This window comes from Delftia sp. RIT313, assembly GCF_000632165.1.
GTDB lineage: Bacteria > Pseudomonadota > Gammaproteobacteria > Burkholderiales > Burkholderiaceae_C > Comamonas > Comamonas acidovorans.
Genome location: NZ_JFYT01000101.1, coordinates 1 through 57671, shown reverse-complemented (window position 1 = coordinate 57671; position 57671 = coordinate 1). Strand labels below are relative to the sequence as shown.

General features: G+C 67.7%; 47 protein-coding genes. 29 read left to right on the top strand and 18 right to left on the bottom strand.

Translation table 11 applies throughout. From position 1 onward, the window contains the following. Positions 1–163: 163 nt before the first annotated feature. The gene (locus tag BW39_RS27445) at positions 164–1489 is read right to left on the bottom strand and encodes a nucleotide sugar dehydrogenase (protein WP_043825446.1); all 1326 of its coding nucleotides are present in this window, start codon (positions 1487–1489) and stop codon (positions 164–166) included. A 112-nt stretch (positions 1490–1601) separates the two neighbouring features. Beyond that, positions 1602–2078 (bottom strand): cyclic pyranopterin monophosphate synthase MoaC, encoded by a 477-nt coding sequence (gene moaC, locus BW39_RS27440; protein ID WP_043825356.1) that lies wholly within the window; start codon positions 2076–2078, stop codon positions 1602–1604. Between the two features lie 152 nt (positions 2079–2230). On the opposite strand from moaC, the gene BW39_RS27435 reads away from it, so the two are divergent. Further along, positions 2231–3856: a M48 family metalloprotease gene (locus BW39_RS27435; protein WP_043825355.1), complete on the top strand. Its 1626-nt coding sequence runs from the start codon at positions 2231–2233 to the stop codon at positions 3854–3856. Here BW39_RS27435 and BW39_RS27430 read toward each other — a convergent pair. From BW39_RS27430 to BW39_RS27420, 3 genes are all read right to left on the bottom strand, one after another. Beyond that, positions 3830–4177 (bottom strand): phage holin family protein, encoded by a 348-nt coding sequence (locus BW39_RS27430; RefSeq protein WP_012202791.1) that lies wholly within the window; start codon positions 4175–4177, stop codon positions 3830–3832. The two genes, BW39_RS27435 and BW39_RS27430, sit on opposite strands and share 27 nt — an antisense overlap. A gap of 152 nt (positions 4178–4329) precedes the next feature. Next, complete coding sequence (locus BW39_RS27425; protein WP_013804594.1) at positions 4330–4788, bottom strand: hypothetical protein; 459 nt, start codon at positions 4786–4788, stop codon at positions 4330–4332. A gap of 135 nt (positions 4789–4923) precedes the next feature. Next, positions 4924–5664, bottom strand: coding sequence for a TerC family protein (locus BW39_RS27420; RefSeq protein ID WP_012202789.1), 741 nt, complete (start codon positions 5662–5664; stop codon positions 4924–4926). Positions 5665–6175: 511 nt separating this feature from the next. On the opposite strand from BW39_RS27420, the gene BW39_RS27415 reads away from it, so the two are divergent. The 3 genes from BW39_RS27415 to BW39_RS27405 all read left to right on the top strand — a co-directional run bounded on the left by BW39_RS27415 (position 6176) and on the right by BW39_RS27405 (position 7739). Further along, positions 6176–6607 (top strand): DUF3717 domain-containing protein, encoded by a 432-nt coding sequence (locus BW39_RS27415; RefSeq protein WP_012202788.1) that lies wholly within the window; start codon positions 6176–6178, stop codon positions 6605–6607. 131 nt (positions 6608–6738) lie between these two features. Continuing rightward, entirely contained in the window at positions 6739–6873 is a 135-nt protein-coding gene (locus BW39_RS32185) for a hypothetical protein (protein WP_256974509.1), read from the top strand. A gap of 152 nt (positions 6874–7025) precedes the next feature. Next, entirely contained in the window at positions 7026–7739 is a 714-nt protein-coding gene (locus BW39_RS27405) for a hypothetical protein (protein ID WP_043825353.1), read from the top strand. Positions 7740–7765: 26 nt separating this feature from the next. Here BW39_RS27405 and BW39_RS27400 read toward each other — a convergent pair whose 3' ends face one another. Further along, positions 7766–8326 (bottom strand): YaeQ family protein, encoded by a 561-nt coding sequence (locus BW39_RS27400; RefSeq protein WP_012202786.1) that lies wholly within the window; start codon positions 8324–8326, stop codon positions 7766–7768. 104 nt (positions 8327–8430) lie between these two features. Further along, the gene (gene purB, locus BW39_RS27395) at positions 8431–9810 is read right to left on the bottom strand and encodes an adenylosuccinate lyase (protein WP_034389767.1); all 1380 of its coding nucleotides are present in this window, start codon (positions 9808–9810) and stop codon (positions 8431–8433) included. Between the two features lie 115 nt (positions 9811–9925). Between purB and BW39_RS27390 the strand changes: the two genes are divergently transcribed. After that, positions 9926–10546: a glutathione S-transferase family protein gene (locus BW39_RS27390; protein ID WP_013804599.1), complete on the top strand. Its 621-nt coding sequence runs from the start codon at positions 9926–9928 to the stop codon at positions 10544–10546. A 374-nt stretch (positions 10547–10920) separates the two neighbouring features. Here the strand turns inward: BW39_RS27390 and glnE are convergent, their stop codons facing one another. Then, positions 10921–13665, bottom strand: a complete 2745-nt coding sequence (gene glnE, locus BW39_RS27385; RefSeq protein WP_013804600.1) for a bifunctional [glutamate--ammonia ligase]-adenylyl-L-tyrosine phosphorylase/[glutamate--ammonia-ligase] adenylyltransferase — start codon at positions 13663–13665, stop codon at positions 10921–10923. Positions 13666–13798: 133 nt separating this feature from the next. On the opposite strand from glnE, the gene BW39_RS27380 reads away from it, so the two are divergent. The 4 genes from BW39_RS27380 to BW39_RS27365 are packed head-to-tail and all read left to right on the top strand — an operon-like array spanning position 13799 to position 21498. Further along, entirely contained in the window at positions 13799–17944 is a 4146-nt protein-coding gene (locus tag BW39_RS27380) for a YhdP family protein (RefSeq protein WP_043825351.1), read from the top strand. After that, positions 17941–18756: a carbon-nitrogen hydrolase family protein gene (locus BW39_RS27375; protein ID WP_043825350.1), complete on the top strand. Its 816-nt coding sequence runs from the start codon at positions 17941–17943 to the stop codon at positions 18754–18756. Before BW39_RS27380 ends, BW39_RS27375 begins: the two co-directional genes overlap by 4 nt. 26 nt (positions 18757–18782) lie before the next feature. Further along, positions 18783–20852 carry a two-component system sensor histidine kinase NtrB gene (locus BW39_RS27370; protein ID WP_170962152.1) on the top strand — a complete coding sequence of 690 codons (2070 nt, stop codon included), beginning with the start codon at positions 18783–18785 and terminating at the stop codon, positions 20850–20852. Between the two features lie 16 nt (positions 20853–20868). Further along, positions 20869–21498 (top strand): response regulator transcription factor, encoded by a 630-nt coding sequence (locus BW39_RS27365; RefSeq protein WP_012202778.1) that lies wholly within the window; start codon positions 20869–20871, stop codon positions 21496–21498. 5 nt (positions 21499–21503) lie between these two features. Here BW39_RS27365 and BW39_RS27360 read toward each other — a convergent pair whose 3' ends face one another. The 3 genes from BW39_RS27360 to BW39_RS31790 all read right to left on the bottom strand — a co-directional run bounded on the left by BW39_RS27360 (position 21504) and on the right by BW39_RS31790 (position 23926). Further along, the gene (locus BW39_RS27360) at positions 21504–22778 is read right to left on the bottom strand and encodes an amino acid deaminase (protein WP_043825345.1); all 1275 of its coding nucleotides are present in this window, start codon (positions 22776–22778) and stop codon (positions 21504–21506) included. A 105-nt stretch (positions 22779–22883) separates the two neighbouring features. Next, positions 22884–23609, bottom strand: a complete 726-nt coding sequence (locus tag BW39_RS27355; protein ID WP_034389754.1) for an OmpA family protein — start codon at positions 23607–23609, stop codon at positions 22884–22886. Positions 23610–23755: 146 nt separating this feature from the next. Continuing rightward, entirely contained in the window at positions 23756–23926 is a 171-nt protein-coding gene (locus tag BW39_RS31790) for a hypothetical protein (protein ID WP_016449371.1), read from the bottom strand. Between BW39_RS31790 and mltA the strand changes: the two genes are divergently transcribed. Further along, a complete protein-coding gene (gene mltA, locus BW39_RS27350) occupies positions 23925–25109 on the top strand; it encodes a murein transglycosylase A (protein ID WP_043825342.1) in 1185 nt (394 codons plus the stop codon). The two genes, BW39_RS31790 and mltA, sit on opposite strands and share 2 nt — an antisense overlap. Positions 25110–25319: 210 nt before the next feature. Here the strand turns inward: mltA and BW39_RS27345 are convergent, their stop codons facing one another. Together BW39_RS27345 and BW39_RS27340 are read right to left on the bottom strand one after the other, a co-directional pair. After that, positions 25320–27080: an MFS transporter gene (locus tag BW39_RS27345; protein WP_043796510.1), complete on the bottom strand. Its 1761-nt coding sequence runs from the start codon at positions 27078–27080 to the stop codon at positions 25320–25322. A gap of 161 nt (positions 27081–27241) precedes the next feature. Next, positions 27242–27745, bottom strand: a complete 504-nt coding sequence (locus BW39_RS27340; RefSeq protein ID WP_012202773.1) for an Lrp/AsnC family transcriptional regulator — start codon at positions 27743–27745, stop codon at positions 27242–27244. 188 nt (positions 27746–27933) lie between these two features. On the opposite strand from BW39_RS27340, the gene BW39_RS27335 reads away from it, so the two are divergent. The 5 genes from BW39_RS27335 to BW39_RS27315 all read left to right on the top strand — a co-directional run bounded on the left by BW39_RS27335 (position 27934) and on the right by BW39_RS27315 (position 37593). Then, positions 27934–31515 (top strand): indolepyruvate ferredoxin oxidoreductase family protein, encoded by a 3582-nt coding sequence (locus BW39_RS27335; RefSeq protein ID WP_043825339.1) that lies wholly within the window; start codon positions 27934–27936, stop codon positions 31513–31515. A 331-nt stretch (positions 31516–31846) separates the two neighbouring features. Beyond that, positions 31847–32182: a preprotein translocase subunit YajC gene (gene yajC / locus BW39_RS27330; protein WP_012202771.1), complete on the top strand. Its 336-nt coding sequence runs from the start codon at positions 31847–31849 to the stop codon at positions 32180–32182. 91 nt (positions 32183–32273) lie between these two features. Continuing rightward, complete coding sequence (secD, locus tag BW39_RS27325) at positions 32274–34196, top strand: protein translocase subunit SecD (RefSeq protein ID WP_043825337.1); 1923 nt, start codon at positions 32274–32276, stop codon at positions 34194–34196. A 13-nt stretch (positions 34197–34209) separates the two neighbouring features. Then, on the top strand, positions 34210–35160 hold the full coding sequence (gene secF / locus BW39_RS27320) for a protein translocase subunit SecF (RefSeq protein ID WP_012202769.1): 951 nt from the start codon (positions 34210–34212) through the stop codon (positions 35158–35160). A gap of 39 nt (positions 35161–35199) precedes the next feature. Continuing rightward, complete coding sequence (locus BW39_RS27315) at positions 35200–37593, top strand: DUF1631 family protein (RefSeq protein ID WP_043825336.1); 2394 nt, start codon at positions 35200–35202, stop codon at positions 37591–37593. 144 nt (positions 37594–37737) lie between these two features. On the opposite strand, the gene dprA is transcribed toward BW39_RS27315, so the two are convergent. Together dprA and BW39_RS27305 are read right to left on the bottom strand one after the other, a co-directional pair. Further along, positions 37738–38955 (bottom strand): DNA-processing protein DprA, encoded by a 1218-nt coding sequence (gene dprA / locus BW39_RS27310; protein WP_043825334.1) that lies wholly within the window; start codon positions 38953–38955, stop codon positions 37738–37740. A 25-nt stretch (positions 38956–38980) separates the two neighbouring features. Beyond that, positions 38981–40186: a LysM peptidoglycan-binding domain-containing protein gene (locus tag BW39_RS27305; protein WP_043825332.1), complete on the bottom strand. Its 1206-nt coding sequence runs from the start codon at positions 40184–40186 to the stop codon at positions 38981–38983. Between the two features lie 199 nt (positions 40187–40385). Here BW39_RS27305 and def point away from each other — a divergent pair, with 199 nt between their 5' ends. The 8 genes from def (at position 40386) to BW39_RS27265 (ending at position 46291) form a co-directional block, all read left to right on the top strand. Then, positions 40386–40898, top strand: a complete 513-nt coding sequence (gene def, locus BW39_RS27300; RefSeq protein WP_043825330.1) for a peptide deformylase — start codon at positions 40386–40388, stop codon at positions 40896–40898. Next, a complete protein-coding gene (locus tag BW39_RS27295) occupies positions 40895–41434 on the top strand; it encodes a membrane protein (RefSeq protein WP_043825329.1) in 540 nt (179 codons plus the stop codon). The genes def and BW39_RS27295 overlap by 4 nt, the downstream gene beginning before the upstream one ends. A gap of 35 nt (positions 41435–41469) precedes the next feature. After that, the gene (gene fmt, locus BW39_RS27290) at positions 41470–42453 is read left to right on the top strand and encodes a methionyl-tRNA formyltransferase (RefSeq protein WP_043825327.1); all 984 of its coding nucleotides are present in this window, start codon (positions 41470–41472) and stop codon (positions 42451–42453) included. Beyond that, positions 42450–43313, top strand: coding sequence for an AzlC family ABC transporter permease (locus tag BW39_RS27285; RefSeq protein ID WP_043825325.1), 864 nt, complete (start codon positions 42450–42452; stop codon positions 43311–43313). The genes fmt and BW39_RS27285 overlap by 4 nt, the downstream gene beginning before the upstream one ends. After that, positions 43313–43648 (top strand): AzlD domain-containing protein, encoded by a 336-nt coding sequence (locus tag BW39_RS27280; RefSeq protein WP_012202761.1) that lies wholly within the window; start codon positions 43313–43315, stop codon positions 43646–43648. Before BW39_RS27285 ends, BW39_RS27280 begins: the two co-directional genes overlap by 1 nt. Before the next feature lie 193 nt (positions 43649–43841). Beyond that, positions 43842–45035 (top strand): phosphoglycerate kinase, encoded by a 1194-nt coding sequence (locus BW39_RS27275; RefSeq protein ID WP_043783159.1) that lies wholly within the window; start codon positions 43842–43844, stop codon positions 45033–45035. 120 nt (positions 45036–45155) lie between these two features. Then, positions 45156–45695: a hypothetical protein gene (locus BW39_RS27270; RefSeq protein ID WP_012202759.1), complete on the top strand. Its 540-nt coding sequence runs from the start codon at positions 45156–45158 to the stop codon at positions 45693–45695. Then, complete coding sequence (locus tag BW39_RS27265) at positions 45692–46291, top strand: FlgO family outer membrane protein (protein WP_043825323.1); 600 nt, start codon at positions 45692–45694, stop codon at positions 46289–46291. Before BW39_RS27270 ends, BW39_RS27265 begins: the two co-directional genes overlap by 4 nt. Before the next feature lie 74 nt (positions 46292–46365). Here the strand turns inward: BW39_RS27265 and BW39_RS27260 are convergent, their stop codons facing one another. Continuing rightward, the gene (locus tag BW39_RS27260) at positions 46366–47247 is read right to left on the bottom strand and encodes a DMT family transporter (RefSeq protein WP_043825322.1); all 882 of its coding nucleotides are present in this window, start codon (positions 47245–47247) and stop codon (positions 46366–46368) included. 88 nt (positions 47248–47335) lie between these two features. Between BW39_RS27260 and pyrF the strand changes: the two genes are divergently transcribed. The 4 genes from pyrF (at position 47336) to BW39_RS27240 (ending at position 51356) form a co-directional block, all read left to right on the top strand. Then, positions 47336–48163 carry an orotidine-5'-phosphate decarboxylase gene (pyrF, locus tag BW39_RS27255; RefSeq protein ID WP_012202756.1) on the top strand — a complete coding sequence of 276 codons (828 nt, stop codon included), beginning with the start codon at positions 47336–47338 and terminating at the stop codon, positions 48161–48163. Between the two features lie 20 nt (positions 48164–48183). Continuing rightward, positions 48184–49089, top strand: a complete 906-nt coding sequence (locus BW39_RS27250; RefSeq protein WP_012202755.1) for a LysR family transcriptional regulator — start codon at positions 48184–48186, stop codon at positions 49087–49089. Between the two features lie 155 nt (positions 49090–49244). Next, complete coding sequence (locus tag BW39_RS27245) at positions 49245–50228, top strand: Bug family tripartite tricarboxylate transporter substrate binding protein (protein ID WP_043825320.1); 984 nt, start codon at positions 49245–49247, stop codon at positions 50226–50228. Positions 50229–50378: 150 nt separating this feature from the next. After that, positions 50379–51356: a succinylglutamate desuccinylase/aspartoacylase domain-containing protein gene (locus BW39_RS27240; protein ID WP_043825318.1), complete on the top strand. Its 978-nt coding sequence runs from the start codon at positions 50379–50381 to the stop codon at positions 51354–51356. A 21-nt stretch (positions 51357–51377) separates the two neighbouring features. On the opposite strand, the gene BW39_RS27235 is transcribed toward BW39_RS27240, so the two are convergent. Together BW39_RS27235 and uvrA are read right to left on the bottom strand one after the other, a co-directional pair. Further along, positions 51378–52532 (bottom strand): NAD(P)/FAD-dependent oxidoreductase, encoded by a 1155-nt coding sequence (locus BW39_RS27235; RefSeq protein WP_043825444.1) that lies wholly within the window; start codon positions 52530–52532, stop codon positions 51378–51380. Between the two features lie 8 nt (positions 52533–52540). Then, a complete protein-coding gene (uvrA, locus tag BW39_RS27230) occupies positions 52541–55567 on the bottom strand; it encodes an excinuclease ABC subunit UvrA (protein ID WP_200871553.1) in 3027 nt (1008 codons plus the stop codon). Between the two features lie 350 nt (positions 55568–55917). On the opposite strand from uvrA, the gene BW39_RS27225 reads away from it, so the two are divergent. Continuing rightward, positions 55918–57093, top strand: a complete 1176-nt coding sequence (locus tag BW39_RS27225) for an MFS transporter (protein WP_043825316.1) — start codon at positions 55918–55920, stop codon at positions 57091–57093. A gap of 160 nt (positions 57094–57253) precedes the next feature. After that, positions 57254–57671 (top strand): single-stranded DNA-binding protein (gene ssb, locus BW39_RS27220; RefSeq protein ID WP_043825314.1); only part of this gene is annotated, 418 nt, incomplete at its 3' end.

Sequence of the window (57671 nt, the reverse complement as noted above, 5' to 3'; positions counted from 1 at the left end):
TACATGCCAGGAAAGAATATCCTAATTCCATGTATTCTGGAGAAAACCTGGCAGCTACCAAATGATCAATTACCAAGAGCAATACCGCAACTGCCTTCAATCCTTCAACATCCAAGAGAAATTCAGAGCCAAACTGCGTTTCAGTCATAGGAATTCATCATCCTCACGCCATGACCACGGTCTCCCCCCCTCCTTTCATCCGCCCCCTTGTGTCCACTATCAGCGATGCACTTACAAGCAGCTTTTCATAATCAAACCCGTCATGATCCGTAGCCAGCACCACACAGTCATAACTGGCAACGGCCTCCGATGTCAGCTGTATGGATTTCAGATCGAAGTAATAATCCCGCTTACGCGGAAACACCGGAACATGTGGATCACTGTATTCAACATGCGCCCCTTTGGCCTGCAACAGATCCATGATCTCCACAGCTGGGGATTCCCGTGTGTCATCGATGTTTTTCTTGTAGGCCAGCCCCAGCACCAATATACGACTCCCCTTGATGGCCTTGCCCCGTTCATTAAGTGCATCGGCGACCTTGCCCACCACCCAGTGCGGCATATAGTGGTTGATTTCACCGGCCAGTTCGATGAAGCGCGTATTTACGCCATATTCACGCGCCTTCCATGTCAGGTAGAAGGGATCGATGGGAATGCAGTGGCCGCCGAGGCCGGGGCCGGGTCGATAGGGAACAAAGCCGAAGGGCTTGGTGGCAGCTGCATCAATGACTTCATGGATATTGATGCCCATCTTGTCCGCCACGATCTTCATCTCGTTGACCAGGCCGATGTTGACGCTGCGGTGGATGTTCTCCAGCAGCTTGGTCATTTCAGCCGCCTTGGTGCTGCTCACGGGCACCATGGTCTGGATGGCATGTTGGTACAGCGCCATGCCCAGTTCCAGGCAGCAGGCAGTGCTCCCTCCGATCACCTTGGGGATGTCCTTGGTACCGTAATGTGGGTTGCCAGGATCTTCGCGCTCCGGAGAGAACACCAGAGCGCAATTGGCGCCAGGCTCCAGTCCACGGCTGCGAAGGCGCGGTGCCAGCACTTCGTCTGTCGTGCCGGGCCAGGTTGTGCTCTCCAGGCTCAGCAACTGACCTTCGCGCATGTGAGGCAGTGCCGCTTCCACCGTGTTGATGATGAAGCTCAGATCGGGCTCACGGTGAACGTTCAGGGGCGTGGGCACGCAGATGATCAGGGCATCGATTGCTTCTGTCCGTGCAAAGTCAGTGGTGGCCTCGAATCCCTGTTCAAGCGCACGTCCGATCTGCCGGGGAGTGATTCGCTCTATATAACTGCCGCCTTCGCCAAGCGTACGGACCTTGGCCTCGTCAATATCAAAGCCCACTACCTTGATGCCGACCTCGGCGAAGCGAAGGGCCAGAGGCAAGCCCACATAGCCCAGACCGTAGATACCCACGCGCACGGAGCCATGGGAGATTTTTTCCTTGAGGCGCGTAAGGGCCCCCGGGTTGCCAGCATGCATGGTGTTTCCCTCTGATTTCTTGTCGTTCTCTGTCACGGACATCCCGCGACCTTCCAGCAGTTATTGTGAACCGGCCTTTCTTGCTCTGGTACCGGCAATCGCACGACAGACGCTACTGCGCCACAAAGCTCCCCGTCTTGCCTCCGTGCTTCTCCAGCACCCTGATCCCGCCCATCACCATGCATTTGTCCACCGCCTTGCACATGTCATAGACCGTGAGCAAGGCCACCTGCACGGCTGTGAGCGCCTCCATCTCCACCCCGGTCGGACCAACGGTCTCGACGGTGGCAAGGCAGCGGACGGACGACGTTTCGGGCAACAGTTCGAAATCCACTGCCACCCGCGTCAACGCCAGCGGATGGCACAGCGGAATCAAGTCACTGGTCTTCTTGGCTGCCATGATGCCGGCGATGCGCGCAATGCCCAGTACGTCACCCTTCTTGGCGGTGCCACTCTGGATGATGGCCAGGGTGGCGGGCTGCATGGTGATGCGGCCTTCGGCGACCGCGATGCGGTGGGTTGCCGGCTTGGCGCCGACATCGACCATGTGGGCCTGGCCCTGGGCATCGAAATGGGTGAGGGAAGACATGGAAACTCCTGAAAATGCACGGGCCGGACTACGGCAGTCCTGACATGCTGGTCAGTCCTGCCATGAACGTTTGGCGAACCGAGGCATCATAGTGGGGTGTTTCACCGCCCCGTGCCGATGCACGGGCCCGGCCCCTTGGTTCTTACCTGCCCATGCGCCCATCACGCCTGAAGACACGTATCGCCGTCAGCCTGCAGCTGCTGGCGGCCTCCCTCACCATCGCAACGCATCTTCCCGCACAGGCCCAGTTGCGCCTGCCCACGCTGGGCGATGGCGCCGCCACGACGACCAGTGACGAGCGGCGCCTGGGTGACCGCATCATCCGCTCGCTGTACCGCGATCCGGACTACATCGACGATGCGGTACTGCAGGAATATGTGGAAGGCATCTGGCAGCACTTGGTAGATGCGGCACGCACGCGCGGCGAACTGTCGGACGAATTGGAAGAGCGCTTTGCCTGGGAAATCCTGCTGGGGCGGGACCGATCGGTCAACGCCTTTGCGCTGCCCGGCGGCTATCTGGGGGTGCACCTGGGCCTGATCGGCGTGGTCAGCACGCGCGACGAGTTGGCATCGGTGCTGGCACACGAGTTGAGCCACGTCACGCAGCGCCATATTGCGCGACTCATTGCCCAGCAGGGCAAGCAGACGCCGCTGATGATCGGCTCGATGATTCTGGGCGCCCTGGCCGCCAGCCGCAGCCCCGATGCCGCCATGGCCATGATGATGGGCGGCCAGGCGCTGGCCGTGCAGAACCAGTTGAATTTTTCGCGCGACATGGAGCGCGAGGCCGACCGCATGGGCTACGGGCTGATGGCGCCGGCAGGGTTCGCGCCACAGGGCTTTGTGACCATGTTCGACAAGCTGCAGCAGGCCAACCGCCTGAATGACAACGGCAGCTGGCCCTATCTGCGCAGCCATCCGCTGACCACGGAGCGCATGGCCGACATGCATTCGCGCCTGCCGCGTGGCGTTGCGCCTGCGCCAGCACCATCCCTGGAACACGTGATGATGGCCGCACGGGCCCGCGTGCTGTCGCGCCCCGGCGTGGATGTGCTGCGCCAGTGGGCCGAGCAGCCGCGCTCCACCAGCTTTGGCACCCAGTCCCCAACCCAGCAGGTGGCACAGCTATATGCCGCCACGCTGAGCGCCGTGCAATTGCGCGATTGGGCCGAAGCGCGGGAAATGTCCGGGCGGCTTCAAGTGGCAACCGCCGCAGATGCCGGCGCCCAGCGGCAGGCCAGGCTGCTGCAGGCCGAACTGGAGCTGACGGCCGGCAAGCCCGGCGCCGCGTTGCAGGCGTTGCCACCGCTCTACCTGCCGGCAGCTGCGCCTGCCCAGGCCAATCCCACGGAATCCATCCCCGCCAAGACAACGGAGAGCGGCCCCAGCCTAGCCACCGTCAATGTGGTCGAAAGCCGCGCGGTGCGCCGGCCCGAGCTGCTGATGCGCACCCAGATCCTGCTGCGCGAGCAGGGCGCCGCCAGCATGGCGGGCCCGCTGCAGACCTGGGTGACGGGCCACCCGCGTGATGCCAGCGCCTGGCAGTTGCTGGCCCAGGTGCAGCGCGCCCAGGGCCAGGAGCTGCGCGCGCTGCGCGCCGAGGCCGAGGCCCAGGTCGCGCACTACGACTACGCGGCGGCAGTCGACCGTTTCAAGGCCGCGCAGGACCTGGCCCGCAAGGGCGGGCCCAAGGTGGATTTCATTGAAGCCTCCATCGTGGACACGCGGCTGCGTGCCGTGGAGGAGCTGCTAAGGGAACAGGCGCGCGAGAAGTGATTCGATGGCCAGGCCCAGCAGCGAGTAGATGAGCGCGCCCAGCATGGCCGCCCAGAAGCCCGCGACGTGAAAGCCGCTGAGCAGGCCCGAGGCTGCCCAGAACATCAGTCCGTTGACTACGAAGAGAAACAGCCCGACCGTCACGATGGTCACGGGCAGCGTCAGCACCACGAGGATGGGGCGCAGCACCGCATTGAGCAGGCCGATGACCAGCGCCGCGATCATGGCCGAGCTGAAGCTGTTGACCTGCACGCCACCATAAAGATAGGCCACGACCAGCAGGGCACCGGCGCTGAGCAGCCATTTGATCAGGATTTTCATGCGGGCAGCATAGCAGCAGCCGGCAGATCCAGGTTGAGGCGGCGCACTGGAAACCGTGGACCGGAGAACCCCATGAAAAACGGCATCCCGTTTTTCGGGATGCCGTCCTGAAAGTGATCGCCTGATCAGAGCGGCCAGGCAGACGCCAGCCTTTAGATCATCGCTTCCTCGAACACCAGGCCCATCAGCGCGCCGATGGCCGCCAGCGTTCCCGGAAGATTCCAGCGCCGGCCCAGCGGGGCGGCAGGCGCCACGGCGGGAGCCGTGGCTTCCTGCTTGGGGCGGCGTGCATCGACGATCTGGGCCGTGCCGTGCTCCTGCTGGAGCTGGGCCACCAGTTCGGCCAGCGGGCCCTTGGCCAGCACCGGCGTGATCCTGCCAGCGCTGTCACCGAACACCGGCAGCAATTGGGCGAACAGCTTGTCCGCCCACTTGCCGCGCCAGCTTTCGCGCGCGCTGTGGCTCACCCATTTGCTGACCCGGTGGGTAATGCGCGGTGCGCAGGCCACCAGCAGCCAGTGCGAAGCCTGGGCCTGCGGCGAGGCGGCCAGGGCCTGTACCAGAGGCAGAGCGTAGGAAGCGTCATCCACGTAGACGATGATGGGGTTCAAAGCAAGTCCTTGTCGAACTGGGTTTGCGGGAGTGGGAGAGGCAGGCGGCCGGGGCCGCCCTTGCCATGGATTGTCGCGAATCGGCGCGGGCGGCCCATCGGGCCAACCCGGCGCCCACCTCAACTTTTCAGCGGATCAGGCTCCGTGGGCACCGGCCTTGGGAGCAGGACGGCGCGAAGCGATGTACTTGCCCAGTGCCAGCACCAGCAGGGCTCCGAACACGCTGGCACCGTACTTGAGCATGTCGGTCTGGGGCAGCTTGACCATCCAGTCCCACTTCTCCGTATTGGCGAAGACGGGGTCGGTGACCAGCATGCCGCCGGCAATCCAGCCCAGCAGCATGCCGCCGGCCACGATGATGATGGGGAAGCGCTCCATCAGCTTGATCACGAGCTGCGAGCCCCAGACGATGATGGGGATGGAGATCAACAGGCCCAGCACGACCAGCAGCATCTGGTGCTCGCCCGAGCTCTGGGCAGCGCCGGCGATGGCGATCACGTTGTCCACGCTCATCACCAGGTCGGCAACGATGATGGTCTTGATGGCGGCCAGCAGCTTGTCGCTGCCCTGGATATTGTCGTGGCCGTCTTCATCAGGGGCAATCAGCTTGATGCCGATCCACACCAACAGCAGTGCGCCGACGAACTTCAGGAAGGGCAGCGCCAGCAATGTCATCGCGAAGGCGATCAGGATGACGCGCAGGATGATGGCACCCGCCGTGCCCCAGATGATGCCCTTCTTGCGTTGCTCGGGCGGCAGCTTGCGGCAGGCCAGCGCGATCACGACCGCGTTGTCGCCGCCCAGCAGGATGTCGATGATGATGATTTGGCCCAGGGCCACCCAGAACGGGGCGTGAGTCAGAAAGTCCAAGTCCATAAGGTCCTCGCTGTTGAGTAAGGCCGGCGAGAACTCCTCCCTCCTGGAGAAACACCCACCGGCACAGAAAGACCGATGCAACGCCGCAGCGCCTACCCGGGCAAGGACATGCCTGGCTCAGGGGAGAACACATTGATCGACCGTCATCAGGTCCATCAAAGGTCTTGCTCGGCTGCGGTATGCACCGCAACCCGGAAGGCCGGAAGCTTGCGCTTCGTATTGACGACCATTCCGATGCCGGCACCGTGGCTTTGCAAAAACCACCCCCGCCGGCAGAGAGCTACTCCCCTTCGAACCTGTGGATTGCAACACAAAGCCGCCACGGCACGCAAGTGAAAAAACCCTTCATTTCCACGGGAAGCACAAGTCGCGCATCCCCCAGACCATTTATTCGCCTACCTCAAATGCTTCACTATCCATAGCAACCCTTGAGCCAACGGAGTGTTGCAGCCATGCCCGGCCACGCGCGGGCAGGCGTCTTATCATCGCTGTCCCTTTCCCCTGACCGTCCATGACCGCACTGCACATCACCGACATCGAAGCCGCCATCAACTACTGGCGCGAGCGCCATCCGTCCCCGGACGGCGTGCTGCTGCAGCCCGAAGTACGGGCCCTGGCCGAGGTGTACGCGCTGATGATCTTCTGGCATGAGAGCGAAGTACAGGTTGAGGGCTTTCCCTCGCACGCCATGGCGGCCTGGCTGGCCTGGTACGACACCACGCCCGATACGCCCTGCATCGCCATCTGCTCCACCAGCCAGGGCGACGAAAGATGCAAGGGCTGCGGCCGCAGCTTTGACGAAGTGCAGCTGTGGACCGCGATGGAGCCGGCACAAAAGCGGATGGTCTGGCGCAGGATCACGGCAGAGGGCGACTCCTGGCGTTTCACCCGCTATGCAGAACGTGCGGCCGAGCGCACGGACACATCGCGTGACTCTGGCTGATTGCTGGTTGATTGCCGGCTGATCTGCCGGATACCGCACCGGACCAGTGCGATGTTGCAGACGGCCTAACATCGGCCGCCATGCTGCAGACCGCCGCTTACCGCCACAGCCACCTCTGCCTCCGCCTTTGCTTGCGCCTCACGGCACGTGATGCGGGCGAGACGCGCGTGCCGGCCGGCAAGGCCTGGCCCGCCACGGCCACGCGCCTGCGCGAGCGTGATGCGGCACGGCTGAACATCGGCCCCCGACAGGCCGCACGGTCTTGATGCGCTGCCCTGCGCGGAACCGGGCAGCGTCGCTTCACTGAATCCGCTCTTCTTGCGCCGCCTTCATCCTGAAGCCTGAAGGCGGATGGATTTTCACGCGTCTGCCCGGCCACAAGGCCAGCAGACGGCCAGCCGACGAAGCGAGCCCTGCCGTGACCTGTCTAGCCCTTGCCCCAGCCGGACCCTCTTTTGCCGCCCCCTCTTTTTCCACGCTCTTGCGCCATCTGCGCCATCTGAGCGATACCGTGGCGCATCGCGCCCTGCCCCGCTGCGCGCCACGCCACGTCACCGAGCTGCGCATCGACGTGATGCAGCCGCTGGTGGAGGGCGAGCTCGAAGCCATTCACGAGCGCCTGTACCAGCCCGGCAACAAGCTCCATGGCCTGGAGCGCCGCCCGTTGCACGACCCGCAGTTCCAGCTGCACTGGCGTGAAGCCGACGGCGAATGGTTTGCCTACGTGGAAGACATGGAGCGGCGCTGCCTGGCCGGCTACACGGTGTTCAATCGCCTGGTCGAGGTGGACAAGCGCACCGACCGCCGCGTGCGCTCGCCGCATTCGCGCTTTGCTCCGGACTACCAGCGGCGCGGCATTGCCAGCGCCGTGTATCGCAGCGTGCTGGACAAAGGCACCTGCCTGGTCAGCGGCGCACGCCAGTCGCCGGGCGCCCACGGCCTGTGGAACCATCTGGCGCGAAGCTATGACGGCCAATATGTGGGCATTGCGGACAGCAAGTCGCTCATCCATCTGGGCCGCAACGTGCCGGACGATGTCATGGACCGCCTGTCCACGCGCCGCATGCTGCTGGGCGCGGGCTGGACCGTGGAGTCCTTCTCCCAGGCCGTCCGGATGCAGTTGCCGGGTTGAAACGGGGGACTTGAGCGGGAGCCCGTTTACTTCCAGCGCAGCGGCTCGATGAAGACCGTGCCCAGGTTGCTGCTGAGCGTCAGCGCGCCTTCCTGGATGGTGGCCTGCAGCTGCATGCTGCGCTCGGCCAGCTCCGCCAGGGATTGGGATGTTTCGGAGGGAATGCGCCAGACCTGCAGCTTGTTCAGCCGCGCCAGCTTGCCCTCCAGGCCCTTCCACCAGACCTCGGCCGCATGGTGGAAGGCGTAGAGCACCACCGCATCGGATTTGTTGCAGGCCTTGGCGATGGGCTTTTCCTCGGGCTGGCCGACCTCGATCCACAGGCGCTTGGCGCCCGTGAAGTCGGTCAGCGAGACATCGGGGTCTTCGGGATCGGACAGGCCTGCGCCAAACGCCAGCGTGCCGTCGCCCTTGCACATGTCATTGAGCTGGTGTGCATTGAGGGCCAGGGCCACCAGGCGCACCATCATGCGTTCGTCCGTCTCGCTGGGATGGCGCGCCAGGGTCAGCGCATGGTCGGCGTAGTAGCCGTGGTCGATGTCGGCGATGGACAGGTTCGCCTTGAAGATGGTGGATTTGAGGGCCATGAGACAGAACCTATCAAAAACAAGAGCTGCCGCAGCAAGCCTGTGCTTGCATCGGCAGCCCTGAATGGTTGAAGCGCGCCCTTCATGGCGCGGCAAAGGATGGATTAGACGCGGCGGGCCAGCTCGGCCGCCTTGCCCACATAGGAGGCAGGCGTCATGGCCAGCAGGCGGTCCTTGTCGGCCTGGGGGATTTCCAGGCCGTTGATCAGGCGGTGCAGGTCTTCGGCCTGCACGGTCTTGCCGCGCGTGACTTCCTTGAGCTTTTCGTAGGCGCCCTGCACGCCGTAGCGGCGCATGACGGTCTGGATGGGCTCGGCAAGGACTTCCCAGGCGTGATCCAGGTCTTCCTGCAGGCGCTCTTCGTTGAGTTCGAGCTTGTTCAGGCCCGTCATCAGCGAGCTGTAGGCCAGCGTGGCATAGCCCATGGCCACGCCGATGTTGCGCAGCACGGTGGAGTCGGTCAGGTCGCGCTGCCAGCGCGAGATGGGCAGCTTTTCGGCCAGGTGCTTGAGCAGGGCGTTGGCCAGGCCCAGATTGCCTTCGGCGTTCTCGAAGTCGATGGGGTTGACCTTGTGCGGCATGGTGGACGAGCCGATCTCGCCGGCCTTCAGGCGCTGCTTGAAGTAGCCCAGGGACACATAGCCCCAGACATCGCGCGAGAAGTCGATGAGGATGGTGTTGGCGCGCGCGATGGCGTCGAACAGCTCGGCCATATAGTCATGCGGCTCGATCTGGATCGAGTAGGGCTGGAAGCTCAGGCCCAGGCCCTGGGGCTCGGGCGACTCGATCACCTTCTTGCTGAAGGCTTCCCAGTCGAACTCGGGCCAGGCCGACAGATGGGCGTTGTAATTGCCGACGGCGCCATTCATCTTGGCCAGGAGCTTGACCTCGGCGATGCGGGCAGAGGCCTTTTCCAGGCGCACCAGCACGTTGGCGATTTCCTTGCCCACGGTGGTGGGGCTCGCGGTCTGGCCGTGCGTGCGGCTGAGCATGGGCACGGCCGCGTAGGCGTGGGCCATCTCGCGCAGCTTGGCGGTGATGCCCGTCAAGGCCGGCAGCAGCACGCTGTCACGACCGGCGCGCAGTTGCAGCGCATGGCTGGTGTTGTTGATGTCTTCGCTGGTGCAGGCGAAATGCACGAATTCAGCGGCCTTGAGCAGCTCGGGACGGCCGTCGAACTTGCCCTTGATCCAGTACTCCACGGCCTTGACGTCGTGGTTGGTGGTCTTTTCGATGTCCTTGATGGCCACGGCATCGGCCTCGGAGAAGTTCTTCACCAGATCCTGCAGATAGACGCGGGCGCCTTCGGTCAGGGGCTTGAACTCGGCAAAGCCGGCGTCCGACAGGGCGATGAACCAGGTCACCTCCACCTGCACGCGGCGGTGCATGTATCCCATCTCGCTCATGATCGGGCGCAGAGGAGACAGTTTGGCGGCGTAGCGGCCGTCGAGCGGGGACAGGGCGGAGATGTGCGGCAGATTCATGGGCCGTGATTGTAGGTGCGCGCGGCAAAAACGGGGGCTGTAGGGGGAGATCGCCGGGCAGCGCATAGAATCGGCTGCCCGCCCATGGGCCGCCTCTTCGCCACGGAAAACAGCCATGAAACTGATAGGTTCCTCCACCAGCGCCTACGTACGCAAGGTACGCGTCGTACTGGCCGAGAAAAGGCTCGACTATCAGTTCGTCGAGGAAAACCCCTGGAGCCGCGAGCTGTCGCCGGGCACCGGCAACCCGCTGGGCAAGGTGCCGCGCCTGGTCATGGACGGCAGCGATGCCATGTTCGACTCGCGCGTGATCGTCGAATATCTGGACACACTTTCCCCGGTAGGCAAGCTGATCCCCGGCACAGGCCGCGAGCGTGCCGAGATCAAGACCTGGGAAGCCCTGGCCGATGGCGTGCTGGACGCCGGAGCCCTGGCCCGCCTCGAAGCCACCTGGGATGGCCGCAGCGAGGAGCAGCGTTGCCAGGCCTGGATAGACCGCCAGCTGGCCAAGGTGCGCGCCGCACTGAACGTGATGTCCCAGGGCCTGGGCGACAAGCCCTATTGCTGCGGCATCCACTTCACCCTGGCCGACGTGTGCGTGGGCTGTGCCCTGGGCTGGCTGGACTTTCGCTTTCCCGAACTGGACTGGCGCGCCGACCACCCCAATCTGGCCACCTTGCAGGCCAAGCTGGCGGAACGCGCCAGCTTTGCGGCCACACGCCCGCCCCAGCCCTGAAAACGGGTCACCCCCGCAACGACAACTGCAGCTGCAGCAGCAACAAAAAAGGCCACCCGATGGGTGGCCTTTTTGCTGGCATAAAAAAGTTGCGAAGCATCCCGAAACGAATAAAGAGAGGGAGGGAGGAGAAGCGCTTCGGGCGGAACAGTTCAGGACTGTGGCCCCAGAGGCTTCGCAACGTGAAATTCGGTCTGGATACCCTCTCTCGTCAACCTGTCCAATAGATGAGCTACTTTTGCAGAAGTTCCAGGGGTCGGGGGCGGGAAAAATGTAACATTTTGACGAGGAGCGTCATTCTGCTGTAGGCCGTGTTCGATGGATGCTGACGGGACGGCGTCGGCCAGGGCCGACCACCCTCCCTCCCCGCACCCTCACACCAGAGCGGCCCCCGTGAAAACAGCTTCCCACAGGGCCTTGACCGGCGCGCTGAGCGGTTCGGCCTGGCCGGGCACCAATTGGGCTGTTCGCTCGTCCAGCCGCGCCACGTGCTGCAGGCGGCGCAGTTCACGGTAGGCCCGGGCGGCCTGCTGGCCCACGCCTGCAGGCAGCAGGCCCGCCTCTTCCGCACGCTGCAGCAGCGCGATGTTGCCAAGATTGGCCATCAGCCCCGGATGCAGGGCCGATTGCGAGAGAACCAGGTACTGGACGGCGAACTCCACATCGACCATGCCGCCGGGGCTGTGCTTGACGTCGAAGAGGCCGCCGCGCACCGGATGCGCACTGCGCACGCGTTCGCGCATGGCCACGATCTCGTCGCGCAGGGCCGCGGCGTCGCGCGGTGCGGTGATCACGGCCTCGCGCACGGCGTCGAAGCGGGCTTGCAGATCGTCGCTGCCCAGCACGAAGCGCGCCCGCGTCATGGCCTGGTGCTCCCAGGTCCATGCCGTGTTGCTGCCGCGCTGCTGCTGGTAGTTGGCATAGGAGGCAAAGCTGGTCACCAGCAGGCCGGAGTTGCCGTTGGGGCGCAGCGCGGTGTCGATCTCGAACAGATCGCCCTCGCCCGTCTTGACGGCCAGCCAGTTGATGAGCTTGCGCACAAAGGCGGCATAGATCTCGGAGGCGTGCTCGTCGTCATCATCGAAGACGAAGACGATGTCCAGGTCGCTGCCGTAGCCCAGTTCCTTGCCGCCGAGCTTGCCGTAGCCAATGATGGCGAACTGCGGCGACTCGCGGTGGCGGTTCTTGAGCCGGCTCCAGCACCAGCTGGCCGTCACGCGCAGCACGCAGTCGGCCAGCGCACTGAGGTCGTCCGCCACCTGCTCGACCGTGATGCGGCCCTCGATATCACGCGCCAGCGTGCGAAAGACCTCGGCATGGTGGGCGCGGCGCAGCAGGTTCAGCAGGGTTTCGTCGTCGTCCTCGCCCGTGGTCTGCAGCGCGGCCAGGCGCAGGGCCAGCTCATGCTCGAAATCCATGGGAGAGAAGCGCTCGCCCAGCATGGCGTCGTTGGCCAGCTCGTCGATCACGCCCGGGTGCTGTTGCAGATAGCGCGCGGGCCAGCGCGCCGCGCCCAGCAGGTCCAGCAGCCGCTCGTGCACGGCAGGGCGCTCCAGCAGCAGGGCCAGATAGCTTTCGCGGCGCAGCAGCGGCTCCAGCCAGTTCAGAAAGCGCACTGCGGCGTCTTCGGGCACGCTGCGCTCGGCCACCCATTGCGCCGTGCGCTGCACAAGGCGGAACAGCCGGCTGCGCGCCTCGTCGCGCAGGTTGGCGATGCGGGCGTTGCCGCGCCAGTCGGCCACGTGGGCGGCCAGGGCGGGCGGCAACTGCTCCATGAGTCCATCGATCTCGCGCGGCGTTCCTCCCTGGGCAGGGCTGCGGGCGCCGTTGCAGCGGCCCGCGCTGCATTGCGGCGGAGCCGAGCCGCCGAGCAGGGTGTCGAACTCCTCGGCCACCTTTTCACGGTGGGCGTCGAACTGGTGCAGGAAGGCGCAGGTATCGGCAAAGCCCATGGTGCGCGCAATCCATTCGAGGTCGTCATCGCGCGTGGGCAGCACATGGGTCTGCTGGTCGTCCAGGTACTGGATGCGGTGCTCGACACGGCGCAAAAAGGTATAGGCCGCGCCCAGGGCGTCGGCCACTTCCTGGCTCATGAGGCCGGCGCGCGCCAGGCGCCCCAGCGCCTCCAGCGTGGGGCGGCAGCGCAGCTCGGGGAACTGGCCGCCACGCACCACCTGCAGCAATTGCACGGTGAATTCGATCTCGCGGATACCGCCGCGCGAGAGCTTGACGTCATTGGAGCGGCCGGGATGGCCAGCGCTGCGCCGCGCCGCATGCTCGCGGATCTGGCGGTGCAGCGAACGCAGCGCATCGAAGACCGCGTAATCCAGATAGCGGCGAAAGACGAAGGGCAGGACCACGGCGCGCAGCGCCTGCACCTGCGTGGAGCGCACGCTGTCCATGGGCGCAACCACCCGGCTCTTGAGCCAGGCGAAGCGCTCCCACTCGCGGCCATGGGTCTGCAGATACTCTTCCAGCGAGGCCAGCGAGACAGCCGACGGCCCCGAGTTGCCGTTGGGCCGCAGCGCCAGGTCCACGCGGAACACGAATCCGTGCTCGGTGGTGTCGCCGATCAGGCCATAGATGCCTTTGACAACGCGCGCGAAGTACTCATGGTTGGAGAGAACGCCGCGCCCGTCAGGCAGGCCGGCCGTGTCGCCGTCCTGTTCGTAGACGTAGATCAGGTCGATGTCGCTGGAGACATTGAGCTCGCGCGCGCCCAGCTTGCCCATGCCGATGATCCACAGCTGCACGGGCCGGCCCTCGGGGCCTTGCGGTGCGCCATGGCGCGCATCGAGTTCGGCGCGCACCTGGATGCAGGCGCGCTCCAGCGCCAGCTCGGCCAGCTCGGTCACGGCCCGCGTGACCACGGCCAGCGGCGCCTGCTGCTCGCAGTCGAGCACCATGGTGCGCTCCATGACCAGCTGGCGCAGCACGCGCAGCGCGGCCGACAGGTCCAGCCCGCGCTCCAGCAGCGCCGCCAGGGCCTGCTCCATGGAGGCGCGCTCGGGCGGGCCCGGCGGCAACAGGCTCAACTCGTCGCCATAGCGACGATGCAGCCGTTGGTGGAAACGGGAATAGGCGGCCTGTGCGGGGACATTCAAGGCCGTGTCTGCCATTGCGTGCTCTGAGGATTGCATACGGAACGCGAAAGAAGCGGCCACTCACGCGCAGAGGGATCGCAGCAACCCTTGGTTACCGTCCGGCCCCTGAGGGTGCCGGTCATAATTCCCGTCATAGCTGATGCCGCCGATGATCGAACCGAAACCGCACCCCACACGCCTGACCCGTTGGATGGCCGGCCTTGCGCGGTGGTCACTGGGGCTGGTCCTGGCCTTCTGGCTGGTCCTGGGCTCCGTGTGGGGGGTGCTCCATGGCTGGATTGTGCCGCGAATCGGCGAATGGCGTCCTCAGCTGGAATCCCTGGCCTCACGCACGCTGGGCCTACCCGTGCGCATAGGCAGCATCACGGCCCGCAGCGAGGGACTGGTCCCCCGGTTCGAGCTGGGCGACGTGGTGGTCGAAGACCCAGAACACTCCGCGGACGCCCTGCGCCTGCCCAGCGTGGTGGTAGCCGTTTCGGCCCGCTCGCTGATGCGCCTGGGCGTGGAGCAGATCTATATCGACCGCCCCGAACTCGTGGTCCGCCGCGCGGCCGATGGCCGTGTCTTCGTGGCCGGCATCGAGATCAGCCCTTCATCGGGCGGGGACAATGCCGCCGCCGACTGGCTGTTTTCCCAGACCGAGCTGGCCCTGCGCGGCGGCAGCCTGCTGTGGGTGGACGAGCTGCGCCAGGCACCGCCGCTGGCCTTGCGCGATGTGGATCTGGTGCTGCGCAACAAGGGCTGGAGCCACGGAATCCGCCTGGATGCCACGCCGCCCGAAGGCTGGGGCGAGCGCTTCATGCTCGCCGGTCTGTTCCGCGAGCCGCTGCTGTCCACGCACGAGGGCAACTGGCAGCGCTGGAGCGGACAGGCCCATGCGATGTTCACGCAGATCGACCTGTCCCGGCTCGGGCAGTACATGGACACGTCCGACCTGCGCCTGCAGCAGGGCCGGGGCGCACTGCGCGCCTGGATCGACCTGCGCCAGGGCCAGCCCGTGGGTGCCATGGCCGATGTGGCGGTGAATGCCCTGCAACTGCAGTGGCGCGAGAACCTGGAGCCGCTGCAACTGCAGGCGCTGACGGGCCGGCTGAGCGTGCAGCACCAGGACGGCTGGCGCTTCGCCGCGCAGAACCTGGAGTTCTCCACGGGTGACGGCCTGCACTGGCCTGCCGGCAACCTGCGCGCGCGCTACAACCCTGCGGGCGCCAGCACGCAGGGGGCGCTGGGCGAGCAGGGCGAGTTCCAGGCCGATGGCATTGACCTGGCCATCCTTGCCCAGTTGGGCCAGCGCCTGCCGCTGCCCGAGCAGCTGCAGCGCCATCTGGCCGACATGGCCCCGGCCGGCCAACTGCGCCAGTTCCAGACAAGCTGGCGCGGCCCGCTGCAGGCTGTGCAGCAGTACAAGGCCAGCGGCGAGCTGCAGCAGCTGTCGATCGACGGAGTGGCATCGTCCGAAGGCCCCACGAAGCCGGGCATGCCCGGCATCAAGGGCCTGAACGCGCGCTTCTCGCTGGACCAGGACGGCGGACAGGCGCAGCTGGAGATGGAGGGCACGGGGCAGCAGCCGGCCGCTCTGTCCTTTCCTGGCGTCTTCGAGGAACCCGAGATCCCGCTGCACCGCCTGCAGGCCAGCCTGCGCTGGCAGTTGCGCGGACAGGCCATCAGCGTGCAGGTGCCCAGCCTGCGCTTTGCCAATGACGACACCGAAGGCGAGGCCCGTGCGCAGTGGCACACCGGCGACGGCAGCGACAAGCACCCGCGCTTTCCGGGCGTGCTGGACCTGCAGGGCCAGTTGCGCAACGCAGACGGCACGCGCGTGCACCGCTACCTGCCGCTGGAAATCCCTGCCGATGCGCGCCACTACGTGCGAGAGGCCATCCACGCCGGGCGCGCAAGCACGGTGAACTTCAAGGTGCGCGGCCACCTGGACCACGTGCCGGCCGAAAAGCCCAGCCAGGGCGAGTTCCATATCGCTGCCAAGCTGCATGACGTGCACTATGAATATGTGCCGCCCCATCTGCTCACGCATGGCGAGGCGCCCTGGCCGGCCCTGGTGGATCTGTCGGGCGAGCTGGTCTTTGACCGTTCATCGATGGCCGTGCGCAATGCACGCGGCGAGTTCGCGGGCTACCCGCAGCTGCAGATGCGCGACATCCAGGCCAGCATTCCCAACCTGGGCCACACCGAGGTGGCCGTGACCGCCAAGGGCCAGGGCCCGCTGGCCGACATGCTGGGCGTGGTCAAGACCTCGGCCCTGTCGGCACTGACCGGGCACGTGCTGGACGGCAGCGAGGCCACGGGCGCCGCGCAACTGGCCCTGCAGCTGCAATTGCCCATCGACCATCTGGACCGCAGCAAGGTGTCTGGACAGGTCACGCTGGCGGGCAACTCACTGCAGCTCGATGATCAGACGCCCCATCTGAGCCAGCTGCGCGGGGCCGTCAAGTTCTCAGAAACCGGCTTCTCGCTGGCCGGCCTGCAGGCGCGCGCGCTGGGCGGTGAGCTGCGCGCCGATGGCGGCATGCAGGCGCTGGCGCGCAATGCGCCGGCCACCGAATCGTCCGTCAAAGTGCGCGTGCAGGGCACGGCCACGGCACAGGGGCTGCGCGATGCCAGGGAACTGGGCTGGGTGGCCGACCTGGCCCGCCATGCCGAGGGCCAGTCGCCCTATTCGCTGCTGCTGAAGGTGCGGCGCGGAACACCCGAAATCCAGGTCCAGTCCAGCCTGCAAGGCATGCGCATCAACTTGCCCGCCCCGCTGGGCAAGGCGGCGGAGTCCATCCAGCCATTGAACGTGAGCCACCAGCTCGCACCCGCCAGCTTCACCTCGCCCGATGCCCCGCTGCGCGACCAGATCAGCGTGCAACTGGGCGATACGGGCTCGGTGTTCTATGAGCGCGACATCAGTGGCAAGCACAGCCGTGTGCTGCACGGCAGCATCCTCATCGGCCAGGAAGCGGGCACGGCCTCCACTTCGGGCCAGGGCGTGCAGGCCCACGTGCAGCTGCCGCTCTTCAATCTCGACGACTGGCTGGCACTGGCACCGCAGTCCAGCGGCGCCAAGCCGGAGCCCGCCGATGCCGCGGACCCTGCTCGCGAATACCTCCCCGACCGGCTGACCCTGCGCGTCAAGCAACTGCAGGCCAAGGGGCGGCAGCTGCACGACGTGGTGGCGGGCATCTCGCGCGATGGCGGCTCGTGGCACAGCAACCTCGCCTCCCAGGAGCTTGACGGCTACGTGGGCTTTCGCGAAGGCACGGATGCCCAGCCCGAAGGGCAGCTGGTGGCCCGGCTGTCGCGCCTGACGGTGCCCGAGGCCAAATCCGACCGCGTGGACGCCCTGTTCAGCGAGGGGCCGCGCCAGCTGCCGGCCCTGCAGATCGTGGTGGACGACATGCACCTGTCAGGCCACGCCCTGGGCCGCCTGGAAGTGGAGGCCCGCAACCGCCCCGTTCCCGGCGATGCGGCGGCGCGCGAATGGCAGTTGTCGCGCTTCAACATCGCCACGCCCGAGGCCACGCTGACGGCCAGCGGCCAGTGGCGCCTGCCCCAGGGCCAGTCCGAGCACCCGGGGCGCAGCCAGTTGCAGTTCCAGCTGGACCTGCGCGACGTGGGCAAGCTGCTCACGCGCTTCGATATGCCCGGCGTGGTGGGCAACGGCAAGGGCGTGCTGCAGGGATCGGCGGGCTGGACGGGCTCGCCCATCACGCCCGACTTCCGCAGCCTCTCTGGCTCCATGCACCTGGATGTGCAGACCGGCCAGTTCCTCAAGGCCGAGCCGGGCCTGGCCAAGCTGCTGAGCGTGCTCAGCCTGCAGGCGCTGCCCCGCCGGCTGACCCTGGATTTCCGCGATGTATTCAGCAACGGCTTCGCCTTCGACTTCATGCGCGGCGACGTGCAGATCACCGACGGCGTGGCGCGCACCAACAACATGCAGATGAAGGGCGTCAACGCCGCCGTGCTGATGGAGGGCACGGCCGACCTGGTCCAGGAGACGCAGAATCTGCATGTGGTGGTGGTGCCCGAGATCAATGCCATGACGGCCTCCCTGGTGGCCACGGCCATCAACCCCGTGGTCGGCCTGGGCAGCTTCCTGGCGCAGGTGCTGCTGCGCGGCCCGCTGATCGCGGCGGCCACCAAGGAATTCCGCATCGACGGCAGCTGGGACGAGCCCCAGGTCACGGCCCTGCCGCGGCGCCGGGCCACGACACCCTCCGATCCTGCCGCCAACAGCCCCGCCAGCACGCCCTCCGGCGCCACCGAGCCCGCTTCTTCAGGAGAGAACCCATGAAAATCGCAGCCCTGCAAATGGTGTCGGAACCCGATGTGCGCGCCAACCTCGACCAGGCGCTGGCACTGCTGCGCCAGGCGCGCGACCAGGGGGCCGAACTCGCGGCCCTGCCCGAGTATTTCTGCGCCATGGGCCTGCGCGACACCGACAAGCTGGCCTACCGCGAGAGCTTCGGCGCAGGCCCCATCCAGGACTTCCTGCGCCGCGCCGCGCGCGAGCTGCAGCTGTGGATCGTCGGCGGCACCCTGCCCCTGGTGGCCGATGACGATGCCCATGTGCTCAACAGCTCCCTGGTGTTCTCGCCCCAGGGCGAATGCGTGGCGCGCTACGACAAGATCCACCTGTTCCACTACGACAACGGACGCGAGCGCTACACGGAAGCCGCCGTGGTCCAGGCGGGTCACACGCCCGTGACCTGCGACATCACCTCGCGCGAGGGCGAGACCTGGCGCCTGGGTCTGAGCGTGTGCTACGACCTGCGTTTTCCCGAGCTGTACCGCCGCCTTGCCGAGCAGGGCGCCGACCTGCTGCTGGTGCCCGCCGCCTTCACCCACATCACGGGTCTGGCGCACTGGGAAGTGCTGCTGCGCGCCCGCGCCATTGAAAACCAGGCCTACCTGCTGGCGCCCGCCCAGGGCGGCCACCATGAAAACGGCCGCCGTACCTGGGGCCACAGCCTGCTGGCCGATCCCTGGGGCATGGTGCTAGCGCAGCAGGCCGAGGGTGCCGGCGTGGTGCTGGGCGAGATCACGCGCGAGCGTCTGGCGCATGTGCGCCGCCAGCTGCCGGCCCTGGAGCACCGCGTCCTGTGAATCCAACGCACCCGCCCATGTCGCCGATGTCGCCCATGCCCGAAGGCCGCTGGCCCTGGCGCCGCTGGCGCACGGCCTGGCGCCGCTGGTCGCTGTGGAGCCTGCTGGTCGCCCTGGTCCTGAGCATGCTCGTCACCATGGTCTGGCTGGCCGGGCGCTACGAGGCCTCCCAGGTCCAGGACAAGCTGGAGCGCGACACGGCCAATGCCGTGGCCGACATACGCGCAGCGCTCAACCGCAACCTGCAGGACCTGCAGGCGCTGAACGCGCCCGACAACGAGCCCGCCGAATGGAAGACCCGCGCCGCCGAGCTGCTGCAGGTGCGCCGCGAGCTGATGCGCATCGAGTGGCGCGACGCGGGCCTGCAGATCCGCTCCCATGCCGAGACCCCCTATCGCAACGTGCAGTGGGAAGACCAGCTGCGCACGAACAACACCCACCCCGAGGCCGTGCTGACCTGCACGCACGCGCGCCGCCTCAACGGCCCCGCCTACTCGCCCAGCTACTTCCAGCTGCTGGCCGAGGGCCTGGGCACGGAGATGATGGAGGTCTGCCTGCCGCTGACGCAAAGCGGCCACATCATCGGCTTCGTCATCGGCACCTACAGCCTGCAAAGCCTGCTGATCACCCAGGTCAGCAAGAACCTGCCGCGCACCCAGGAAGTGTCCTTCACCGAGCCCGACGGCACGCGCCTGGCCCTGCTGGGCGCCTCCTGGCGCGGCACGCGCATGTTCACGGCGCAGCAGCTGCTGGACCTGCCCGGCAGCACCCTGGTGCTGCGCATGGACAGCTGGCACCGCGCGCCCAGCGTGTTCCCCAACGTGCTCACGGCCCTGGTGACGCTGATGTCCATCGCCCTGGTCTCCGTGGTCGCCGTGCTGGTGCGCGACAACCGGCGCCGCCTGCGTGCCGAGCGCGACCTGGGCGATGCGCTGGCCTTTCGCAAGGCCATGGAGGACTCGCTGGTCACGGGCCTGCGCGCGCGCGACCTGCAGGGCCGCATCAGCTATGTGAATCCGGCCTTCTGCAACATGGTGGGCTTCACGGCCGAGGAACTGCTGGGCCTGAGCATCGCGCCCTACTGGCCGCCCGAGCGCGCCGAAATCTACGCGCGCCGGCGCGACAACCGCCTGTCCGGCAACGCACCGCCGCCGCGCGAGGGCCACGAAAGCATCTTCATGCGCAAGGACGGCACACGCATTCCGGTGCTGATCTTCGAGGCGCCGTTGATCAACGCCCAGGGCCAGCACACGGGCTGGATGAGCGCCTTCATCGACATCAGCGAGCAAAAGCGCATGGAAGAGATCTCGCGCGCCTCGCAGGAGCGCCTGCAGGCCACGGCACGCCTGGCCACCGTGGGCGAAATGGCGTCGCTGCTCAGCCATGAACTCACCCAGCCGCTGGTGGCCATCTCCAGCTACGCCACGGGATCGCTGAACATGCTGGGCAGCGACGACGGTGCGGCAGGCAGCGCCGGCAACGAAGCCCATCTGCGCCAGCAGTTGCAGGACTTGCGCATGGCCATGGAGCGCATCAGCTTCCAGGCCGACCGTGCAGGCCGCGTGATCAAGAGCGTGCGCGACTTCGTGCGGCGGCGCGACCAGTCACGCGAAGTCATAGGTGCCGCCGAACTCATAGACGCCGTGCTGCCGCTGGTCAGCCTGCAGGCGCGCAACCTGGGCGTGCGCGTGACCACCGATATCGAGCCCGGCCTGTCGCCCGTGCTCTGCGATCCGACCATGATCGAGCAGGTGCTGCTCAACCTGGCGCGCAACGGCATGCAGGCCATGGACTCGCCCGAGACCGTGGACCGCGAACTGCAGTTGCGCGTGCGGCGTGCGGCCGCCAGCACGCGCCGCAGCTGGGTGGAATTCGCCGTCATCGACTGCGGCAGCGGGATCCCCAAGCATGTGGCGGAGCAGTTGTTCACGCCCTTCTTCACCACGCGCAACGAGGGCATGGGCCTGGGCCTGAGCCTGTGCCGCACCGTGGTCGAACAGCATGGCGGCCACCTGCAGCACAGCCCGCACAGCCCGCGCGGAACCGTCTTCGCCTTCACGCTGCCGACCCACAACCCGGCACAGGTGGAACCATAGATGGAACAATAGGCCCATGGAACCTGTACCCGACGCCACCGTCTACATCGTCGATGACGACACCGATGTACGCGAAGCGCTGGCCTGGCTGCTGCGCTCGCGCCGCCTGCTCAGCGAATGCTATGACAGCGCAGAGGCCTTCGACGCCATGCTGCAGTCGCGCCCGCCACCACGCAATCCCTGCTGCCTGCTGCTGGACATGCGCATGGGCGGCATGAGCGGGCTGGCGCTGTTCAACCTCATGCTGGAGCGCAACCAGATCGCGGGCATGCCCGTGATCTTCCTGACCGGCCATGCCGACGTACCCACGGCTGTGGACACGGTCAAGCGCGGCGCCTTCGATTTTTGCGAGAAGCCCTTTTCGGACAACGCGCTCGTGGACCGCATCGAGCAGGCGCTGGAACTGTCAGCCCAGCACCAGGCCGAGACCCGCGCGCGCGAGGCCGTGCGTGCACGCTTCAACGAACTGACGGAGCGCGAGCGCGACGTGATGCGGCTGGTGGTGGAGGGCATTCCCAACAAGCTCATCGCCGACCAGCTGGACATCAGCGTGCGCACCGTCGAAGTCCACCGCGCGCGCGTCTTCGACAAGATGCAGGTCAAGTCGGCCGTGGAACTGGCCAACCTGCTGCGCACGCACGGCTGACGTCTTCAGAAATACGTGGCGATCACATCCACCACGTCGTAGCCATCGTTGACGACGGCCATCTGCCGCCATTTGTCGAAGGTCAGGCAGGGGTGGGAGATATCGAATGCCAGCATGTCGCCGACGCACAGGCCATCGTCCTCGGCCACCTTCAGGAAAGCATGCTGGTCCATCATGGCCGTGACCTCCCAATGGGGCGGTGCGGCCACCGGCGCGGCATCACCGGGGCGGTAGCGCAGCGCGGGCCGGGGCGGCACGGCCTCGAAGGCGGTATCGCGCTTGCCCAGCGCCACGATGGCGCGGCCAGGCTCGGGCAGTGACTGCACATAGGCCCAGACCTGCAGCGCAGGCAGCAGGCTGGCACGCATCTGCTGCGCCACGGGGTTGGTCTGGTCGATGCGCTGCTGCGCTGCCTGGTAGATGCCCGCGTCATGCGTGAGATAGCAGCCGGGGCGCAGCACCAGATCCAGCGCTCCCCCTATATCGGCCGTGCCGAATTCCTGGGCCACCACGTCGTACCAGGCCGAGCCGGCCCCCGTGAGCACGGCCGGGCTGCGCTGCAATCGTCCATCGCTTGCGAGCCGCTCAAGCCAGAGAACGGCGCGCCGCAGCAGGGCGCGGATGGCATCCTCTTCCTTGAGCACGCCCTCGTAGACCTCGATGCCGGCCAGTTGCACGGCCGCGCCAGCCCTTGCCAGCGCGTCCAGCAGCGGCTGCATCTGCGCATCGGAGCGCACACCCGTGCGCCCGCCGGGCGGGCCCAGCTCGATCAGCACCTGCACGGACTGGCCCGCCGCGCCAAAGAAGGCCGCCAGTTGCTCGACCTGCTCGGCGCAGTCCACCAGGCAGAAGAACTCGAAACCGGGATCGGCCAGCAGCTCGGCCACGGCGGCCATATTGCGCCGTCCGATCAGCTGGTTGGCCATGAGCACGCGGCGCACGCCGTGGGCATGGGCCACGCGTGTCTGCTGGGCGGTCGCCAAGGTGATGCCCCAGGCGCCCGCATCGATCTGCTGGCGAAACAGGCGGGGCGCCATGGTCGTCTTGCCGTGGGGCGCGAGCTTGGCGCCGTAGGCGTCCACAAAGCGCTGCATCCAGGCCAGGTTGTGCGCCAGGCGCGACTGCGAGAGCACGGCGGCCGGCAGGCCCAGATCCTCGCGCAGCAGGTTCCAGCCCTGTGCTGCGGCGTCCTGCGGCGCGCAGGGCGCCGGCAGCGCACCCAGGCCCTTGTCGAGCGGGCTGACCACGTCGGCCATGCCTGCTGTGCTTGCTTCACTCATACGACTCCCCATTGATGGATGGGTGCCAGCATAGGGCAAGGCAGGTGGCCGCCCACGCAAAAACGCCCCGCGTTGCGGGGCGTTGCATCCGGGCCAGAGCCGGGATCAGCGGGGCTGCTGGTACTGGGGCTGGTATTGCGGCTGCTGGTACTGCGGCTGCTGTTGATACTGGGGCTGCTGCTGTTGCTGCGGGATCTCGCCCACGAAGATTTCCACGCGGCGGTTCATGGCGCGGCCGCTGGCCGAGTCGTTGGAAGCCACGGGCTGGTGCGAGCCACGGCCTTCGGTGGCGATGCGAGCGCCCGAGACGCCGCGCATGGTCAGGTAGTTGCGCGTGCTGTTGGCGCGGTCCAGCGACAGCGGGTTGTTGATGGCGTCCGAGCCCGTGCTGTCGGTGTGGCCGATGATGCGCACCTCGGCATTGGGGTTGTTGCGCAGGCCTTCTGCGAAGCGGTCCAGGATGGGGGCGAAGTTGCCCTTGATGTCGGAACGGTTGGTGTCGAACGAGATGTCGCTGGGAATGTCGAGCTTGAGCTGGTTGTCGGCCGTCTGGCTCACGTTCACGCCCGTGCCCTGGGTGGCCTGCTCCATCTCGCGCTTTTGCTTTTCCATGTTCTGCGACCAGATGTAGGTGCCCAGTGCACCCACGCCGGCACCGATCACGGCGCCCGTGCCGGCCCTGCCGCCGGTGACCGCGCCCAGCACGGCGCCGGCTGCAGCGCCCACGCCAGCACCCGTGGCCGTGCGGCGCTGGGTGTCGCTCATGTTCGCGCAGCCGGAGATGAACAGTGCGGCAGCCGTTGCGGCGGCCAGAACGATGTGCTTGCGCATGGGAAACTCCTTTTTGAATCTTGGGAACGCACCGTGCGGTAGCGCCAGGGTCCCCATTGTGGAAAGCAGGCTGAGCACAGCCTATCAGTGCGGGCAGGGCATACCCGTAGGACGGCGCCCGCTCCGCGAGGCTGCTTCCGCGTCCGTCACGGGCCGCTGCGATCCTGCCCGGGAGAGGGTTTGTCTGGAGACGGATGCGAATCCCGTGGCGTGTCCACGGGCAACTCGCCCTTGCGGCGCCCGGAGAACATGGTCCACCACACAATAGCGACCAGAATCACCAAGGCCAGCAGTGCTTCGAGCAAAATCAACCCCATGAATTTCCACCTCCTGCGCCATGCCGCGATGGCGCTGATTGTAGGGACGCTGGTCGCCTGCACGACCACCACCAAGCCGGTCTATGACCCTTCGCCCGTGCCCGACCTGCAGCCGGGAGGCCCGGTCACCGTGACACCCAGGCCCCCGCTGGTCACCAGCACCCCCACCAAGAGCCGCTGGATCGCAGCCGACTGGAGCGAATTGCCCGGCCTGCAGGAAGACGCGCTGCACGAAGCCTGGAATGCCTGGCTCAAGAACTGCGAACGGCCCAGCTCGGTCTTCGCGGGCCTGTGCCGGGACGTGCGCCAGCTGAGCATTGCCACGGGCGACGAGCAGCGCGCCTGGCTCATGGCCAATCTGCAGCCCTACCGCATCGAAGCGCTGGGCGGTGGCCCGGACGGCATGCTGACCGCCTACTACGAGCCGCTGTTCGAGGCACGGCGCCTGCCGGGCGACGGCTTCAACGTGCCGCTGTACAAGACGCCGGCCGGCGCCGGCTTCGGCAGCCGCAAGCCCTGGTTCTCGCGCCAGCAGATCGAGACGATGCCCGAGGCCCAGGCGGCCCTGGCAGGCCGCGCCATCGCCTGGCTGCGCGACCCCGTCGATGCGATGGTGCTGCACATCCAGGGCTCGGGGCGCCTGAACATCACCGAGCCCACAGGCGCGCAACGCACGATCCGCGTCGCCTTTGCGGGCACCAATGACCAGCCCTACAAGAGCGTGGGCCGCTGGCTGCTGGACCAGGGACTGGTGCGCGATGCCACCTGGCCGGGCATCAGCGCCTGGGTGGCCGCCAACCCCGGCCGCGTCAATGAAATGCTGTGGAGCAACCCGCGCTATGTCTTCTTCCGCGAGGAGCCGCTGGAAGGCCTGGACCTGCAATTCGGCCCCAAGGGCGCCCAGGGCGTGGCCCTGACCCCGGGCCGCTCCATCGCCGTGGACAAGCAGAGCATTCCCTACGGCACGCCGGTCTGGCTGTCCACATCCGGGCCCACCGTGGCCCTGAACCGCCTGGTCTTTGCCCAGGACACCGGCAGCGCCATCGTCGGCGCCGTGCGTGCCGACTACTTCATGGGCTGGGGCCCCGAAGCCGGCGACCTGGCCGGCCGCATCAAGCAGAACCTGCGCCTGTGGGCCTTCTGGCCGCGCGCCCTGGCGAGCCAGGCACCGCACTTGAGGTGACCCCCTGAGCGGCTACGCCGCTGCCCCCCGCTTTGGGGTGCGCCGGTTTTATCCTTTGCGCCAAGGCTCGCCCCGCATGGCACAAGACCAGCGCAGACACACCTCTATCCACTGTCCCTCGCTCTGGCGCGGCCCAACGCCAGGGGCGCCGAGCAAGAGCAGCCTCGCTGCGAGGGCGCCGTCCCCCTCAGGGGGAAGGCGCGCAGCGCCTCAGGGGGTATCGAAGTACCTCGTGACGCGCGGCGGCTCCTTGCCCTTGTGATAGGCCAGCTTGCGGTCGCGCAGGGCCACGTCGGCGGCGGTGACGCGGTCGAAGCGGCGCAGGTGCTCGGTCCAGGACTCGTCGATGATCTGCTCCACATAGCGCTCGGGATGGCTCATGCTGTGCAGCAGGCTCCAGCCCAGCGCGCCCTGGCGCATGCGGCTGCGGCGGCTTTCCTGCATGAGGGCGCGGAAGGCCTCGGCCTGGGTTGGGTCGATCTGGTACTCGATGGTGACGACCACGCGGCCGGCTTCGGGGATGTTGACCTCGGGGCGCTGGAAGGCCTTGGAGGGACTCAAATCCTCCTCGATCTGGCGGTCGCGCACCAGGCGCTGGACCAGCAGCATGCAGACCACGCCGCTGGCGGCGGCCACCATGAGGCTGCCCCGCACGCCCACCATGCTGGCCACCTGTCCCCAGAGCGCGGCGCCTGTCGCCGTACCGCCCATGATGGACATCTGGTAGATGGACATGCCGCGCGCCCTCACCCAGTTGGGCAAGGCCATCTGGGCCGAGACGCCCAGCACGTTGGCGGTGGAGATCAGCGCCATGCCGGCCAGCATCATGGCCGGCACGGCCATGTAGACATTGGGCGACAGGGCCACGGCCAGCGTGGCCAGCGCATGCACGGCAGAGCCCGACCGGATCAGACTTTCCTTGGACATGGCCTGGCGCAGGCGCGGCAGGAACATGGCGCCCACGATGGCGCCCGCACCCATGGAGGCCAGCAGCAGCGTGAAGGTCTCGGCGCCGCCCCCGCCCTCGGTGGGGCCGTGCAGGCGCTGGGCCACCAGGGGCAGCAAGGCCATCACGGCCGTGCACTGCAGGAAGAAGCACACCGTGCGCGCCAGCACCGCATGCATGCGGGGCGACTCGCGCACGAACTGCAGGCCCACGCGCATGGCCGAGGGCAGGCGCTCGCGGCCCAGCGGGTTGGCCACATGGCGGCGCTTCCAGCGGATCAGCACGATGCCAGAGAGGATGGACAGCACGGCGTTCAGCACGAACACCCAGGCGCTGCCCAGGCTGGCGATGATGGCGCCTGCCACCAGGGGGCCGATGATGCGCGAGGCGTTCATGGCCACGGCATTGAGCGCCATGGCCGAGGGCAGGTGGTGCTTGGGCACGAGTTCGGGAATCAGCGCCGAGAACACGGGCCAGCGCATGGCCAGGCCGATGCCGTTGGCAAAGGTCAGCACCAGCAGCCAGTGCGCCGTCATCTGGCCGGACAGCACGAACAGGCACAGCACCAAGGCCACGGCCGCCACCCAGAACTGGGTGACGATGAAGTAGCGGCGCCGGTCCAGGATGTCGGCCAGCGCGCCGCTGGGCAGGCCCAGCAGGAAGACGGGCAGCGTGGAAGCCGATTGCACCAGGGCCACGAGCACGGGCGAGGTGGTCAGCGAGGTCATGAGCCAGGCCGCCGCCACATCGTTCATCCACATGCAGGTATTGGCCGCCATCCAGATCAGCCAGAGCATGCGGAAGGTGGGGCCGGACAGCGGCGCCCAGACGCCCTGCTGGGCCTGGGCCGCCTTCTGGCCTTCGGCCTCGGCAGCCGCCTTGTCGGCGGCCGTCATACCTGACGGGTCTTCGATCAGGGTGCCCGGCGCCCCCATGCCCGAAGGCTCGGCCGGAGGCTGGGTGGAAGGCTCGGATTCAGAGGCAGGCGGCTGGGCGGGGACTGGTGTTGTTTGTTCTGCGGCCATGTGCCCCTGATTCTCGGCCCAAACGCGGGGGTGGCGCCAGAAATGGTTGTTGCACTAAGAACCACGATCACCGCCTTGCACGGCACGCGTTTTTTGCTCCTTTTGCAGGAGCACACTGTCGCTTCGGCGCGACCTTCACAGGCCAGTCCGCCGGCCTGCGGCTACTGGTCCGGCAGGCCCTTGCCCGCCATGGGCCCCAGTTGGGACAGGGGCAGCGCATGGCTGGACTTGATCTCGCCCAGCGAGAAACTGGTCTGCATGTCCTTCACATTGGGCAGGTTCAGCAGCGTGTTGCGCGCGAACTGCGCAAAGCTGTCCAGGTCGCGCGCCACCACCTGCAGCTCGAAGGTGCCGGTGCCGCTGATGTAGTGGCAGGTCACGACCTCGGGCAGCTTGCGGATGGCGTCCTCCATCTCCAGCGTCAGCGTGCCGGCCGTGCGCACGGCATCGAGCCGCACGAAGGCCAGCACGCCCAGGCCGATCTTGTGGCGGTCGATGTCGGCGTGGTAGCCGCGGATGAAGCCCGCCTCCTCCAGCGCCCGCACACGGCGCCAGCAGGGCGCGGCCGACAGGCCCACGCGCTGGGCCAGCTCGGCATTGGTCAGCCGCGCATCGGCCTGCAGGTGGCCGAGGATGGCAATGTCGAATTTGTCCAAAGTTTGCACAAAACACCGTTTTCAAGAAAGATTCTTGCCAAGAATACTCGAAACAGCGCAAAGAAAGCAAAGACCTATCAGACGAGCACGAATACACTGAAAAAAGGCGATTTGGTTCAGACAACGAGTGCCGTGCATGCCTCTTTCCCGTTCCGGGCAGGACATGACAGGGCGCCGACCATCGATGGAGACAAGCCATGAATGCCCCACTGCCCGAAGACGTGCGCCGCGCCCTGGAGACGGTCACTCTCGACGACAAATACGCTCTGCAGCACGGCCGTGCATTCATGAGCGGAGTACAGGCCCTTGTGCGCCTGCCCATGCTGCAGCGCCAGCGCGACGCTGCAGCGGGCCTGAACACCGCAGGCTTCATCAGCGGCTACCGGGGCTCCCCGCTGGGCGGCTATGACCAGGCGCTATGGGCCGCGAAAAAGCACCTCGAATCCAACAACATCGTCTTCCAGCCCGGCGTCAATGAAGAACTGGGCGCCACGGCCGTCTGGGGCACGCAGCAGCTGGATCTCTATCCCGAGACCAAGAAGTTCGACGGCGTCTTCGGCCTGTGGTACGGCAAGGGCCCGGGCGTGGACCGCTGCTCCGACGTGTTCAAGCACGCCAACATGGCGGGCACCGCCAGGCACGGCGGCGTGATCGCGCTGGCCGGCGACGACCACATCAGCAAGAGCAGCACGGCCGCCCACCAGAGCGACCACATCTTCAAGGCCTGCGGCACGCCGGTGTTCTTTCCCAGCAATGTGCAGGACATCCTGGACATGGGGCTGCACGCCTTTGCCATGAGCCGCTTCTCCGGCCTGTGGTCGGGCATGAAGACCATCCAGGAGGTGGTGGAGTCCTCGGCCAGCGTGTCGGTGGAGCCGGACCGCGTGAACATCATCCTGCCCGAGGACTTCCAGATGCCGCCCGGCGGCCTGCACATCCGCTGGCCCGATGCGCCGCTGGAGCAGGAACAGCGGCTGATGAATTACAAGTGGTATGCCGCCCTGGCCTATGTGCGCGCCAACCGGCTCAACCACAACGTGATCGACGGTCCCAATGACCGCTTCGGCCTGATCGCCAGCGGAAAGGCCTACAACGACATGCGCCAGGCCCTGGCCGACCTGGGCCTGGACGACGACACCTGCCGCCAGCTGGGCATACGCGTGCACAAGGTCAACGTGGTCTGGCCGCTGGAGGCCACCATCACGCGCGACTTCGCGCGCGGCCTGCAGGAAATCCTGGTGGTGGAGGAAAAGCGCCAGGTCATCGAATACCAGATCAAGGAAGAGCTGTACAACTGGCGCTCCGACGTGCGGCCCAACGTGGTCGGCAAGTTCAGCGATGAGCACGGCGGCGAATGGTCGGTGCCCAATCCCAGCCAGGACTGGCTGCTGCGCCCCAATGCGGACCTGACGCCGGCCCTCATCGCGCGCGCCATCGTCCAGCGCCTGACCAAGATCGGCGTGCCCGAACACATCGCCCAGCGCATGCACGAGCGCATTGCCGTGCTGGACGCCCGCGAGGCCGCGCTCAAGGTGGCCCAGAGCCAGCCCACGGGCGACCGCGTGCCATGGTTTTGCAGCGGCTGCCCGCACAACACCAGCACCCGCGTGCCCGAGGGCAGCCGCGCCGTGGCCGGCATCGGCTGCCACTACATGACGGTGTGGATGGACCGCTCCACCAGCACCTTCACGCAGATGGGTGGCGAGGGCGTGACCTGGGTGGGCCAGGCGCCCTTCACCAAGGACGCCCATGTCTTCGCCAACCTGGGCGACGGCACCTACTTCCACAGCGGCCTGCTGGCGATACGCCAGAGCATCGCGGCCGGCGTGAACATCACCTACAAGCTGCTGTACAACGACGCCGTCGCCATGACGGGTGGCCAGCGCGTGGGCGAGCGGCCCGAGGGCCACTCGGTGCTGCAGATCATGAACAGCCTCAAGTCCGAAGGCGTGGCCAAACTGGTCATCGTCACCGACGAGCCTGCCAAGTACGACGGCGTGCCGCTGGCCGAGGGCGTGACCGTGCACCACCGCGACGAGCTGGACCGCATCCAGCGCGAGTTCCGCACCCTCAAGGGCTGCACGGCCATCATCTACGACCAGACCTGCGCCACCGAAAAGCGCCGCCGCCGCAAACGCGGCACGCTGGCCACGCCCGACAAGACCGTGGTCATCAACGAGCTGGTCTGCGAAGGCTGCGGCGACTGCTCGGTGCAGTCCAACTGCCTGTCGGTCGAGCCGGTGGAGACCGAGTTCGGCCGCAAGCGCCGCATCAACCAGAACACCTGCAACAAGGACTACTCCTGCGTGAAGGGCTTTTGCCCCAGCTTCGTCACCATCGAAGGCGGCCAGCTCAAGAAGCCCAAGAAGGAGAAGAAGGGCGACCTGTCCATGCTGCCCGCCATCCCGGAGCCCGTGCTCCCCGTGGCCGAGCAGGCCTGGGGCATCGTCGTGGCCGGCGTCGGCGGCACGGGCGTGATCACCATCGGCTCGCTGCTGGGCATGGCGGCCCACCTGGAGGGCAAGGGCGTGATCACCCAGGACGCGGCCGGCCTGGCGCAAAAGGGCGGCTCCACCTGGAGCCACATCCAGATCGCCAACCGTCCCGAGGCCATCTACACCACCAAGGTGGACATGGCCAAGGCCGACCTGGTGATCGGCTGCGACCCCATCGTCACGGCCACGCCGACCACCATGTCCGTGATGCAGCCGGGCCGCACCTTCGTGGCGCTCAACAGCCACGGCTCACCCACGGCAGCCTTCGTCACCAACCCTGACTGGCAAGCACCGGACGACCGCTGCGCCAGCGCCCTGGCCCAGGCCGTGGGCCCCGAGCTGCTGGGCAGCTTCGACGCCGAGCAGGTGGCCGTGCAACTGCTGGGCGACAGCATCTACACCAACCCGCTGATCCTGGGCTACGCCTGGCAAAAGGGCCGCGTGCCGCTGTCGCATGCCGCGCTGATGCGCGCCATCGAACTCAACGGCGTGCAGGCCGACAACAACAAGGCCGCCTTCGAGTGGGGCCGCCGCTGCGCCCATGACCTGGCCGCCGTGCGCGCACTGTTCCAGACGGCCCAGGTGATCCAGTTCGTCAAGAAGCCCTCGCTGACCGAGATGGTGGCCAAGCGCGTGGACTTCCTCACGGGCTACCAGAACGCCGCCTATGCAGCCGAGTACCAGGCCTTCGTGGACAAGGTCCATGCCGCCGAGCGCGGCGTGGCGGGCTCCGGCACACGCCTGTCGGAGGCCGTGGCCCGCTATCTGTTCAAACTCATGGCCTACAAGGATGAGTACGAGGTCGCGCGCCTGCACACCGATGCGGCCTTCAGCCAGCGCATCGCCGGCATGTTCGAGGGCGACTACCGCGTGGTCCACCACCTGGCGCCGCCGTCGTCGGCCGGCAAGGACGAGCACGGCCATCTGGTCAAGAAGTCCTACGGTCCCTGGATGCGCAAGGCCATGGAAGTGCTGGCGAAGATGAAGGGCCTGCGCGGCACGGCGCTGGACCCCTTCGGCCGCACGCAGGAGCGCCGCACCGAGCGCGCCCTGATCCAGGAATACCGCCAGTGCATCGAAGGCCTGCTGGCCGAACTCACGCCCGAGCGCATGGCGCTGGCCGTGGAGATCGCCAGCATTCCCGAGGACATCCGCGGCTACGGCCATGTCAAGGAGCGCAACCTGGCAGCGGCCCGCATCAAGTGGAAGGCGCTGATGGCACGCTGGAGCGCACCGTCACGGGGTGCCGGCAGCACGGGCAAGCCCGCCGTCGGCGTCGCCTGAAACCACACGGACCGCCCCGCTCCAGGGGCCTCCTGTAAGATCGCTGCCGCCGCCCGCACCGCAAGGTGTGGGCGGCGCGGCTCCGTCAGGGTCCGTTTCATGGACCGTCAAGCCGGGCGCAAAAATCACGAAAAACCGCGCTCTACCCCTTTAAAAACGGCAGATGGCAGCCAGTTGCAGCCATCGTCGCCGAAAAACCCGCAGCCGCCAGATCCTGGCAGCCCATGTGGGTCAGGGCTGACGCATACAATGCTCCGTTCTCCTGCGCGGGCCCGTGCATACGGCGTGCGCAGCGACCCTTTTTCGACCTTCCAATCCTGGAGTCTTGCCCGTGTTTATTTCTTCCGCTTTTGCCCAGACCGCACCCGCAGCAGCAGCCTCCGGTGGCGACTTCATGTCGCAGCTGTACGGCATGGCACCGCTGGCACTGATGTTCGTGGTGCTGTACTTCGTGATGATCCGCCCCCAGATGAAGCGCCAGAAGGAGCACCGCTCCATGATCGAGGCGCTGGCCAAGGGCGACGAAGTGGCAACGTCCGGCGGCATCATCGGCCGCGTGACACGCATGTCCGAGCAATTCCTGCACATCGAGATCGCCTCGGGTGTGGAAGTCCAGATCCAGCGCAGCGCCGTCGTACAGGTGCTGCCCAAGGACACGCTGAAGTAAGCGCTGTCCCTGTCTTGCGGGTGTGCGGACCGCGCAGGCGGCAGCACACCCTTTTGTGCGTTGCTGTCTACAAAGAGCGAAGAGCGCGATCATGAACCGATATCCGGTCTGGAAGTACGCGATCATCGTGATCGCGCTGCTGGTGGGGGTGCTCTACACCCTGCCTAATTTTTTCGGTGAGGCGCCTGCCGTGCAGGTCTCCTCGGCCAAGGCCACCATCAAGGTGGACAACGCGGTGCTGCACAGGGTCGAGGAGGCCCTGAAGGCTGCCGATGTCAAGCCCGATGTGCTGACCATCGAGGGCACCTCGGTGCGGGCGCGCTTCAACACGCCCGACGAGCAGCTCAAGGCCAAGGACGTGATCCAGAAGGCTTTGATCCCCGATGCCAACGATCCGGCCTACATCGTGGCGCTGAACCTGGTATCGCGCTCGCCGCAATGGCTCACGGCCGTCGGCGCCAAGCCCATGTACCTGGGCCTGGACCTTCGCGGTGGCGTGCACTTCATGCTGCAGGTGGACATGGCTGCGGCCCTGACCAAGAAGGCCGACTCCTTTGCCGGCGACCTGCGCACCTCGCTGCGCGACAAGAACATCCGCCACGGCGGCGTCTCGCGCAACGGCAACACCGTCGAGATCCGCGTGCGCGACGAGGCCATGCTCACGGCCGCACGCAATCTGGTCACCGACCAGTTCCCCGATCTGGCGGCCACCTCCGAGCCTGATGGCGCCGGCTTCAAGCTGCTGGCCTCCATCAAGCCCGAAGCCCTGCGCAAGGTGCAGGAGCAGGCGCTCAAGCAGAACATCGTCACCCTGCACAACCGTATCAACGAGCTGGGCGTGGCCGAGCCCGTGATCCAGCAGCAGGGTCTGGACCGCATCATCGTCCAGCTGCCCGGCGTGCAGGACACGGCCAAGGCCAAGGACATCTTGGGCCGCACGGCCACGCTGGAAGTGCGCCTGGTCGACGAATCCTCCGAGGCGCGCGGCGCCGAGCTGGGCTCGGGCCCCGTGCCCTTCGGCTCCGAGCGCTACCTGGACCGCAACGCCCAGGCCGTGATCGTGCAAAAGCAGGTCGTGCTGACCGGCGAGAACCTCACCGACGCACAACCCGGCTTCGACAGCCAGACCCAGGAACCCACGGTCAACCTGGTGCTCGATGCCAAGGGCGCGCGCATCTTCAAGGACATCACGCGTGAGAACGTGGGCAAGCGCATGGCCATCATCCTGTTCGAAAAGGGCAAGGGCGAGGTCGTGACGGCTCCCGTGATCCGTACCGAGATCGGTGGCGGACGCGTGCAGATCTCGGGCCGCATGACCACGGCGGAAGCCAACGACACGGCCCTGCTGCTGCGTGCCGGCTCGCTGGCCGCGCCCATGGAGATCATCGAGGAATACACCATCGGCCCCAGCCTGGGCGCCGACAACATCAACCGCGGCATCCACTCCGTGGTCTGGGGCCTGGTGGCCATCGCGGCCTTCATGTGCGTGTACTACATGCTGTTCGGCGTGATCTCCACGGTGGCCCTGTCGGTCAACGTGCTGCTGCTGCTGGCCATCCTGTCCATGCTGCAGGCCACGCTGACCCTGCCCGGCATCGCCGCCATGGCGCTGGCGCTGGGCGTGGCCATCGACTCCAACGTGCTGATCAACGAGCGCATCCGCGAAGAACTGCGCGGCGGCGTCTCGCCGCAGGCCGCCATCCATGCGGGCTACGAGAACGCATGGCACACCATCCTGGACTCGAACGTGACCACGCTGATCGCGGGCCTGGCGCTGCTGGCCTTCGGCTCCGGCCCGGTGCGCGGCTTCGCCGTGGTGCACTGCATCGGCATCCTGACCAGCATGTTCTCGGCCGTGTTCTTCTCGCGCGGCCTGGTCAACCTCTGGTACGGCCGCCGCAAGAAGCTCAAGAGCATCTCCATCGGCCAGGTCTGGAAGCCGGAAGACACCAGCCAGCTGCGCTCCGTGGCTGCCAAGGGTTCCAGCGTCGCCGATTCCGGCGCCAACAACTGAAAGGGGGAAGACCATGGAGTTCTTCCGCATCCGCAAAGACATCCCCTTCATGAAGTACGCGTTGGTCCTCAACGCGATCTCCTTCATCACCTTCGCGCTGGCCGTGTTCTTCCTGCTCACGCGCGGCCTGCACCTGTCCGTGGAGTTCACGGGCGGCACCGTGATGGAGGTGGCCTATACCCAGACCGCCGACATCGCCAAGGTGCGCGATACCGTCTCCAAGCTGGGCTACAGCGACGTCACGGTGCAGAACTTCGGCACGTCGCGCGACGTGATGATCCGCCTGCCCGTGCAAAAGGACGTGTCCTCCGCGCAGCAAAGCGAGCAGGTGCTCACGGCGCTCAAGAAGGAAGACGCCGAAGTCACGCTGCGCCGCACCGAGTTCGTGGGCCCGCAGGTGGGTGACGAGCTCATGCACAACGGCCTGATGGCACTGGGCTTCGTGGTGCTGGGCATCGTGATCTACCTGGCCATGCGCTTCGAATGGAAGTTCGGCGTGGCCGCCGTGATCGCCAACCTGCACGACGTGGTCATCATCCTGGGCTTCTTCGCGTTCTTCCAGTGGGAGTTCTCGCTGTCCGTGCTGGCCGGCGTGCTGGCCGTGCTGGGCTACTCGGTCAACGAGTCGGTCGTGATCTTCGACCGTATCCGCGAAGCCTTCCGCAAGTTCCGCAAGCTCAGCACCACCGAGGTGATCGACCACGCCATCACCAGCACGATGAGCCGCACCATCATCACCCACGCCTCCACCGAGGCCATGGTGCTGTCCATGTTCTTCTTCGGTGGTCCCAGCCTGCACTACTTCGCGCTGGCTCTGACCATCGGCATCCTGTTCGGCATCTATTCCTCGGTCTTCGTGGCCGCCGCCATCGCCATGTGGCTGGGCGTCAAGCGCGAGGATCTGATCAAGGCGCCCAAGGCTTCCACGGACCCCAACGATCCCAACGCCGGCGCCACTGTGTAAGCGAATGTTCTAGCTCCAGACCGGCTTACACTCGCGGGCATGCCCTCCCTGCCCACCCCTTCCAACGCGCCTGCTGGCACCCAGTCTTCACTGGGCCAGCAGGCGCGTTTGCATTGGGTGCGTGGACTGTGCAAGGGCCTGCCCGGCGTGGCCCAGCAGCTGCTGGCCCAGATGGAACAACAGGCCCAGGCCGTGGGCACCGCACGTGAAATGCAGGAGCGTCGCGAGGCTTGGTCCAGCTACCGCCAGCACCAGGCGGCCTGGCTGAATGCCTGCATGCAGGCGCTGCAGGGCGCACTGCAGCCGGGCAGGGCCACACCGGCCTCCTTGCCACAGCGCGGGGCGCTGCAGTTCGAACTGCTCAGCGACGATGTGGTGGAGAACAAGATCCTGGCCTCCCGCATGGCGCTGGCCATGGGGGAAACCACGGCACCCGTCTTCGATACGCTGCGCCTGCGCATGCAGGCCATCGAAAACCAGGAACTGCCATCCGACGACATTCTGCGCAGCGAGTCCGTGTGCCGCCATCTGGTCGAGCAATGGCTCGCCAGCGGCCTGCAGCGCGGCGATCTGCAGCGCGTGATGGATCTGCTGCAGACAGCCCTGGCACCGCTGCTGGTGGCCGGATACCAGGCGGCCCACCTGCTGCTGGACGGCCAGGGCGTCACCCGTTCGCAGGACGTGGCCATGCGGGTGCGGCGCACCGAGGGCGGCCACTCCACGCGCGCCATGGGCCTGGGCCCGGCCACGGCGCCTGCCTCGACCTCGCAGCCTTCCTCGGCCTATGCGCCCACGCAGATGGGTGGCGTGCCGGGCGCTGCCGCCTCCTATCCGCCCAACGGAGCACTGCCCCAGGGCCAGATGCCCGTGGGCCTGACAACACTTTCGCGCGCACGCCACCGCGCCCATGAAGTCGTGGGCCAATTGCGCCGCCTGCTCATGCAGCCGGGCGTGGGCGTGCCGGGCCTGGTGCCCGGCGTGGGCGGCGTGGGCGGTGGCCTGCAGCAGGCCCCCGCATCGGCCGCGCTGACCCAGGCCCTGCTGGAGCAGCGCGTCGTGGCCCAGACGCAGTACCAGCAGATGCTGGCCCGGGGACTGACCACGCTGCAAATCGATGCCAGCCCGGCCGCCATCGGACAGTTGGTGGGCCAGGTGCGCGAGCGCTCGGCCGAGCTCAAGCGCAAGGCCACCACCTCGGGTGAAAAGGCCACCATCGAGATCGTGGCCCTGATGTTCCAGGCCATCCTGACCGAGGACCGCATCCCGCCCTCGGTGCGCGTCTGGTTTGCCCGGCTGCAGGTGCCCGTGCTGCGCGTGGCCCTGGCCGAGCCGGAATTCTTCAGCAACCTGCGCCACCCGGCCCGGCTGCTGATCGACCGCCTGGGTTCGTGCGTGATGGGGTTCGACGCCTCCAGCATCAGCGGCAGCGCGCTGGAGTCGGAGATCCGGCGCATCGTCCAGGTCATCGAGCAGTACCCGGAGACCGGCCAGAAGGTCTTCGTGCTGGTGCTGCGCGAGTTCGAGGACTTCCTGGCGCGCTACCTGACCCAGTCGCAGGACAAGGCCAAGATCGTCAGCGTGGCCCAGCAGGTGGAGCAAAAGGAAACCCTGGCCATCCAGTACACGATCGAGCTGCGCCACCTGCTCACCGACATGCCGGTGCGCGAGGAGATCCGCGAGTTCCTGTTCAAGACCTGGACCGAGGTGCTGGCCCTGGCCGCCGTGCGCCATGGCGCCAAGGACGCGCGCACCATGCGCTTCAAGCAGGCCGCCAGCGAACTGGTCTGGGCCGCCAGCGCCAAGCCCACGCGCCAGGAACGCTCGCGCGTGATCCAGACGCTGCCGACGCTGCTGCAGACGCTGCGCGAAGGGCTGGCCCTGATCGGCGTCACGGGCGAGGGGCAGTCCGCACGCATCAAGCTGGTCACCGACACGCTGGCCGAAGCCTTCGTCTCCAAGACGGCGACCATCGCACCGGCCCGCATCGAGGCCATGGCCCAGCGACTGTCCCATCTGGAGCAGTACATCAGCGAAGACGGCATGCTCGACGAGGACATGCCGCTGTCGCCCGAGAACATCGAGATGATCCTGGGCGTGGACACGGCCGGGCTCAACGTCATCCCGAGCACCAACACCCCCGTGGACCCGGTGATGCTGGAGTGGGCCACCTCGCTGGAGCCGGGCCGCTGGTTCACGCTGGACCACAACGGCGCGCGCATCCAGGTGCAATACACCTGGCGCAGCCGCCGCAAGCAGCTGCACCTGTTCGCCGCGCTCGATGGCACCTGCCACCTGCTGCAGCTGCGGCGCATGGCCTCCTACCTGCAGTCCGGCCTGCTGTCAGTGCATGACGAAGAGGCGCTCACGGTGCGCGCGACGCGCGATGCGCTGGAGAAGATTCAGGCGAACCCTGAAAGACTCGGCACCCCCTGAGGCGCTGCGCGCCTTCCCCCCCGTGGCACGGCGCCTCTCTACTTGCTTCGCAAGGGAGGGGGACGACGCCCTCGGCTAGGCGCCCCCACCGCGAGGCGGCTCTTGCTCGGCATATCCCGCTTGGGGACGCGCCAGTTTTTGAGATCAGGCCTGGGCCAGGCGCTGGAACAGGCCGCCGGGCAGGCGCTCCACGCGGCCGTCCAGTTCCAACTCCAGCAGGTGGGCCTGCAGGGCTGCGGCGTCCATGCCGGTGCGGTCCATGAGTTCGTCCAACGACAACGGGTCGTGGGCCAGGGCGCGCAGGGTGGCGTCGTTCTCATGGTCTTGTGCGGACTGAACAGCTGCCGCTGCCGCCGCTGCTGCCGGTACGGGCTTGGCAATCGGCAGGCGCACGGCCGTTCCTTGCAGTTCATCGAGCACGTCCTGCGCCGTTTCCACGAGCTTGGCGCCCTGGCGCAGCAGCGCATGGCAGCCGCGCGACTGGGGCGCGTGGATGGAGCCGGGGATGGCAAAGACCTCGCGGCCCTGTTCGCTGGCCAGTCTTGCGGTGATCAGCGAGCCCGATTGCAGGGCCGCCTCGACCACCAGCGTGCCCTGCGACAGGCCCGCAATGATGCGGTTGCGCTGCGGAAAGTGCGCGGCCATGGGGCCGGTTCCCAGCGGATACTCGCTGACGATCAGCCCGTGGCTGGCCACTTCGCGGGCCAGGCCGATGTGGCGCCGTGGATAGACCTGGTCCAGGCCCGTGCCCACGACGGCAATGGTGACGGGCGCCGCCTGGGCGCCCGTGCGCAGCACCGCGCGCAGTGCGCCCTCATGGGCAGCGCCATCCACGCCCTGCGCCAGTCCGGAGACGATGCACAGGCCGGCCTCGGCCAGCGCCTGCGCCATGGCGCGCGCATTGGCCGCGCCCTGGACCGTCGGCCCGCGGCTGCCGACCATGGCCAGGGACTGTGGATAGGGGAACCAGGGACCAGAACCTGTCATGCAGCGCTCGCTGCCCTGCACATGCAGCAGCAGCGGCGGATCTTCGGTCTGCAGCAGCGCCTGCGGATACTGGGGATGACCCAGCGCAAGCACGGCATGCAACTGCCCGGAAGCGGACTGGTCCAGCCATTGCGCCGTGGCCGCCACAAGCTGCTCCAGGCGCTGGGGCACGGTCTGCAGCGAATGGGCCTGTGCCGCCGTCACCAGGCCGTGCCAGGCGGCTGGAGGGCCGCTCCAGATGTTCTGCGCGCCACCGCAGGCCGCCAGCAGGCGCCGCGCCGTGGTGCGGCCCACGCCGGGCGTCAGCAGCAGCCGAAGCCAGGCGGACAGCTCCTCGGGAGCGAGCCGGTCGGTGGACTGCAAGGCGGCCGCCATGGCGTTGCCGGCAGGCCGCTGGGGCTCAGGGAGCCGGCGAGGTCAGGCTGTCGCCCACCTCGACGCCGCGCCGTGCCTCCAGGATCAGCGCGTAGGAGACGCGGTCGAAGGTGCGGAACACCATGGCGTGGCCATTGCGTTCGTCGGGCAGCTGCACTTCTTCCTTCTTGTCGCCCGTCTTGTCCACGATGCGCGCGCCACGGCGGATCAGCTCCAGCACCGTGCCCACGTCCATGCCGTCCTGCGTGCCCTTGTTGATGGCAATGACCTGGTTGTTGGCCGCCCAGCGCACGGCCTGGTCGCCGTACAGGGACACCACATGGGCCTTCACGGCAGCCTGCGGCGCATGCGGCGCATAGTTCATGTAGGTTCGTTCCGGTGCGGGCAGCAGGCGGTCGCCAGCACGCATCTCCGTCTTGGCGCGCGACAGGTCCACCGTGGCGGGAGAGGCCTGCTCGTGCTTTTCGCCCTTGCTGTCCACGATCTCCAGCGAGGTCTCGCCCTCGATGAGATCGGCCAGGCCCAGGTACTTGGCCTCGTAGCCCAGCACCTCGCCGGAGATGGGGTCCTTGAGCGCCGCCGCATCGCGGAAGACACGGTACTGGCGCGGCAGGCCGTCGCCCTTGCGCAGCGGCGCCTCGGCCGTGCCGCGTGCATAGGCGCGGTCACCGCTGGCCATGAGCACGCGCTCGTCCGTGGTGGCGATGAGGCGGGGTGCGCGCAGCAGCGTTTCGGCATCGACCACCAGCGGCTCGGCCAGGAAGGGCTCGATCAGATGGGGCTGCAGCGTGGGCAGGGCCGCCTGCGCCAGCGACTCGCTGCGCGTGCTCGGAGACACGCGCACCACACCAGGCTCGCCACCGTCGCCCATGGGACGCGCCGTGCTCAGGCGGGCATAGCCATCACGCTTGTCCAGGTACAGCACCTGGCCCGGATAGATGAGGTGGGGATTGGCGATGGCCTGCATGTTCATGCCCCACAGCTCGGGCCAGCGCCAGGGACGGCGCAGGTACATGCCGGAGATGCCCCACAGCGTGTCGCCGCGCTTGACGGTGTAGCTGTCGGGCGCATCGGGCGCCAGCTCGCCCACGGGAACGCCCTGCTGGGCCACCTGCTGGGCGGCCGAGCGCTGCGATGCCGTCACCGGAAGCTGCTGCGCGTGGGCCGCTGCGAACGCAGCGATCAGGGCCGTTGCGACAGTCCAGGTACGAGCTGTGGCGAATGCAGTCATGGAATTCCTCTTCTTGTGGCTGACGCAGCGTCCCTCCTAGGCACTGCGGCACGGCCGATCTTGTCATGAACGGCCATACAGGTCTTACAAATCAGCAAAGATTCTGCGTGCAAGGCCATGAGAGGGCAACGCTTATTGCGTCGTCCCGCTGCGCTCAGGCAGAAAAGTGGCGAAAATAACGACATTCACCGACCACGCCATGTCCATTCTGCCCATTCTTTGCTATCCCGACCCCCGCCTGCACACCGTCGCCAAGCCGGTTGCCAAGGTCGATGACCGCATTCGCCAGCTGGTCCAGGATATGTACGCCACCATGTATGACGCCCAGGGCGTGGGCCTGGCAGCCACCCAGGTGAACGTGCACGAGCGCGTGGTCGTGGTCGATGTCTCCGAAGGCCGTGACGAGCCCTTTGCGCTGATCAACCCGGAGCTGCTCTGGGCCAGCGAGGAAACGCAGCTGGGCGAAGAAGGCTGCCTGTCGGTGCCCGGCATCTATGACGGCGTCGAGCGCTCCACCTCCATCAAGGTCAAGGCCCTGGACGAGACCGGCAACGAACGCATCATCGAGGCCGAAGGCTTCAAGGCCATCTGCATCCAGCACGAGATGGACCACCTGATGGGCAAGGTCTTCGTCGAGTACCTGTCGCCGCTCAAGCGCAACCGCATCAAGACCAAGCTGCTCAAGCAGCAGAAACAGGCAGAACGCGCATGACCCACCTGCCAGCGCTTCGCTTCATGCCGCGCTGGAAGATGGACGGCGCGGGCCTCGTTGCCTGGGCGCTGCTTGCCCTGGCCTTTTCCTTGCTGCTTGCCGGCTGCGCCGTGCCCGAGTGGCAAAAGCCCGGCACGCCGCGCTCCGAGATCGAGCGCTCCATGGGCCGCCCGACCCTGAGCCTGCCGCTGGACGGTGGCGGCACGCGCCTGGTCTACAGCCGGCAGCCTGCGGGCCAGCAGGTCTACCACATGGATTTCGACGCCAGCCAGCGCCTGGTGCGCGTGGAGCAGGCGCTCACCATCGAACGCTTCCACGCCCTGCGCAATGGCGAGGACACCCGCGAAAGCGTGCGTCAGCTCTTCGGCCCGCCTGCGCTGATCGAGAGGGTCTACAGTTTCAACGGCGACATCTGGACCTACCGTATTCTGGAAAATGGCATTCGCCGCCAGGCACATGTGCATATCGACCCCGCCGGCGTGGTGCGCCGCGTGATGTTCACCGACGAAGTGTTCAACGACGACGACCGTCATTGAGCCGGCACACCGTCCCACTGTCCCTACTGGATTGCATGAGAGTCATTTTTGCCGGCACGCCCGAGTTCGCGCGCGTTGCCCTTGAACGCCTGCTCGCCGCGGGCTTTACCGTCCCCCTGGTGCTGACCCAGCCCGACCGTCCCGCCGGGCGCGGCATGAAGCTGCAGGCCTCGCCCGTCAAGCAGTGCGCGCTGGAGCATGGCATTGCCGTGGCCCAGCCGCGCAGCCTGCGCCTGGACGGCAAATACCCCGAAGAGGCCGCCGCCGCCCGCGCCGCCATCGAAGCGGCCCAGGCCGATGTCATGGTCGTGGCCGCCTACGGGCTGATCCTGCCGCAGTGGGTGCTCGATACGCCCCCGCGCGGCTGCCTGAACATCCACGCCAGCCTGCTGCCGCGCTGGCGCGGCGCCGCGCCCATCCACCGCGCCATCGAGGCCGGCGATGCCGAGACCGGCGTCACCATCATGCAGATGGACGCGGGCCTGGACACGGGCGACATGTGCCTCATCGAGCGCCTGCCCATCACCGCCGACGACACCACGGCCAGCCTGCACGACAAGCTGGCCGACCTGGGCGGGCGCCTCATCGTCGAGGCGCTGGAGATGAGCGCCTGCGGCGGCCTGCCGCGCACGCCCCAGCCCGCCGAGGGCGTGAACTACGCGCACAAGATCGAAAAGGCCGAAAGCCAGATCGACTGGCGCCAGGATGCCGAGGCCATTGCCCGGCGCCTGCGCGCCTTCAACCCCTTCCCGGGCGGCGCCACGCAGTACGGCGATGAAGCCATCAAGGTCTGGGAGGCTCACGCCGACCCCGCCATCGCCGTGGCGACGGCAGCCCCCGGCACCGTGCTGTCCGCAGGCGCCGACGGCGTGCGCGTGGCCTGCGGCCATGGCGTGCTGTGCATGACGCTGCTGCAGCGCGCGGGCGGCAAGCGGCTGGCGGCGGGCGATTTCCTGCGCGGCTTCGATCTGCCTGAAGGAGCCGTTCTGGACGGTGCTGCCAGCGGCGGCACGCCATGAACCTGCAGCCCCTGGTGGAGCGCGCACGCGGCATTGCGCGCGATCCCGCCTTCATGACCGGCGTGCGCGACATGTCGGGCACGGCGCTGGGCATAGGCGCCTGGGGCCTGGTCACGGGCGTGGCCATGATCAAGAGCGGCATGTCCCTGCCCCTGGCGCTGTTCATGGGCCTGCTGGTCTATGCCGGCAGTGCCCAGCTGGCCGTGCTGCCGCTGATGGCCGTGGGCGCGCCCATGTGGGTGGTCTGGTTCACGGCCATCTGCGTGAACCTGCGCTTCGTCATCCTCAGCAGCATGTGGCGCAGCTACTTTGCCCACCTGCGCCTGCGCCACCGCCTGGCCATTGCCTATTTCAGCGGCGACGTGATCTTCGTGGGCTTCATGAAGCGCTACCCCGATGCCCGGCCCCAGCCCGAGCAGTTGCCCTATTTCTGGGGTGCCGCCTCGACCAACTGGCTGGCCTGGCAGATCCCGTCCACGCTGGGCATCCTGCTGGCCGACCAGGTACCCCTGTCCTGGGGACTGGGCTTTGCGGGCGTGCTGGCCCTGATGGGCGTGCTGCTGTCCATGCTCAACGACCGTGCCACCTGGGTGGCAGGCGTGGTTGCGGCCAGCGCGGCCGTGGCGGCCTTTGCGCTGCCGCTCAAGCTCAATATCCTCGTGGCCATCGCTGCAGCCGTGGCCGCAGGCCTGCTGGCGGAAACGCTGCAGCAGCGCCTGCGCGCCCTGCAGGCGCCTGAAAAAGGGGAGTCGGGCCCGGTGATTCTCCCGCCCGATACAGCCCATGGCGAGCGCCATGCCCGGCTGCCGCTGGACGAAGACGCCCGGACCGTGCAAACCAAGGAAAAGGAAACGCTCTGATGGATCTGTCCTGGCTGTGGCCCTGGCTGGCCTGCGTGGGCCTGGCGGCCATCACGCTGTTCACACGCGCCTTCTTCCTGATTCCAGAGCGCGAGGTGCCCCTGCCGCAATGGCTCAAGCGCGGCCTCAAGTACGCGCCGCTGGCGGCCCTGGCGGCCGTGATTGCGCCCGAGATCGTGATGACCAACGGCCGGCTGATCTCCACCGTGGTCGATGCGCGCCTGCCGGCCCTGGCTTGCGCGGTCATGTATTTTTTTTACAAGCGCAGCATCATGGGAACGATCGCGCTTGGCATGGCGGTCTATCTGCCACTGCATATCGGCCTGGGCTGGTAGGCGCAGCGCGGCCAAGAGCGGCCGAGAGCGCCCGGCTCCCCGGCTGAAACCGGATTACAGGCGGCTCCCGATGCCCCGGATCGCCGGTGCGCACGCCCGCTGCCGGGGCGGGCACGCCGCCTACAATGGCCGCGCTTTACCTCTTTTTCGTTTCAATTCCATGGCGATCGCCACCGATCGCAACGCCGCCGTCATGAACATTCTCCGTTTCTCCGATCTGTGCGCCCAGGGCAAGGCCCAGGGCCAGCGCGTCTTCATCCGCGCCGACCTCAACGTGCCCCTGAACGATGCCGGCGAGATCACCGAGGACACGCGCGTGCGCGCCTCCGTGCCCGCCATCGAGATGGCACTGAAGGCCGGCGCCGCCGTGATGGTGACCAGCCACCTGGGCCGCCCCACCGAAGGCGAGTTCAAGCCCGCCGATTCGCTGGCGCCCGTGGCCCGCCGCCTGGGCGAGCTGCTGGGCCGCGAAGTGCCCCTGGTCGCCGACTGGGTGGACGGCGTGCAGGTGGCGCCCGGCCAGGTCGTGCTGCTGGAGAACTGCCGCGTGAACGTGGGCGAGAAGAAGAACAAGGAAGAACTGGCCCGCAAGCTGGCCGCGCTGTGCGACATCTTCGTGCACGACGCCTTCGGCACTGCCCACCGTGCCGAGGGAACCACCTACGGTATCGCCCAGTTCGCGCCCATTGCCTGCGCGGGACCGCTGCTGTCGGCCGAGATCGACGCCATCACCAAGGCCCTGGCCAACCCGCGCCGCCCGCTGGCCGCCATCGTGGCCGGCTCCAAGGTGTCGACCAAGCTGACCATCCTGCAGTCGCTGGCAAAGAATGTGGACCAGCTCATCGTGGGCGGCGGTATTGCCAACACCTTCATGCTGGCCGCGGGCCTGAACATCGGCAAGAGCCTGGCCGAGGCCGATCTGGTCGGCGAGGCCCGCGCCGTGATCGACGCCATGGCCGCACGCGGCGCCGAGGTGCCGATTCCCACCGACGTGGTGGTCTCCAAGACCTTTGCGGCCGACGCGCCCGCCACCGTCAAGAAGGCCACCGAAGTGGCTGACGACGACATGATCCTGGACATCGGCCCCGAGACCGCCGCCCGCCTGGCCGAGCAACTGCGCAAGGCCGGCACCATCGTCTGGAACGGCCCCATGGGCGTGTTCGAGTTCGACCAGTTCGCCAACGGCACCAAGGTCGTGGCCCAGGCGATTGCCGAGTCCGACGCCTTCAGCATCGCCGGTGGCGGCGACACCCTGGCCGCCATCGCCAAGTACGGCATCGAGGACAAGGTCGGCTACATCTCCACGGGCGGCGGCGCCTTCCTGGAGGTGCTGGAAGGCAAGACCCTGCCTGCCTTCGAGATCCTGCAAAAGCGCGCCAACGGCTGAGCACGGCAACATCCGGATACGGGGCACTTTCTTGTCAGTGCCTCGCGGCGAAGCCACAATCGACACTTTGCGCAGCTGCAGCAATCCGCCGCAGCGCGCCCCCGCACCGAGGAGAAATCCATGCGATCGTTCAAATCCGCTGGCGGCCTGGCCCTGGCGGGCCTCTGCCTGGCCCTGGCGGGCTGCGTCAATGCACCGATGACCAGCTACTTCGAAGCCACGGCCCAGCCCAAGATCGGCGCTGCCGGCCACTGGGACTCCGTGGCCAACGATGTCGTCGCCAAGACGCTGGAAACACTGCAAAAGACCGGCATCGAGCGCACCACGCCGGTCCACGTGGCCCTGCCGGCTGAGCCCAGCCAGTTCGACAAGGGCTTTCGTGAGCTCATCATCACCAAGCTCGTGCAAAGCGGCGTGACCGTCATGCAGCAGCCGGCCCAGGCCCAGCTGCAGGTGAGCTACGGCGCCCAGGTCGTGCGCCACGGCAAGCGCCTGCCCAACCCCGAACTCGTGCTGACGACGACGGTGGTGCGCAACAACCAGTACCTGGCGCGCAAGACGGACGTCTACTACCTCGAAAAGAGCGACGCCGTGCTGTTCACGGCCGAGGACGAGCGCCCCGAATTCCCCGCCAAGAACCTGAAGGTGGTGGGCCAATGACACTGCGCACGCCTTTCCTGCCGGCCGCGCTGGCTGCGGCGGCCCTGCTGTCCGCCTGCGCCGTGCCCGCTCCCGCGACCACGCCCGAATCGTCGGCCGCGCGCCGCGGCGAGCCCACCTACCAGTCGGCCGCAGCCAACCCCTTCATCGCCAGCAGCCGCGCTGCCGTGGACGAGCTGGTCAAGGGCCTGAACACCGAGGAACTGGGCGAGGCGCCCGTGCTCGTGGCCACCGTGGTCAACGTCAACGACCTGACGCGCTCGGCCCCCCTGGGCCGCACGCTCAGCGAGCTGTACGCCTCCCAGCTGTCCGCCAAGGGCTACAACGTCAAGGAGCTGAAGCTGCGCGGCGATGTGTACGTCAAGGAAGGCACGGGCGAGCTGCTGCTGTCGCGCGAGATCAAGGACATCGCCCGCAACCACAATGCGGCCCTGGTCCTGGTGGGCACGTACTCGGCGGCTGCCAAGTACACCTATGTGAGCCTGAAGCTGGTTCGCACCGACGACAGCCGCATCGTGCGCAGCCACGACTACGCGCTGCCCAACAACATCGACATCCAGCGCCTGCTGGGCGCCCCGGCCACGGCGCAACGCTGAGGCCATGCAGCCTGACTGCGCCCGTGTGCGCAGTCAGGCTGCGTCGTCTTCTCCCAACCTTCCCCTGCTTGCCCTCAGCGGCCGCGCGCCGGCCACAGCACCGAGGCGATGGCCACCACCATCAGCGCCACGGCCGTCCAGTCCTGCCAGTGCAGCACCTCGCCCAGCCACCAGGCACCGCTGAACACGCCCAGCACGGGGATCATCATCACGCTCAGCGTGGACGCCACGGGCGGCAGGCTGCGCGCCAGGAAGAACCAGACCGTCTGGCCAAAGCCCAGCACCAGCACGCCGTTGAAGACGATGGCGCCCGTGGCCTGGGCGTCGGGCCAGTGCCACAGGTGGCGCTCGAAGACGAAGGCCAGCACCGTGAGCGTCAGCGCGGTCAGCGCCACCATCCACAGCGTCATCGTCAGCAGGGGCACGGGCACCTCGGCGCGGCGCAGCTTCTGCGTGCCGAAGGCCCAGCTCAGCGCGGCGGCCAGCATCAGGCCCACGCCGATGGGGCGGCTGCCCAGGGCGCCGACCTCGTGCCACAGCAGCAGGAGCACGCCCGCCAAGGCCGCCGCCACACCCGCCCAGGCACGCGGCGCCAGCCGGTCATGGAAGAACAGGCTGCCCAGCACGGCCGAGAAGATGGGCATGGTGTAGCCCAGGATGGCCGCCCGCCCGCTGGACAGCATGGGGATGGCAATGATGATCAGGCTGTTCCACAGCACCATGTTGAACAGCGTCAGCTGCGCCAGCTGGGGCCAATAGGCGCGCGGCACGGCCAGAGGCAGGCGGCGCCAGACCACGAAGGCCGCCAGGATGGGCAGCCCCACCCACATCGAGGCCATGCGGAAACTCAGCGGCGGGAAATGCTGCACGCCCAGCTTCATCACCGGCCAGTTGATGCCCCAGATCAGGGTCAGCGCGATCAGCAAAAGGATTTGTCGGGCGGTGAAGGCAGGCATAGGCCGCCGATTGTGCCCGCGGGCCGCCAGGCCCGCTGGATGCCCGGCGACAGGCCCCGGGAAGGGCCGATCGCTAAAATCGCGCCCCATGACCTTTCTCGACATGCTGCGCAATGCCACCGCCCAGAACCAATCCATGCTGTGCGTGGGCCTGGACCCCGAACCCAGCCGCTTTCCTGCGGCCATGCGCGGCGATGCAAGCAAAATCTACGACTTCTGCGCCGCCATCGTCGACGCCACGGCCGACCTGGTGAACTCCTTCAAGCCCCAGATCGCCTACTTCGCGGCCCACCGCGCCGAAGACCAGCTGGAAAAGCTCATGGCCCACATGCGCGCCGTGGCCCCCCATGTGCCCATCATCCTGGACGCCAAGCGCGGCGACATCGGCTCCACGGCCGAGCAATACGCCAAGGAAGCCTTCGAGCGCTACGGTGCCGATGCCGTCACCCTGTCGCCCTTCATGGGCTTCGACTCCATCACGCCCTACCTGCAGTACGAGGGCAAGGGCGCCTTCCTGCTGTGCCGCACCTCCAACCCCGGCGGTGACGACCTGCAGGCCCAGCGCCTGGCCGATCTGCCGGGCCAGCCCCACCTGTTCGAGCATGTGGCGCGCCTGGCCCAGGGGCCCTGGAACACCAACGGCCAGCTCGGCCTGGTGGTGGGCGCCACGCGCCCGCAGGAAATCGAGCGCGTGCGTGAATTCGCGCCCTCGCTGCCGCTGCTGATTCCCGGCGTGGGCGCCCAGGGGGGCGATGCCGTGGCCACGGTCAAGGCGGCGCGCATCGGCGGCGGCCCCATCATCATCAATTCCTCGCGTGCGGTGCTCTATGCATCGCAGGGCGACGACTTCGCTGCCGCCGCGCGCACCGCCGCCCAGGCCACGCGCCAGACGCTGCAAGACGCAGCCGCCGCCTGAGACGGCAGGGAAGCCCGGCCATGCAAGGCAAATGGCTGGAAGACTTCCTGCTGCTGGCCCAGGAGCGCAGCTTCACGCGCGCGGCCGAGCTGCGCCATGTCACCCATCCGGCCTTCGGGCGTCGCATCCGCGCGCTGGAGGCCTGGGCCGGCACGCCCCTGGTCGAGCCCGGCGGCGGCCCCGTGCGGCTGACGCCGGCCGGCGAAGCCTTCCGCGACACGGCCGAGCAACTGGTGCGCACGCTGGCCCAGTCGCACGATGAACTGCAGGCCGTGGCCGGGCGCCAGGCCCGCGTGATCACCCTGGCCACGGGGCGCACGCTGGCGCGCACCATCGTGGCCGACTGGCTGACGCGCCACGGCAGCGTGCTGCAGACGGCCGAGCTGCGCGTGGTCACGCGCACGCTGGACGAGACCGTGGCCATGCTGCAGCGCGGCGAAGTCAGCTTCACGCTGGTCTACCACCACGCCGCCATTGGCGTGCGCCTGGACGGCCGCCAGTTCAGCTACCTGACGGTGATGCAGGACAGGCTGGTGCCCGTGGCCCGCGCCGATGCCCAGGGCCGTCCGCTGTACGAGCTGTCGGCCAGCCACCAGCCCGTCGCTCCCGTGCCCTACCTGGCCTTCTCGCACAGCATGGCCCTGGGCCGCCTGGTGGAAGACCACCTGGCCCGGCATCCGCTGGCGCCGCGCCTGCGCCGCTGCGTGGACTGCGACTCGGCCGACGCCCACTACGAATACGTGCTGCGCGGCCTGGGCCTGGCCTGGATGCCGTGGTCCATGGTGCGCGGCGACTGCCAGGCCGGCCGCCTGGCCGTGGCCGGCGACCCGGGCCTGGAAGTGCACTTCGACGTGCGCCTGTACCGTCCCAAGCGCCACCTGGGCCCCGCGGCCGAGCAGTTCTGGAGCGACATCACGGGCGCCTGACGGGTGCATGCATGCGCCCTCCTGGTGCAAACCCGCACCGCGCTGTGGAACAAGCGGGTTTTGGTGCTGCAATGGCTCCACCTCGTGCCGAATCAGCACCAAATGCCTGGGTAGTCCTTCGCACAATCAATCTCATACATTTCAGGAATAACCCCATGCCCAGCAACTCCCTCCTGCGCCGCACCGCCCTGGCCTGCGGCCTGCTGATCGCCGCCACCGGCAGCGCCTTGGCCGACGACGCCGCCAGCTACCCCAACCGCGCCATCACCATGATCGTGGGCTACCCCGCCGGCGGCAGCACCGACCTGGTGGGCCGCTTCGTGGCCGATGGCCTGGCCTCGCGCCTGGGCCAGCCCGTGGTGGTGGAGAACCTGGGCGGCGCAGGCGGCGCCATCGGCGCGCAAAAGGCCGTCAAGGCCACACCCGACGGCTACACGCTGTTCGTGGGCGCCAACAACGAGCTGGCCATCGCACGGCTGATCAACAAGAGCATCAAGTACTCCATCGGCGACTTCACGCCCATCGGCATGATCGGCTCCCAGCCCATGGTGCTGGTGGCCTCGCAGAAGGCCGGCGTCAAGACCGCCGCCGAGTTCAGCGCCCTGGTGGCCAAGAACCCGGGCAAGTTCAGCTACGGCAGCTCGGGCGTGGGCACGGCATTGCACCTGGCCGGTGAAATGATCAAGGAGCAGGGCAAGCTGCACATGACCCACATCCCCTACCGCGGCGTGGCGCCCCTGACCACGGACCTGGTGGGCAACAACATCGAGTTCGGCATGTTCGTGCTGTCCTCGGGCCTGCCCCAGATCCGCGCGGGCAAGGTCATCGCCCTGGGCACGACGGAGGCCAAGCGCTCGGCCATCACGCCCGACATCCCGGCCCTGTCCGAGCTGCCCCAGTACAAGAACGTGGACATCAACGTCTGGTTCGCGCTGATGGCGCCCAAGGGCCTGCCCGCACCCGTGGCCGCCAAGGTCAAGAAGGCGCTGGACGAGACCATGGCCTCGCCCGAGTTCCGCAAGAAGATGGAAGAGGCAGGCTCGGTGGTGGCCGATCCCAAGACGGATGCCGGCAAGTACATCAACGCCGAGATCGCCAAGTACACCAAGATCGTCCAATTCGCCCATATTGAGAACTAAATAACCCCCTGAGTCGCTTCGCGCCTTCCCCCTTGAAGGGGGACGACAGCCTCGCTGCGGGGCGGCCCTTGCTCGCTGTCCCTCGCCTGGGTCATGCCAGTTCCAAAGGCAGTGCGCATTGCATCAGGGTTGTAGACCACGGAGTGAGTGATGGAAACTTTGCGATTTGATCTTCCCCTGCCCGACCTGAGCGCCTGGCGCGCGGGCAATACCGGTACCGAGGGCGTGTGGCAATTCGACTCGGGACGCCCGGGCCGCCACGTGATGATTTCCGCGCTGGTGCACGGCAACGAGATCTGCGGCGCCTGGGCCGTGTCCGGGCTGCTTCAGGCCCTGAACAACGGCCTGGCGCTGGACAACGGCCGCCTGACCCTGGTGCTGGCCAACCTCGATGCCTTCGACCGCTTCGACGCGGCCAGCCACGATGCCTCGCGCTTCGTGGACGAGGACATGAACCGCCAGTGGATAGACGCACGCATCGACGAGGGCAGCACCCGCGAACGCCGCCGCGCCGCCGCGCTGCGCCCCTTCGTGCAGCAGGCCGACTGGCTGCTGGACCTGCATTCCATGCACGAGCCCTCGGCCCCGCTGCTGCTGACCGGCATGCAGCCGCGCAACCGCGATCTGGCACGCCAGATGGGCGCGCCGGCGAACATCGTCGTGGATGCCGGCCACAAGGACGGCACGCGGCTGCGCGACTACGGTCGCTTCGGCCTGCCCGACGCCGAGGCCGGCGACTCGCGCTCGCTGCTGATCGAATGCGGCTTCCACGGCGATCTGGCCAGCCGCGACGTGGCGCACGACCAGTGCCTGCGTTTCCTCGAAGTGGCCGCCATCTTCGACAACAGCGCGTTGCACGCCGCCCTGCCCGGCTGGAAGCAGGCCGACGCACCGGCCCAGTGGGCGCTGGAAGTCACGGCGCCCGTGGTGGCCAAGAGCAGCGGCTTTCGCTTCACGGCGCCGTTCACGGGGCTGGAGCGCTTCGAGAAGGCCGGCACGGTGATCGGCGACAACGATGGCGAGCCGGTGATCACGCCCTATGGCGACTGCGTGCTGGTCATGCCCTCGGTGCGCCAGGCGCGCGCGGGCGTGACCGTGGTGCGCTTCGCGCGGCGCTCGCCGCTCTGAGCGGCACGCTTCAGCCGAACCTCAGCCGCGCTGGCAGCGCGCGGGCGACAGCCGTTCAGGCTGCACGCCCTGCGCGGCCAGGCGCGCATCCAGCGGCTCGCCGCGCAGCAGGTTGCGCGCCAGCAGGCTGTAGCCGAAGGCACTCTGTATTCCGTAGCCGCCCTGGGCGGCCACCCAGAAAAAGCCCGGCAGCGGCGCAGGCGAGGCATCCCAGCCCACGGCCATCTCGCCATCGGCCACAAAGCTGCGCAGCCCGGCCCAGGTGTGGGAGGGGCGGCGGATCTGCAGCGTGGTCACTTCCTCGATGCGCCAGATGCCCGTGGCCACGTCCAGCTCCTCGGGCGCCACGTCCTGCGGCGCCACGGGGTCGGCGTTGGCGGGCGAGCCCAGCAGCTGGCCTGCATCGGGCTTGAAGTAAAAGCCCTCGTCGGCGCTGATCACGGCGGGCCAGTGCGCGGCGTCCATGCCTTCGGGCACGGCAAAGGTGAAGGCACTGCGCCGCTTGGGCACCAGGCCGATGGGCGCTGCGCCCGCCAGCGCGCCCAGCGCATCGGCCCAGGCGCCGGCCGCGTTGACCACGCAGCGCGTACGCACCTGGCTGCCGTCGGCCAGGTCCACGGTCCAGACACCGCCGTCCTGCGCCAGCGCACGGACCTCGGCGCTGCAGCGCAGCTCGCCGCCGCACTGGCGCAGGCCGCGCAGGAAGCCCTGGTGCAGGCCATGCACGTCGATGTCGCGCGCGCCGTCGTCCGCAAAGCCATCGACCAGCAGCGCGGTATTCAGGCAGGGCACCAGAGCCTTGAGTTCATCGGGGCCCAGGCGCCGCGCATGGGGCGAGTGCAGGAGCGCCTCGGCATGGGCGGCATCGAGCAGGTCCTTCTGCGCGGCCGTGCCCACATAGAGCACGCCGCGCGGCGCCAGGATGGGCGCCTGCACAAAGCCTTGCGGCGGCTGCTCGTAGAAGGCGCGGCTGGCGCGCGTCAGCGCCTGGACCTGCAGCGGGCCATAGTGCTCCTCATACAGCGCGGCCGAGCGGCCCGTGCTGTGGTAGCCGGGCTGGGATTCGCGCTCCAGCACCAGCACCGAGGCGCCGCCATCGCGCGCCAGCTGCCAGGCCACCGAGGCACCGGCCATGCCCGCGCCCACCACCACGAAATCACGGATGCTGCTGTCCATGGCCAGCCTCACTTTGCGTTCTTGCGGCCTGGCTTGGCCTGCGCAGGAGCCGACGCTGCCTCCAGATAGGGCCGCAGATAGCGCCCCGTATGGCTGGCCGGGTTGGCCGCCACGTCCTCGGGCGTGCCCGTGGCCACCACCTGGCCGCCGCCCGAGCCACCTTCGGGGCCCATGTCGATGATCCAGTCGGCCGTCTTGATCACGTCCAGGTTGTGCTCGATGACGACGATGGTGTTGCCCGCATCGCGCAGCTGCTGCAGCACCTTGAGCAGCAGGGCGATGTCGGCGAAGTGCAGGCCCGTCGTGGGCTCGTCCAGGATGTAGAGCGTGCGTCCCGTGTCGCGCTTGGACAGCTCCTGGGCCAGCTTGACGCGCTGCGCCTCGCCGCCCGACAGCGTGGTCGCGCTCTGGCCCAGGCGGATATAGGACAGGCCCACGTCCAGCAGGGTCTGCAGCTTGCGGGCGATGGTGGGCACGTCCTTGAAGAAGGCATGGGCGTCCTCCACCGTCATCTCCAGGATCTGGGAGATGTTGCGACCCTTCCACTGCACCTCCAGCGTCTCGCGGTTGTAGCGCTGGCCGTTGCAGATGTCGCAGGGCACGTAGACGTCGGGCAGGAAGTGCATCTCCACCTTGACCACGCCGTCGCCCTGGCAGGCCTCGCAGCGGCCGCCGGCCACGTTGAACGAGAAGCGCCCGGGGCCGTAGCCGCGCTCCTTGGCGGTGTTGGTCTCGGCCATCAGGTCGCGGATGGGCGTGAACAGGCCCGTGTAGGTGGCCGGGTTGCTGCGCGGCGTGCGGCCTATGGGCGACTGGTCCACATTGATGACCTTGTCGAAATGGCCCATGCCGATGATGTCGTCGTGCGGCGCGGCCTCGCCGCCGGCGCGGTGGATCTGGCGCGCGGCCTCGGTATAGAGCGTGTCGTTGACCAGGGTGCTCTTGCCCGAGCCCGAGACGCCGGTCACGCAGGTCAGCAGGCCCACGGGAAAGTCCGCCGTCACGCCCTTGAGGTTGTGACCGCGCGCGCCCACCACGCGCAGGGCCTGCAGTTGCGGCGCGCCGGGGGCAGTTGCGTTGTCGGGATTGGCGGAGGGCTGCTGGGTGCGGGCAGGGAAGCCCTTGGCCGCTGGCCGGGCCTCGCCCTCGGCCGTTGCCTCCAGCACGGGTTGCCAGGGCGTGCGCCGCCCAGGCACTTCGATGCGCTGGGTGCCCGCCAGGTAGCGGCCCGTGGGTGAATCGGGATTGGCGCGCACCTCTTCGTAGCTGCCCTGGGCCATGACGCGGCCGCCATGCACGCCAGCGCCGGGCCCCAGGTCGATGATCTGGTCGGCCGCGCGCATCATGTCCTCGTCGTGCTCGACCACGATGACGCTGTTGCCGATGTCGCGCAGGTGCTGCAGCGTGCCGATGAGCTTGTCGTTGTCGCGCTGGTGCAATCCGATGCTGGGCTCGTCCAGCACATACATCACGCCCGTCAGGCCGCTGCCGATCTGGCTGGCCAGGCGGATGCGCTGGGCCTCGCCGCCGGACAGGGTGTCCGCGCCGCGCTCCAGGCTCAGGTAGCTCAGGCCCACGTCGTTGAGGAACAGCAGGCGCGAGGCGATCTCGCGCACCACCTTGCCCGCGATCTCGGCCTTGGCGCCCGACAGCTGCAGGGACGCGCACCAGGCATGGGCCTCGGCCAGCGTGGCATGGCCCACCTCGTAGATGGCGCGTGCCTGCTCGCCCTCGCCGATGCGCACGAAGCGCGCCTCGCGGCGCAGCCGCGTGCCGCCGCAGTCGGGGCAGACGGCGACGCTGCGCAGCCGCGCCAGATCGTCGCGCACCACGCTGGACTCGGTCTCGCGCCAGCGCCGCGTGATGTTGGGGATGATGCCCTCGAAGGGATGGCTCTTGACCATGGACTCGCCCTTGCGCGCGCCGCTGTCGAAGACGTAGCTGAAGGGCATTTCCTCCTCGCCCGAGCCCCAGAGCACCACATGGCGCACCTTCTCGGGCAGCTCCTCGAAGGGCAGCTCCACATCGGTGCCGTAGTGGCGCGCCACGCTCTCCAGCATGGAGAAGTAGTAGCCGTTGCGCCGGTCCCAGCCCTTGACGGCGCCGCTGGCCAGGCTCAGCGTGGGGAAGGCGACCACGCGCTCGGGGTCGAAGGACTCCGTGCAGCCCAGGCCGTCGCAGCCCGGGCAGGCGCCCATGGGCGAGTTGAACGAGAACAGGCGCGGCTCCAGCTCGGGCAGCGAATAGCTGCACAGCGGGCAGGCGAACTTGGCGCTGAAGAGGTGTTCCTTGCCGCTGTCCATCTCCAGGGCGATCACGCGGCCGCCGGCGTCGGCGCCACCCGCGCGCAGGGCGGCCTCGAAACTCTCGGCCAGGCGCTGCTGGGCGTCGGCGCGCACCTTGAGGCGGTCGATCACCACGTCGATGTCGTGGCGCTCGTTCTTCTCCAGCGCGGGCAGGGAATGGGACTCGTGGATCTTGCCGTCGATGCGAAAGCGCACATAGCCCTGGGCCTGCATCTGCGCGAACAGCTCGGCGAACTCGCCCTTCTTGTTGCGCGCCAGCGGCCCCAGCACCATGAGGCGCGTGTCCTCGGGCAGGGCCAGGGCCGCATCCACCATCTGGCTGATGGTCTGGGACTGCAGCGGCAGGTTGTGGTCGGGGCAGTAGGGCGTGCCGGCGCGTGCGAACAGCAGGCGCAGGTAGTCGTTGATCTCGGTCACCGTGCCCACGGTGGAGCGCGGGTTGTGGCTGGTGGCCTTCTGTTCGATGCTGATGGCGGGCGACAGTCCCTCGATCAGGTCCACATCGGGCTTGTCCAGCCGCCCCAGGAACTGGCGCGCATAGGCCGACAGGCTCTCCACATAGCGGCGCTGGCCCTCGGCATACAGCGTGTCGAAAGCCAGGCTGGACTTGCCCGAGCCCGACAGCCCGGTGATCACCACCAGCCGGTTGCGCGGAATGTCCAGGTCGATGTTCTTGAGGTTGTGCGTGCGCGCACCTCGGATGGCGATGCGTGACTGCGCCAGCGCCAGGCCAAGGTAGCGGCCGTCGGGCTGGGAGCGGGAGTCGGCGGCCCGGTCCAGGCCGCCGTCTTCGGAAATCGTGTGGGAACCAGGCATCGGGAAACCCCCTGCGAAGGCGAACCCGCCATGATAGGTCAGAACCCGTGCCACCGCATGGCGGCTCGGTCTGCGGGGCGGCAGGGCCTTCTGCGGCGCCCCTTCACAAAACTGTCTTGCATAACCCAGCCACCCCGCAGCGCCGGCCTATGGGCGAGAATGGCGGATTGCTTGCCCCCACAACAGTGCACCCCGTGCTCGATTCCCCCACACCCGTCCACGGCGCCCAGGCGCCAGCCCCCTCCTCGGCCGCATCGGGCCGCATGACCTCGCAGGAACGCCGATCCAGCGCCAGCCTGGCGCTGATCTTTGCGCTGCGCATGCTGGGCCTGTTCCTGGTGCTGCCGGTGTTCGCGCTGGAGGCCCGCAAGTACCCGGGCGGGGATGATCCGGCCATGATCGGCCTGGCCATGGGCCTGTACGGGCTCACCCAGGCCGTGTTCCAGCTGCCGCTGGGCCTGGCTTCGGACCGGTTCGGGCGCAAGCGCGTCATCGTCGCCGGGCTGCTGGTCTTTGCCGCGGGCAGCCTGCTGGCGGCCACGGCCGACTCGCTGCTGGGCCTGATGTGGGGCCGGGGCCTGCAGGGCGCAGGCGCCGTCTCGGCTGCCGTGACCGCGCTGCTGGCCGACCTCACGCGCGACAGCGTGCGCACCAAGGCCATGGCCATGGTAGGCGGCAGCATCGGACTCATGTTCGCGCTGGCCCTGGTGCTCAGCCCCCTGCTGGCGGCCTGGGGCGGGCTGCCTGGCATCTTCGGCCTGACCTGCGCCCTGGCGCTGGCGGGCATTGCCGTCGTGCTCTGGGTCGTCCCGCCCGAGCCCGCGCGCCACGCCGACCAGCCGCGCGGCCGCATGGCCGAGCTGTGGCGCCATGGCGATCTGGTGCGCCTGAACCTGGGCGTCTTCGTGCTGCACACCGTGCAGATGTCCATGTGGGTGGCCGTGCCCGCCATGCTGGTGCAGGCAGGCCTGGACAAGCAGGCGCACTGGCATGTCTACCTGCCGGCCGTGGTGCTGTCCTTCGCCGCCATGGGCGGCCTGTTCGCCATGGAGCGGCGCGGGCGCCTGCGCGCGGCCCTGCTGGGCGCCATCGCCCTGATCACCCTCGTGCAGATCGGCCTGGGCCTGCTGGCAGTCGGTGGCGCGCAGCCGCCGCTGTGGGCCATGGCCGTGCTGATGTTCGTGTTCTTCTGCGGCTTCAACGCGCTGGAAGCCACCCAGCCCAGCCTCGTCTCTCGCATGGCCCCGGCCCCGCTGCGCGGCGCGGCGCTGGGCGCCTACAACACGCTGCAATCGCTGGGCCTGTTCGCAGGCGGCGCGCTGGGCGGCGCCGTCGCCAAATGGGCCGGCATGCCGGGCCTGTTCACCCTGACGAGCGTCCTGGCCGTGCTGTGGCTGGTCGTCACCTGGCCGCTGCGCCCCGTGGGCCGCCACGGCTGAACGGCGGATTTTCAGACGGTTACAAGCCTCCGCCACAGGCGGTTGCCACGGGATATCCGCCCCCTGCCATCGGCGGACGGCTTGCGGCACAATGGCGCGTCTGGCCCGGGATCCATCCCTCTATGCCCGGGCCACTTCCCTATGTAAAGGTATTTCACTCATGGCATCCGTCAACAAAGTCATCATCGTCGGCAACCTCGGACGCGACCCCGAAATGCGCACCTTCCCGAGTGGCGATCAGGTGGCCAACGTGACCATCGCCACCACCGACCGCTGGCGCGACAAGAACACCGGCGAGAACAAGGAAGCCACCGAGTGGCACCGCGTGGTCTTCAACGGCCGCCTGGCCGAAATCGTGGGCCAGTACCTGCGCAAGGGCAGCCAGGTCTATGTCGAAGGCAGCCTGCGCACCCGCAAGTGGACCGACCAGGCCAGCGGCCAGGAACGCTACGCCACCGAAATCCGTGCTGACAGCATGCAGATGCTGGGCAGCCGCCAGGGCGGCGGCGGTGGCCAGCAAGGCGGCGGCTACGGCGATGAAGGCTACGGCGACAGCGGCTACGACGCCCCTCCCCAGC

Coding starts and splice junctions, on each gene's coding strand:
- BW39_RS27445 (WP_043825446.1), bottom strand. CDS start 1,489: ATGCATGCTGGCAACCCGGGGGCCCTTACGCGCCTCAAGGAAAAAATC.
- moaC (WP_043825356.1), bottom strand. CDS start 2,078: ATGTCTTCCCTCACCCATTTCGATGCCCAGGGCCAGGCCCACATGGTC.
- BW39_RS27435 (WP_043825355.1), top strand. CDS start 2,231: ATGCGCCCATCACGCCTGAAGACACGTATCGCCGTCAGCCTGCAGCTG.
- BW39_RS27430 (WP_012202791.1), bottom strand. CDS start 4,177: ATGAAAATCCTGATCAAATGGCTGCTCAGCGCCGGTGCCCTGCTGGTC.
- BW39_RS27420 (WP_012202789.1), bottom strand. CDS start 5,664: ATGGACTTGGACTTTCTGACTCACGCCCCGTTCTGGGTGGCCCTGGGC.
- BW39_RS27415 (WP_012202788.1), top strand. CDS start 6,176: ATGACCGCACTGCACATCACCGACATCGAAGCCGCCATCAACTACTGG.
- BW39_RS27400 (WP_012202786.1), bottom strand. CDS start 8,326: ATGGCCCTCAAATCCACCATCTTCAAGGCGAACCTGTCCATCGCCGAC.
- purB (WP_034389767.1), bottom strand. CDS start 9,810: ATGAATCTGCCGCACATCTCCGCCCTGTCCCCGCTCGACGGCCGCTAC.
- BW39_RS27390 (WP_013804599.1), top strand. CDS start 9,926: ATGAAACTGATAGGTTCCTCCACCAGCGCCTACGTACGCAAGGTACGC.
- glnE (WP_013804600.1), bottom strand. CDS start 13,665: ATGGCAGACACGGCCTTGAATGTCCCCGCACAGGCCGCCTATTCCCGT.
- BW39_RS27380 (WP_043825351.1), top strand. CDS start 13,799: ATGATCGAACCGAAACCGCACCCCACACGCCTGACCCGTTGGATGGCC.
- BW39_RS27375 (WP_043825350.1), top strand. CDS start 17,941: ATGAAAATCGCAGCCCTGCAAATGGTGTCGGAACCCGATGTGCGCGCC.
- BW39_RS27370 (WP_170962152.1), top strand. CDS start 18,783: ATGTCGCCCATGCCCGAAGGCCGCTGGCCCTGGCGCCGCTGGCGCACG.
- BW39_RS27365 (WP_012202778.1), top strand. CDS start 20,869: ATGGAACCTGTACCCGACGCCACCGTCTACATCGTCGATGACGACACC.
- BW39_RS27360 (WP_043825345.1), bottom strand. CDS start 22,778: ATGAGTGAAGCAAGCACAGCAGGCATGGCCGACGTGGTCAGCCCGCTC.
- BW39_RS27355 (WP_034389754.1), bottom strand. CDS start 23,609: ATGCGCAAGCACATCGTTCTGGCCGCCGCAACGGCTGCCGCACTGTTC.
- mltA (WP_043825342.1), top strand. CDS start 23,925: ATGAATTTCCACCTCCTGCGCCATGCCGCGATGGCGCTGATTGTAGGG.
- BW39_RS31790 (WP_016449371.1), bottom strand. CDS start 23,926: ATGGGGTTGATTTTGCTCGAAGCACTGCTGGCCTTGGTGATTCTGGTC.
- BW39_RS27345 (WP_043796510.1), bottom strand. CDS start 27,080: ATGGCCGCAGAACAAACAACACCAGTCCCCGCCCAGCCGCCTGCCTCT.
- BW39_RS27335 (WP_043825339.1), top strand. CDS start 27,934: ATGAATGCCCCACTGCCCGAAGACGTGCGCCGCGCCCTGGAGACGGTC.
- secD (WP_043825337.1), top strand. CDS start 32,274: ATGAACCGATATCCGGTCTGGAAGTACGCGATCATCGTGATCGCGCTG.
- secF (WP_012202769.1), top strand. CDS start 34,210: ATGGAGTTCTTCCGCATCCGCAAAGACATCCCCTTCATGAAGTACGCG.
- BW39_RS27315 (WP_043825336.1), top strand. CDS start 35,200: ATGCCCTCCCTGCCCACCCCTTCCAACGCGCCTGCTGGCACCCAGTCT.
- dprA (WP_043825334.1), bottom strand. CDS start 38,955: ATGGCGGCCGCCTTGCAGTCCACCGACCGGCTCGCTCCCGAGGAGCTG.
- BW39_RS27305 (WP_043825332.1), bottom strand. CDS start 40,186: ATGACTGCATTCGCCACAGCTCGTACCTGGACTGTCGCAACGGCCCTG.
- def (WP_043825330.1), top strand. CDS start 40,386: ATGTCCATTCTGCCCATTCTTTGCTATCCCGACCCCCGCCTGCACACC.
- BW39_RS27295 (WP_043825329.1), top strand. CDS start 40,895: ATGACCCACCTGCCAGCGCTTCGCTTCATGCCGCGCTGGAAGATGGAC.
- fmt (WP_043825327.1), top strand. CDS start 41,470: ATGAGAGTCATTTTTGCCGGCACGCCCGAGTTCGCGCGCGTTGCCCTT.
- BW39_RS27285 (WP_043825325.1), top strand. CDS start 42,450: ATGAACCTGCAGCCCCTGGTGGAGCGCGCACGCGGCATTGCGCGCGAT.
- BW39_RS27280 (WP_012202761.1), top strand. CDS start 43,313: ATGGATCTGTCCTGGCTGTGGCCCTGGCTGGCCTGCGTGGGCCTGGCG.
- BW39_RS27275 (WP_043783159.1), top strand. CDS start 43,842: ATGAACATTCTCCGTTTCTCCGATCTGTGCGCCCAGGGCAAGGCCCAG.
- BW39_RS27270 (WP_012202759.1), top strand. CDS start 45,156: ATGCGATCGTTCAAATCCGCTGGCGGCCTGGCCCTGGCGGGCCTCTGC.
- BW39_RS27265 (WP_043825323.1), top strand. CDS start 45,692: ATGACACTGCGCACGCCTTTCCTGCCGGCCGCGCTGGCTGCGGCGGCC.
- BW39_RS27260 (WP_043825322.1), bottom strand. CDS start 47,247: ATGCCTGCCTTCACCGCCCGACAAATCCTTTTGCTGATCGCGCTGACC.
- pyrF (WP_012202756.1), top strand. CDS start 47,336: ATGACCTTTCTCGACATGCTGCGCAATGCCACCGCCCAGAACCAATCC.
- BW39_RS27250 (WP_012202755.1), top strand. CDS start 48,184: ATGCAAGGCAAATGGCTGGAAGACTTCCTGCTGCTGGCCCAGGAGCGC.
- BW39_RS27245 (WP_043825320.1), top strand. CDS start 49,245: ATGCCCAGCAACTCCCTCCTGCGCCGCACCGCCCTGGCCTGCGGCCTG.
- BW39_RS27240 (WP_043825318.1), top strand. CDS start 50,379: ATGGAAACTTTGCGATTTGATCTTCCCCTGCCCGACCTGAGCGCCTGG.
- BW39_RS27235 (WP_043825444.1), bottom strand. CDS start 52,532: ATGGACAGCAGCATCCGTGATTTCGTGGTGGTGGGCGCGGGCATGGCC.
- BW39_RS27225 (WP_043825316.1), top strand. CDS start 55,918: ATGACCTCGCAGGAACGCCGATCCAGCGCCAGCCTGGCGCTGATCTTT.